Source organism: Streptomyces sp. SM10 (genome assembly GCF_002910915.1).
GTDB lineage: Bacteria > Actinomycetota > Actinomycetes > Streptomycetales > Streptomycetaceae > Streptomyces.
This window is the reverse complement of record NZ_NEUF01000187.1, coordinates 47,123-103,428: the sequence shown is the minus strand read 5'-3', so window position 1 is coordinate 103,428 and position 56,306 is coordinate 47,123. Positions and strand designations below refer to the sequence as shown.

At 71.3% G+C, this 56,306-nt stretch carries 55 protein-coding genes, 1 tRNA gene and 1 riboswitch (1 of these 57 cut by a window edge); of the genes, 39 read left to right on the top strand and 17 right to left on the bottom strand.

The features are described from left to right. On the bottom strand, positions 1-36 hold the beginning of the coding sequence (locus tag B9S57_RS32960) for a helix-turn-helix transcriptional regulator (RefSeq protein WP_103760827.1). 573 nt of this gene lie to the left of the window's left edge; the window shows 36 of its 609 coding nt (coding positions 1-36); it begins with the start codon at positions 34-36; the stop codon falls past the left edge of the window. A gap of 279 nt (positions 37-315) precedes the next feature. Between B9S57_RS32960 and B9S57_RS32955 the strand changes: the two genes are divergently transcribed. The 3 genes from B9S57_RS32955 to B9S57_RS32945 all read left to right on the top strand — a co-directional run bounded on the left by B9S57_RS32955 (position 316) and on the right by B9S57_RS32945 (position 2,487). Beyond that, positions 316-1,095, top strand: coding sequence for an HNH endonuclease family protein (locus B9S57_RS32955; RefSeq protein WP_103760826.1), 780 nt, complete (start codon positions 316-318; stop codon positions 1,093-1,095). 225 nt (positions 1,096-1,320) lie between these two features. After that, positions 1,321-1,647, top strand: a complete 327-nt coding sequence (locus B9S57_RS32950) for a hypothetical protein (protein WP_103760825.1) — start codon at positions 1,321-1,323, stop codon at positions 1,645-1,647. A gap of 90 nt (positions 1,648-1,737) precedes the next feature. Beyond that, entirely contained in the window at positions 1,738-2,487 is a 750-nt protein-coding gene (locus B9S57_RS32945) for an N-acetyltransferase (RefSeq protein ID WP_103760824.1), read from the top strand. Between the two features lie 100 nt (positions 2,488-2,587). Here the strand turns inward: B9S57_RS32945 and B9S57_RS32940 are convergent, their stop codons facing one another. Then, the gene (locus tag B9S57_RS32940; RefSeq protein WP_103760823.1) at positions 2,588-3,397 is read right to left on the bottom strand and encodes a DUF4352 domain-containing protein; all 810 of its coding nucleotides are present in this window, start codon (positions 3,395-3,397) and stop codon (positions 2,588-2,590) included. Positions 3,398-3,595: 198 nt separating this feature from the next. On the opposite strand from B9S57_RS32940, the gene B9S57_RS32935 reads away from it, so the two are divergent. The 14 genes from B9S57_RS32935 to B9S57_RS32870 all read left to right on the top strand — a co-directional run bounded on the left by B9S57_RS32935 (position 3,596) and on the right by B9S57_RS32870 (position 20,594). After that, complete coding sequence (locus B9S57_RS32935) at positions 3,596-5,695, top strand: N-6 DNA methylase (RefSeq protein ID WP_181011558.1); 2,100 nt, start codon at positions 3,596-3,598, stop codon at positions 5,693-5,695. A gap of 98 nt (positions 5,696-5,793) precedes the next feature. Next, positions 5,794-6,459, top strand: a complete 666-nt coding sequence (locus B9S57_RS32930; RefSeq protein ID WP_103760822.1) for a hypothetical protein — start codon at positions 5,794-5,796, stop codon at positions 6,457-6,459. After that, positions 6,456-8,012, top strand: a complete 1,557-nt coding sequence (locus B9S57_RS32925) for a serine/threonine-protein kinase (protein WP_103760821.1) — start codon at positions 6,456-6,458, stop codon at positions 8,010-8,012. The genes B9S57_RS32930 and B9S57_RS32925 overlap by 4 nt, the downstream gene beginning before the upstream one ends. Before the next feature lie 168 nt (positions 8,013-8,180). Further along, positions 8,181-8,837 (top strand): SurA N-terminal domain-containing protein, encoded by a 657-nt coding sequence (locus B9S57_RS32920; protein ID WP_103760820.1) that lies wholly within the window; start codon positions 8,181-8,183, stop codon positions 8,835-8,837. Between the two features lie 31 nt (positions 8,838-8,868). Further along, positions 8,869-9,855 carry a nucleoside triphosphate pyrophosphohydrolase gene (locus B9S57_RS32915; protein WP_103760819.1) on the top strand — a complete coding sequence of 329 codons (987 nt, stop codon included), beginning with the start codon at positions 8,869-8,871 and terminating at the stop codon, positions 9,853-9,855. Further along, the gene (locus B9S57_RS32910; protein ID WP_103760818.1) at positions 9,852-11,147 is read left to right on the top strand and encodes a cytochrome P450; all 1,296 of its coding nucleotides are present in this window, start codon (positions 9,852-9,854) and stop codon (positions 11,145-11,147) included. Before B9S57_RS32915 ends, B9S57_RS32910 begins: the two co-directional genes overlap by 4 nt. Positions 11,148-11,252: 105 nt before the next feature. Then, positions 11,253-12,233: a transglycosylase family protein gene (locus B9S57_RS32905; protein WP_103760817.1), complete on the top strand. Its 981-nt coding sequence runs from the start codon at positions 11,253-11,255 to the stop codon at positions 12,231-12,233. Positions 12,234-12,523: 290 nt separating this feature from the next. Continuing rightward, a riboswitch (cyclic di-AMP (ydaO/yuaA leader) is annotated at positions 12,524-12,695 on the top strand. Then, positions 12,696-13,388 carry a transglycosylase family protein gene (locus B9S57_RS32900; protein WP_103760816.1) on the top strand — a complete coding sequence of 231 codons (693 nt, stop codon included), beginning with the start codon at positions 12,696-12,698 and terminating at the stop codon, positions 13,386-13,388. It abuts the riboswitch before it with no gap. Positions 13,389-13,742: 354 nt separating this feature from the next. Next, positions 13,743-15,029, top strand: a complete 1,287-nt coding sequence (gene eno, locus B9S57_RS32895; protein ID WP_103760815.1) for a phosphopyruvate hydratase — start codon at positions 13,743-13,745, stop codon at positions 15,027-15,029. Between the two features lie 94 nt (positions 15,030-15,123). Further along, positions 15,124-15,594 carry a septum formation initiator family protein gene (locus B9S57_RS32890; RefSeq protein WP_103760814.1) on the top strand — a complete coding sequence of 157 codons (471 nt, stop codon included), beginning with the start codon at positions 15,124-15,126 and terminating at the stop codon, positions 15,592-15,594. 70 nt (positions 15,595-15,664) lie between these two features. Then, entirely contained in the window at positions 15,665-16,207 is a 543-nt protein-coding gene (locus B9S57_RS32885) for a DUF501 domain-containing protein (protein WP_103760836.1), read from the top strand. 37 nt (positions 16,208-16,244) lie between these two features. Beyond that, positions 16,245-17,186 carry a Ppx/GppA phosphatase family protein gene (locus tag B9S57_RS32880; protein ID WP_103760813.1) on the top strand — a complete coding sequence of 314 codons (942 nt, stop codon included), beginning with the start codon at positions 16,245-16,247 and terminating at the stop codon, positions 17,184-17,186. A 448-nt stretch (positions 17,187-17,634) separates the two neighbouring features. After that, the gene (locus B9S57_RS32875; protein WP_103760812.1) at positions 17,635-19,038 is read left to right on the top strand and encodes an NAD(P)/FAD-dependent oxidoreductase; all 1,404 of its coding nucleotides are present in this window, start codon (positions 17,635-17,637) and stop codon (positions 19,036-19,038) included. Positions 19,039-19,289: 251 nt separating this feature from the next. Then, entirely contained in the window at positions 19,290-20,594 is a 1,305-nt protein-coding gene (locus B9S57_RS32870; protein WP_103760811.1) for a cyclopropane-fatty-acyl-phospholipid synthase family protein, read from the top strand. A 70-nt stretch (positions 20,595-20,664) separates the two neighbouring features. Here B9S57_RS32870 and B9S57_RS32865 read toward each other — a convergent pair whose 3' ends face one another. Both B9S57_RS32865 and B9S57_RS32860 read right to left on the bottom strand, forming a co-directional pair. Next, complete coding sequence (locus tag B9S57_RS32865; RefSeq protein WP_103760810.1) at positions 20,665-23,193, bottom strand: ABC transporter permease; 2,529 nt, start codon at positions 23,191-23,193, stop codon at positions 20,665-20,667. A 57-nt stretch (positions 23,194-23,250) separates the two neighbouring features. Beyond that, complete coding sequence (locus B9S57_RS32860; protein WP_103760809.1) at positions 23,251-24,018, bottom strand: ABC transporter ATP-binding protein; 768 nt, start codon at positions 24,016-24,018, stop codon at positions 23,251-23,253. A gap of 276 nt (positions 24,019-24,294) precedes the next feature. Here B9S57_RS32860 and B9S57_RS36575 point away from each other — a divergent pair, with 276 nt between their 5' ends. From B9S57_RS36575 to B9S57_RS32835, 5 genes are all read left to right on the top strand, one after another. Then, positions 24,295-24,456, top strand: coding sequence for a hypothetical protein (locus B9S57_RS36575; RefSeq protein ID WP_374936002.1), 162 nt, complete (start codon positions 24,295-24,297; stop codon positions 24,454-24,456). Next, complete coding sequence (locus B9S57_RS36570) at positions 24,453-24,653, top strand: hypothetical protein (protein WP_374936001.1); 201 nt, start codon at positions 24,453-24,455, stop codon at positions 24,651-24,653. Before B9S57_RS36575 ends, B9S57_RS36570 begins: the two co-directional genes overlap by 4 nt. A gap of 249 nt (positions 24,654-24,902) precedes the next feature. Next, a tRNA-Leu gene (locus tag B9S57_RS32845) sits at positions 24,903-24,986 on the top strand. Positions 24,987-25,266: 280 nt separating this feature from the next. After that, positions 25,267-25,809, top strand: coding sequence for a hypothetical protein (locus tag B9S57_RS32840; RefSeq protein ID WP_103760808.1), 543 nt, complete (start codon positions 25,267-25,269; stop codon positions 25,807-25,809). Positions 25,810-25,962: 153 nt separating this feature from the next. After that, positions 25,963-26,850, top strand: coding sequence for a Bax inhibitor-1/YccA family protein (locus B9S57_RS32835; RefSeq protein WP_103760807.1), 888 nt, complete (start codon positions 25,963-25,965; stop codon positions 26,848-26,850). 79 nt (positions 26,851-26,929) lie between these two features. Here B9S57_RS32835 and B9S57_RS32830 read toward each other — a convergent pair whose 3' ends face one another. Beyond that, positions 26,930-27,160, bottom strand: a complete 231-nt coding sequence (locus tag B9S57_RS32830) for a DUF4287 domain-containing protein (RefSeq protein ID WP_103760806.1) — start codon at positions 27,158-27,160, stop codon at positions 26,930-26,932. A gap of 101 nt (positions 27,161-27,261) precedes the next feature. Between B9S57_RS32830 and B9S57_RS32825 the strand changes: the two genes are divergently transcribed. Beyond that, positions 27,262-27,591, top strand: a complete 330-nt coding sequence (locus tag B9S57_RS32825; protein WP_103760805.1) for a hypothetical protein — start codon at positions 27,262-27,264, stop codon at positions 27,589-27,591. A 6-nt stretch (positions 27,592-27,597) separates the two neighbouring features. Here the strand turns inward: B9S57_RS32825 and B9S57_RS32820 are convergent, their stop codons facing one another. From B9S57_RS32820 to B9S57_RS32810, 3 genes are all read right to left on the bottom strand, one after another. After that, complete coding sequence (locus B9S57_RS32820) at positions 27,598-28,428, bottom strand: hypothetical protein (RefSeq protein ID WP_258036738.1); 831 nt, start codon at positions 28,426-28,428, stop codon at positions 27,598-27,600. A gap of 511 nt (positions 28,429-28,939) precedes the next feature. After that, entirely contained in the window at positions 28,940-30,160 is a 1,221-nt protein-coding gene (locus tag B9S57_RS32815) for an acetyl-CoA C-acetyltransferase (RefSeq protein WP_103760803.1), read from the bottom strand. A gap of 161 nt (positions 30,161-30,321) precedes the next feature. Continuing rightward, positions 30,322-31,365: an SGNH/GDSL hydrolase family protein gene (locus B9S57_RS32810; protein WP_258036740.1), complete on the bottom strand. Its 1,044-nt coding sequence runs from the start codon at positions 31,363-31,365 to the stop codon at positions 30,322-30,324. A 155-nt stretch (positions 31,366-31,520) separates the two neighbouring features. On the opposite strand from B9S57_RS32810, the gene B9S57_RS32805 reads away from it, so the two are divergent. Then, positions 31,521-32,924, top strand: a complete 1,404-nt coding sequence (locus B9S57_RS32805) for a cystathionine beta-synthase (RefSeq protein WP_103760802.1) — start codon at positions 31,521-31,523, stop codon at positions 32,922-32,924. 303 nt (positions 32,925-33,227) lie between these two features. On the opposite strand, the gene B9S57_RS32800 is transcribed toward B9S57_RS32805, so the two are convergent. Beyond that, on the bottom strand, positions 33,228-33,647 hold the full coding sequence (locus B9S57_RS32800) for a hypothetical protein (RefSeq protein ID WP_103760801.1): 420 nt from the start codon (positions 33,645-33,647) through the stop codon (positions 33,228-33,230). Between the two features lie 127 nt (positions 33,648-33,774). Between B9S57_RS32800 and B9S57_RS32795 the strand changes: the two genes are divergently transcribed. Both B9S57_RS32795 and B9S57_RS32790 read left to right on the top strand, forming a co-directional pair. Further along, the gene (locus B9S57_RS32795; protein WP_103760800.1) at positions 33,775-34,578 is read left to right on the top strand and encodes a maleylpyruvate isomerase family mycothiol-dependent enzyme; all 804 of its coding nucleotides are present in this window, start codon (positions 33,775-33,777) and stop codon (positions 34,576-34,578) included. A gap of 111 nt (positions 34,579-34,689) precedes the next feature. Then, on the top strand, positions 34,690-35,487 hold the full coding sequence (locus B9S57_RS32790; protein ID WP_103760799.1) for an SAM-dependent methyltransferase: 798 nt from the start codon (positions 34,690-34,692) through the stop codon (positions 35,485-35,487). Between the two features lie 24 nt (positions 35,488-35,511). Here B9S57_RS32790 and B9S57_RS32785 read toward each other — a convergent pair whose 3' ends face one another. Then, positions 35,512-36,093, bottom strand: coding sequence for a thioredoxin domain-containing protein (locus B9S57_RS32785; RefSeq protein WP_103760798.1), 582 nt, complete (start codon positions 36,091-36,093; stop codon positions 35,512-35,514). A gap of 484 nt (positions 36,094-36,577) precedes the next feature. On the opposite strand from B9S57_RS32785, the gene B9S57_RS32780 reads away from it, so the two are divergent. Together B9S57_RS32780 and B9S57_RS32775 are read left to right on the top strand one after the other, a co-directional pair. Beyond that, on the top strand, positions 36,578-37,426 hold the full coding sequence (locus B9S57_RS32780) for a MurR/RpiR family transcriptional regulator (protein ID WP_103760797.1): 849 nt from the start codon (positions 36,578-36,580) through the stop codon (positions 37,424-37,426). A gap of 142 nt (positions 37,427-37,568) precedes the next feature. Further along, positions 37,569-38,108: a hypothetical protein gene (locus B9S57_RS32775; RefSeq protein ID WP_103760796.1), complete on the top strand. Its 540-nt coding sequence runs from the start codon at positions 37,569-37,571 to the stop codon at positions 38,106-38,108. A 10-nt stretch (positions 38,109-38,118) separates the two neighbouring features. Here the strand turns inward: B9S57_RS32775 and B9S57_RS32770 are convergent, their stop codons facing one another. The 4 genes from B9S57_RS32770 to B9S57_RS32755 form a co-directional block, all read right to left on the bottom strand. After that, positions 38,119-38,493: a hypothetical protein gene (locus tag B9S57_RS32770; protein WP_103760795.1), complete on the bottom strand. Its 375-nt coding sequence runs from the start codon at positions 38,491-38,493 to the stop codon at positions 38,119-38,121. A gap of 79 nt (positions 38,494-38,572) precedes the next feature. After that, positions 38,573-39,040: a roadblock/LC7 domain-containing protein gene (locus tag B9S57_RS32765; protein ID WP_103760794.1), complete on the bottom strand. Its 468-nt coding sequence runs from the start codon at positions 39,038-39,040 to the stop codon at positions 38,573-38,575. A gap of 38 nt (positions 39,041-39,078) precedes the next feature. Next, a complete protein-coding gene (locus tag B9S57_RS32760) occupies positions 39,079-39,885 on the bottom strand; it encodes a helix-turn-helix domain-containing protein (protein ID WP_103760793.1) in 807 nt (268 codons plus the stop codon). Further along, complete coding sequence (locus B9S57_RS32755) at positions 39,882-40,277, bottom strand: hypothetical protein (RefSeq protein WP_103760792.1); 396 nt, start codon at positions 40,275-40,277, stop codon at positions 39,882-39,884. The genes B9S57_RS32760 and B9S57_RS32755 overlap by 4 nt, the downstream gene beginning before the upstream one ends. Positions 40,278-40,680: 403 nt before the next feature. On the opposite strand from B9S57_RS32755, the gene hutU reads away from it, so the two are divergent. The 4 genes from hutU to hutI all read left to right on the top strand — a co-directional run bounded on the left by hutU (position 40,681) and on the right by hutI (position 46,262). Then, positions 40,681-42,345, top strand: a complete 1,665-nt coding sequence (hutU, locus tag B9S57_RS32750) for a urocanate hydratase (RefSeq protein WP_103760791.1) — start codon at positions 40,681-40,683, stop codon at positions 42,343-42,345. Between the two features lie 17 nt (positions 42,346-42,362). Then, complete coding sequence (locus tag B9S57_RS32745; protein ID WP_258036739.1) at positions 42,363-43,595, top strand: allantoate amidohydrolase; 1,233 nt, start codon at positions 42,363-42,365, stop codon at positions 43,593-43,595. Further along, entirely contained in the window at positions 43,586-44,956 is a 1,371-nt protein-coding gene (locus B9S57_RS32740) for a formimidoylglutamate deiminase (protein WP_103760789.1), read from the top strand. Before B9S57_RS32745 ends, B9S57_RS32740 begins: the two co-directional genes overlap by 10 nt. A gap of 124 nt (positions 44,957-45,080) precedes the next feature. After that, the gene (hutI, locus tag B9S57_RS32735; protein WP_103760788.1) at positions 45,081-46,262 is read left to right on the top strand and encodes an imidazolonepropionase; all 1,182 of its coding nucleotides are present in this window, start codon (positions 45,081-45,083) and stop codon (positions 46,260-46,262) included. Positions 46,263-46,354: 92 nt separating this feature from the next. Here hutI and B9S57_RS32730 read toward each other — a convergent pair whose 3' ends face one another. Beyond that, positions 46,355-47,335, bottom strand: coding sequence for an RNA polymerase sigma factor SigF (locus B9S57_RS32730; RefSeq protein WP_103760787.1), 981 nt, complete (start codon positions 47,333-47,335; stop codon positions 46,355-46,357). Between the two features lie 293 nt (positions 47,336-47,628). Between B9S57_RS32730 and B9S57_RS32725 the strand changes: the two genes are divergently transcribed. Both B9S57_RS32725 and B9S57_RS32720 read left to right on the top strand, forming a co-directional pair. Then, entirely contained in the window at positions 47,629-47,997 is a 369-nt protein-coding gene (locus B9S57_RS32725) for an STAS domain-containing protein (RefSeq protein WP_103760786.1), read from the top strand. Between the two features lie 202 nt (positions 47,998-48,199). After that, entirely contained in the window at positions 48,200-48,691 is a 492-nt protein-coding gene (locus tag B9S57_RS32720; RefSeq protein WP_103760785.1) for an ATP-binding protein, read from the top strand. Between the two features lie 83 nt (positions 48,692-48,774). On the opposite strand, the gene B9S57_RS32715 is transcribed toward B9S57_RS32720, so the two are convergent. After that, entirely contained in the window at positions 48,775-50,265 is a 1,491-nt protein-coding gene (locus B9S57_RS32715) for an oligopeptide:H+ symporter (protein WP_103760784.1), read from the bottom strand. 488 nt (positions 50,266-50,753) lie between these two features. Here B9S57_RS32715 and B9S57_RS32710 point away from each other — a divergent pair, with 488 nt between their 5' ends. Together B9S57_RS32710 and B9S57_RS32705 are read left to right on the top strand one after the other, a co-directional pair. Beyond that, on the top strand, positions 50,754-51,431 hold the full coding sequence (locus B9S57_RS32710) for a response regulator transcription factor (protein WP_031098784.1): 678 nt from the start codon (positions 50,754-50,756) through the stop codon (positions 51,429-51,431). 14 nt (positions 51,432-51,445) lie between these two features. Continuing rightward, entirely contained in the window at positions 51,446-52,714 is a 1,269-nt protein-coding gene (locus B9S57_RS32705) for an ATP-binding protein (RefSeq protein ID WP_103760783.1), read from the top strand. Positions 52,715-52,728: 14 nt separating this feature from the next. On the opposite strand, the gene B9S57_RS32700 is transcribed toward B9S57_RS32705, so the two are convergent. Continuing rightward, entirely contained in the window at positions 52,729-53,247 is a 519-nt protein-coding gene (locus tag B9S57_RS32700; RefSeq protein ID WP_103760782.1) for a GtrA family protein, read from the bottom strand. A 176-nt stretch (positions 53,248-53,423) separates the two neighbouring features. On the opposite strand from B9S57_RS32700, the gene B9S57_RS32695 reads away from it, so the two are divergent. From B9S57_RS32695 to B9S57_RS32685, 3 genes are read left to right on the top strand one after another with little or no spacing between them, the layout of a single operon-like run. Then, positions 53,424-54,563, top strand: coding sequence for a 5-(carboxyamino)imidazole ribonucleotide synthase (locus tag B9S57_RS32695; protein WP_103760781.1), 1,140 nt, complete (start codon positions 53,424-53,426; stop codon positions 54,561-54,563). Then, entirely contained in the window at positions 54,560-55,096 is a 537-nt protein-coding gene (purE, locus tag B9S57_RS32690) for a 5-(carboxyamino)imidazole ribonucleotide mutase (RefSeq protein WP_103760780.1), read from the top strand. The genes B9S57_RS32695 and purE overlap by 4 nt, the downstream gene beginning before the upstream one ends. A 9-nt stretch (positions 55,097-55,105) precedes the next feature. Next, positions 55,106-56,299: a dipeptidase gene (locus tag B9S57_RS32685; protein ID WP_103760779.1), complete on the top strand. Its 1,194-nt coding sequence runs from the start codon at positions 55,106-55,108 to the stop codon at positions 56,297-56,299. Positions 56,300-56,306 lie beyond the last annotated feature (7 nt).

Genomic DNA, 56,306 nt, shown 5'->3' with positions numbered 1-56,306 from the left:
GATGTCGATATCGCCCAGACGGTTGGTGGAGTCCATGACGTGAGAGTGTCCTCTCAGGTTATGTGAGAGTCAACTCTCACGTCTGTGTGCGCGAGGCCCCCGACAGCGGCCGCGCCGGAGCGGTCCGCCTCCCGGCGGTGCCCGGACCGTCAACGCGCCACGACCGCGACGGCGGTGAAGGGCTGTCACGGACGACCCGGTGCCGACGGCTCGGCTGTCGCGTGCTCATCTGTTCCGGGACGGGGCATGTGTACTGCGGAGTCGTGTCCCGCACGGGACAGGTCCGGACTCGGTGGTCGGCGAAGGGGCGGGAACATGACGGAACGCGTGAACTGGTCGGTACGCGTGGGAGCGGCGGGCGGTGCGGCGCTGCTCCTGGGCGCGGCGCTGTCGGGCTGCAAGGTGGGAGACCTCTCGGAGGCCGGTGCCTCTGCGAGCGGCGGCCCGCCGGCCGCAGACGCGCGTGGCACCAGCCCGCTCGCCGATCCCGACGGCACGAAGCCGGGGCTGGCGGCGATCTCCTCCGAGGAGGACGAGGCGAAGGCGCGTGACCTGATCTCGAAGGTGGACACCAAGGGGCGCGGGCCGAAGACGGGTTACGACCGGGACGAGTTCGGTTACGCCTGGATGGACACGGCGGACGGCGTACCGCTGGCGCGCAACGGCTGTGACACGCGGAACGACCTGCTGAAGCTCCACGGAAGCGATGTGCGGTTCCGTGCGGGATCCGACTGCGTGGTCGTCTCGATGAACCTGTACGACCCGTACACCGGCAAGGACATCGCCTGGAAGAAGGCGGAAGCCACCGAGGTGCAGATAGACCACGTCGTGCCGCTCTCGTACGCCTGGCAGATGGGCGCAGCCCGCTGGGACAAGGAGAAGCGGCGGCAGTTGGCCAACGACGTCCTGAACCTCCTGCCGGTCTCGGGCTCCGCCAACTCGTCCAAGAGCGACTCGGGGCCGGCGTCCTGGCTCCCGCCCAGCAAGGCGATCCGCTGCTCGTACGCGGTTCGCTTCGCGCAGGTGGCGCAGAAGTACGAGCTCGCGGTCACCGCGGCGGACAGGAGCACGATGCTGGAACAGTGCGGCGGCTGAGCGGAAGGTCTGCGGACGGACGCCGCAAGGACGCTTCCGGTGGGGTGCGGCCACACCGGAGGTCCCGCTCGTGGCCCTCGACGGAGGGCCCCACGCAATCCCTGAACTCCCGCTCACCGGGACACGGGACGAGTGGTGTCGTGGACGGATCGCCGATCGCCTCGGGGCCGGTGTCCTCGTCCTTCCCGGAGGGGGCGCGGAGGGCCGGCCGTGGATACTGGGCGGATGTGGAAATGGCGGCTGACGGCCGTGGGGGCGAACCTTCTGCTCGGAGTGCCGGGCATCGTGCCGTGGTGGCTGGTCTGGTACATCCTGGCGAACGGCCCGCTCGCCACCGCCGGCTGGACCCGGCGGGAGCCGACGGAGAACGACGGCATGATGCTGTGGCTGGTCATCGCCGTGCCGGTGTGGGCGGTGTTCGGGATCGTCTGGTGGCTGGCCAACGACCGGGTCGAGCGGAGGTCGGCCCTCGATCCCCTCGTGTACTGGCCGGCCGGTGCGCTGCTGACCCTGGTGCCCACGGGGGTGCTCGTCGCCCTCACCTACGCGTGAGGAAGCCGGAGCGCGACGGGGACGGCCGGACTCACGGCGGCCGCCCGTAAAGGAGTTGGCGGCGGGGTCCGGCGTCTCTAACGTGGCCGCATGGACGTGAAGATCACCACGCTCGCCGAGCGGCCCGAACTCGCCGTCGCGTTGCAGGAGATGCCCGACACCTGGCCCGCCTTCGTGCTGGAGGACCTGGTCGGGTGGGCGAACTTCCCTCGTATCGCGGTGGAGTTCCCCGAGTTCGTCCTCGTCGCCACCGACCCCGGAGGTTCCGTGGTGGCCCGGGGATACAGCGTGCCGTTCGCCCTGGAGGCGCCGGGGCGCGGGGAACTGCCTCCGGGCGGCTGGGACCAGGTGCTGTTGTGGGCCTTCTCCGACCTGCGGCACCGTCGCACCCCCGACACGGTCAGCGCGATCGAGATCACGGTCGCCGCCGGGCGGCTCGGGCAGGGCATCTCCGGGCGGGTGGTGGCCGCGATGCGGGAGAACGCGGGCCGGCTCGGATTCCAGGAACTCGTCGCCCCGGTCCGGCCGAGTGCGAAGCACGCCGACGCGTCGGCGTCCATGGAGGAGTACGCCCGACGCGTGAGGGAGGAGGACGGCCTGCCGTCCGACCCCTGGCTGCGCGTCCATGTGCGGGCCGGCGGGACCGTCGAGGCGGTGGCCCCGGCGTCGATGACGGTGAGCGGGTCCCTGGAGCAGTGGCGGTCGTGGACCGGGCTGCCGTTCGACGCGGAGGGGCCGGTGGAGGTGCCGGGCGCTCTCGTACCGGTGCACTGCTCACCGGCGCACGGATACGCCGTCTACGTCGAGCCGAACGTCTGGGTGCGGCACCGGACGGCCTGAGGTGGTACGGCACCGCACCGCCTGAGGCCGCGGGGCCGGTCCGCCCCGAGGGGTGGCCGGTCCCGCGGCGGGCGGTCCTTCGTCGCACGCGGTCCCTCCGTCAGAGCTTCAGCTCCCACTGGCTCGCGTCCCACTCGAAGCCGGGGCCGACCTCGACGGTCAGGTTCTTCGCGTCCGCCGGGGTGTCGAAGGCGTACTTCGCGGTGATCTTCTTGCCGGGCAGGACCGTGCCGGTGAAGCCCTCGCCGGTCTTGTCGTCGAAGATCTGCTCGGCGTTCACGCCGTCCTCACCGGCGCGGGCGTCGACGGTGACGAGCGTCGCGTCGAACTTCTCCTTGCCCTTGTTCTCGATGACGACCGACACCGTGTATGCGTTGTTGCCCTTGGTGTGGCCGATCGCGAACTCACTCGCGGTGTACGAGGCCGGGGCGCCGACCGTGACCTCCAGCCCGTCGTCGTAGGCGGCGGAGTCACCCGCTCCCAGGACGTCGTCCCCCTTGCCCTCGGTGCCGCCCGTCGCCCCGCCGCCGCCGGCGGCCGGCTTCGCGGAGGCGGAGCTGTCGGCGACCGCCTTGTCGATCTCGGACACCACGTCGTCCACGGCCTTGAACGTCAGGACGGCTCCGACCACCGACAGGATCAGTGCGACCAGTCCGAGGACCGCGCCGAACGTCGTCACCCCCTTGTTCGTGGCCTCCCCGCGCTTGACCCGTCCCCGCCCGGCCAGGCCGAGGATCAGGGCGATGAGGCCGAGGATTCCCGCGAGCCAGAAGAGCAGCGGGACCAGCCCCGAGACCGTCCCGATGATGCCGAGGACGAGGGCGGAGATGCCGAGGCCGTTGCGAGCGGGGCGGGTGCCCGGCGTCTGAGCGGGTGCGTACGGCTGCTGCGGCTGCGTGTACTGGGACATGGCTGTGCCCTTCCGGGACGAAGAACGGGGACTGTGATCGGAAGCCTGCGCCACACCGTGGTGCGGCGGGTCAATAAGACCATTGCCTGTGAACCGAGTCAACAACGTATTCGGTGTGAACGCGTGCAGGGGTGCTGTCGGTATGCTCACCCACACACAGCAGGCGACACCGACGCGCGGGGAACGGGAGACAGGCCAGTGCCGGAGGACTCGACAGAGGTGACCGCGGCCGGAATCGCCAGGCTCGCGGGGGTGGGCCGTGCGGCCGTCAGCAACTGGCGCCGCCGGCACGCCGACTTCCCGAAGCCCGTCGGAGGCACCGAAGCCAGCCCCTCCTTCTCGCTCCCCGAGGTCGAACGGTGGCTGCGCGACCAGGGCAAGCTCGCCGAGGTACCCCTCAGGGAACGCGTCTGGCAGCAGCTGGCAGGCCACCCCGCCGGAGCCGTCACCGCGCTCGTCCACACCGGGTGCGCCCTCCTGCTCGTCCGGGACAGGCCCACCGCCTGGCTGGAGATCACCGCCGTCTCGGACGCCCGGATGGCCGGTGTCCTCCCTGCGGCCCTCGGCCATGTGCTCGACGACCGCTTCGGCCCCGGGCGTGCGGTCCCCACCCCCACGGCGTCCGCACTCCTGCCGTCCGTCCCCCTGCTGCGTGCCGCCGCGGATCTGGCGGCCGCGACCGGCGCCCGCCAGGCCTTCGACTTCCTCTTCGGACGTCAGCTGGACGCCAACCCGCGTCAGTACACGCTCACGCCCCCCGGCCTCGCCGAACTGATGGCCGACCTCGCGGAACCGCCGAGGGGCGCAGGCCGGAAGGGCACCGGGCGGGGCCCCCGCACGGTCCTCGACCCCGCCGCCGGAACCGGTGCACTGCTGTGCGCCGTCGGCCGCCCCACGGCGCTGTACGCGCAGGAGACCGACCCCGGCCTGGCAGCACTGACCGCCCTGCGTCTCGCACTCCACTCGGCGGGGAGCGGAACCGGCAGGCCCACGCTCGCCGTCCGGACCGGCGACACCCTGCGGGCCGACGCCTTCCCCCAGCTCACCGCGGACGCGGTGCTCTGTCACCCCCCGTTCAACGAGCGCAACTGGGGACACGACGAACTGGCCTACGACCCGCGCTGGGAGTACGGCTTCCCCGCCCGCACCGAGTCCGAACTCGCCTGGGTCCAGCACGCCCTGGCCCACCTCCGTGAGGGCGGCACCGCCGTCGTGCTCATGCCCCCGGCCGCCGCCTCCCGCCGCTCGGGCCGCCGGATCCGCGCCGATCTGCTCCGCCGCGGCGCCCTGCGCGCCGTCGTCGCGCTCCCGGCCGGCGCCGCGCCCCCGTACGGCGTCCCGCTCCACATCTGGGTCCTGCGCAAACCGGGCGCCGAGCAGTCCCCGGCGCCCGAACTGCTGCTCATCGACACGGCCACGGCGGAACCCGAGTCCGCCGGAGCCCCTTCGGGCCGTGACCGGGTCGACTGGACGGCGGTCCGTCGCGCGGTGCTCGACGCGTGGACCCTCTTCGACGCGCCGGGGCGCCGTGACCCCGTCGAGGAGCGCCCCGGGACCAGCCGGGCCGTCCCCGTCATCGAACTCCTCGACGACGACGTGGACCTGGCACCCGCGCGCCACCTGCCGCCTCCCGCCGCGGGCGGAGGCGCGGCCGAGCTGGCCCGTGTGCGGGAAGGACTGGACAGCACGCTGAAGCTGACCGCCCGGCTCACCCCGCCCCCCGCCGTCCCCGGTGAACCCGCCAGGCGCCCCTTCACCACCGTCGGCGAACTCGCCCGCGCGGGCGCCCTGCACCTGCGGACGGGCACCGGCGCCGGCACCGGACCTGTGCTCACCGAGCACGACGTCCTCGCCGGCACCGCGCCCAGCGGAACTCCCGCCCCGTCCACGGACGGCGAACCGCTCCTCCTGGAGGCGGGCGACGTCATCGTGCCCGTCCTGGGCGGCGGTTCGGTCGCCCGGGTCGTCGACGACGCCACCGCGGGCGCCGCACTCGGCCGCAACCTCCAGCTGCTGCGCCCCGATCCGGCCGCCCTGGACCCCTGGTTCCTCGCCGGGTTCCTGCGCGGCACCGCCAACAGCCGGCAGGCCAGCAGCTACGCCTCCACCGCGACACGGCTCGACGCCCGCCGCCTCCAGGTGCCGCGCCTGCCCCTGGCCGAACAGCGCAGGTACGGAGAGCGGTTCAGCGCCCTCGCGGCGTTCGAGGACGCCCTGCGCGAGGCGGGGCGGCTCGGCGGACAGCTGGTGCAGGGGATGTACGACGGCCTCACCGACGGCACGGTCGCCCCGAAGTGACGTGAAGCACAACGGTTGTGCACAACCCGGGACCGGTTGTCCGTGTCGGTGTATACGCTCACTGCACACGTCCGACCCACGCCCTCCGGGAGCAGCACATGCACGGCTACGGCTATCCGCCGGAGCAGCAGCCGAAGCGTCGTCCGTCCTCGGCCACGCTGGTCACCCTGCGCGTGGTCTTCGTGGCACTCGCCCTGCTGAGCTGCGGACTCCTCGCCTGGGCGGCGATGCTGCGGCTGGCGATCGTCACCCGTAAGCAGCGCGACTGGTGGCTGTTCGGCCTCGTCCTGGCCCTGAACATCGGACTCGTCGTGTACCTGGGGACGCTGCCGGTGGAGGACGAGGTGATGACCGACGGTCAGGCGGTCATCACCCTGTCCTGGATGCTGGTCGTCTTCGGCGGCACGGTCACCTACTACCTGTACACGGAGATACGGCACTTCAGCCCGTACGGCGGCTACCGGGCGGTGCCGCGGGCAGGCGTGCAGGCGGGCTCCCACCCGGCGGGGCCCCACACCGGTCCGTACGGCGGTCCGCACCCCGGGACGTCCCCGTCCGGCGGGTACGCGTCGCAGCCGGCCGTGCCCGCCCCTCCGACGACCCCGGCCCCCTCCTACGGCTACCCGCCCGACCCCCGGCAGAGCCCCGTCCCCGCGCCGCCCTCCGACGCGCCGAGGGCGAGGCCGCCCCAGCGCGTCGACCAGGTGCGCGCCGAGCTCGACGAGCTGAGCGACTACCTCCGCAAGGAGGGTGACGGACGGTGAACGGGCGTGTGATCGCCGGACGGTACGAGCTGGCGACCATTCTCGGCCAGGGCGGCATGGGCCAGGTCTGGACGGCGTACGACCAGCGCCTCGACCGCAGGGTCGCGGTGAAGCTCCTGCGCCCCGACCGGGTCGCGGGCCCCTCCGGCAGCGAGGCGGCCGACGATCTGCGCCGCCGCTTCGTCCGCGAGTGCCGGGTCACCGCACAGGTCGACCACCCGGGCCTGGTCACCGTCCACGACGCGGGCAGCGACGGCGAGGACCTCTACCTCGTCATGCAGTACGTCGAGGGCGCCGACCTCGCCGACCACCTCGCCGAGCACGACCCCTACCCGTGGCCCTGGGCCGTGGCGGTCGCCGCCCAGCTGTGCGCGGTGCTCTCCGCCGTGCACGCGGTGCCGATCGTCCACCGCGACCTCAAGCCCCGCAACGCCATGGTGAAGCCCGACGGCACCGTCACGGTGCTCGACCTGGGCATCGCCTCCGTCATGGACACCGACACGACCCGTCTGACCCACACGGGCTCCCCGATCGGGTCCCCGGCCTACATGGCGCCCGAACAGGCCATGGGCGGAGCGGTCGGCCCCTACACGGACCTGTACGCACTCGGCGTCCTCCTCCACGAACTCCTGAGCGGCGACGTGCCGTTCGCCGGGTCCACCGCCCTGGGCGTCCTGCACCGCCATCTCTACGAGCCGCCCCTCCCGGTCCGCCACCTCCGGCCCGAGGTCCCCGAGGCGCTCGAAGCGCTCGTCCTGCGCCTGCTCTCCAAGGACCCGCAGCACCGCCCCGCCTCCGCGCAGGAGGTCTACGAGTCCCTGCGGCCCCTGCTGCCCGCCGGCGGGGCACCCTCCGGGCCGCTCGACCCGACCCGGCCCTTCCTCCGCCCGCACGCGCCCTGGCCCGACCGGGCGGTCGTCCCCGCGTCCGCGCCCGTCCCCGCCCAGCAGGCACCCGCCGCACCCCAGGAGCCGCCCTCCCGGCCGAACGTGGCGCGCGCCGTGGACGACGTGAAGAGGCTGCTCGGCGAGGGCCGCATCACCCAGGCCGTCGACATCCTCGGAGGGATCCTGCCTGCCGCCGCCGCCGAGCATGGCGAGCACTCGCCGGTGGTGCGGATCCTGCGCAAGCAGTACGCGGCCACGCTGATGGACGACGGCCAGTACCGCCGCGCCCTGCCCGAACTCCGCCGCCTCGCCGACGACCGCGCCGCGGAAGCGGGGCCGGCCGACTCCCAGTCCCTGCAGTTCCGTTACGACGCCGCCCAGTGCCTGGAACAGCTCGGCGAGGCGGCCGCCGCGCTCGCCGAGTACCGGGCCGTCCTCCCCGCCTACGAGAACGGCTACGCCACCTCGACCGGCCCCGGCCGGGCCTTCGACATCCGGCACCGGATCGGCCACCTCCTGCTCGGGATGGGCGACCACGCGGCCGGCCGCGCCCAGTTGCAGGCCCTTCTGTACGACACGGAGCGGACCTACGGCCCCCACCACCCGCTGCCCACGGAGCTCCGCCGGCAGCTGACCCACCACCAGGACGTACGCGGCTCGGTGTGAGCCGGGGAGGCCGAAAAGGGTGAGCCGGGCGGGATTTCGTCCGCGACCCCACACTGACCGGTCCGGAAATCGTTGGTCGAAGCAGTGGCCCGAATCACGTCCACTGCCTAACATCGATCACCGCAAGGCTTTGTGCACTGATGCACAAACTCTCCCCGGGAGGCTCCTTTGCACCGCCGACGTCGCACCGCGCTCGCCCTCTCCGCCGCAACGCTTCTCGCGGCGCCGCTCCTGACCGCCTGTGGCAGCGAGGCCCATCCCGGCGCCGCGGCCGTGGTCGGCGGCGACCGGATCGACGTGGCCACGGTCCAGCAGCAGGCATCGGACGTGCGCAGCGCCCAGCAGACATCGGGGCAGTCCGAGGAGCTGGTGAAGAAGTCCGGCCAGCTGAACCGGGCCAAGCTGCACAGCCTGATCTTCGGACGGGTCCTCGACCGGGCGTCGGAGGACGCCGGGGTGAGCGTCAGCCGCAAGGAGATCCAGCAGATCCAGACGGAGGCCGCCGCCCAGTACGGTGGGGACAAGGGCCTTCGTACGGTCATGCTGGAGCAGCGCTGGGTCGCCCCCGGCCAGATCGAGGAGGACCTGCGCAAGGAGGTCCAGCTCCCCAAGCTCGCGCAGGCGCTCGGCGCGGACCTGCAGACCCCGGCCGGCCGGCAGGCCGTGGAGAAGGCGCTCACCGAGGCGTCGAAGGCGCTCCACATCGACGTCAACCCGCGCTACGGCAGCTGGGACGACCAGAAGGTCCAGCTCAGCACGTACGACGCCCCGTGGATCACCCAGGCCACCACCTTCCAGGGGCAGGAGCCCGAGGCGGGCGCCTGACCCCGTCCGGCCGCAGAGGTAGGTTCGGGGGGTGAACGCTGAAGCCCCCGGCCGTATCGTCCTGCTCACCGCCAGCCACCGGGTCGCCCCCGGTCTGCTGTCCTGGCCCGCCTGGCAGACGCTGCACGTCGCCGACCGGGTGCTGTGCGCCGAACGGGACCACCCGCAGCTGCCGTACCTCCGGGAGGCGGGGGTCGCCGTGGAGCACAGCGCGCCCTCGGCCGAGGAGCTGGTGGACGACTGCGCCGGCGGCCGGACCGTGGTGGTGCTCGTCGGCGGCGAGGGCGACCAGCGGCTCACCGACGGCCTCGCCCGGCTCGGCGGGTCCGGCCGGGTCCAGATGCCCGACCTGGAACTGCTGCCCGGCTCCTACGACCTGCCCGGAGCGCGCCTGCTGGATCTGGTCCAGGTCATGGACCGGATCAGGCTCGTCTGCCCCTGGACGTCGCAGAAGACGCACGAGGGCCTCGCGAAGTACGCCATCGAGGAGGCGTACGAACTGGTCGAGGCCATCGAGGACGGCGACCGTGAGGAACTGCGCGAGGAGCTCGGCGACGTACTGCTCCAGGTCGTCTTCCACGCGCGCATCGCGCAGGAGGACCAGGAGGAGCCGTTCGGCATCGACGACGTCGCGGGCACGATCGTCGAGAAACTGATCCACCGCCATCCGCATGTCTTCGGTGACGAGACCGCCGAGACCCCCGAGGACGTCCACGCGCACTGGCTGCGCACGAAGGCGATCGAGAAGCAGCGGGAGTCGGTCACCGACGGGGTCCCGCTCGGGCAGCCCGGTCTGGCGCTCGCGGCCAAGCTCGGAAGCAGGGTCCGCACGGCCGGTCTCGACGTGGAACCCCCCGGGGGTGACGGGATCGGCCACCGGCTGCTCGCCCTCGCCGTGCGGGCCGAACAGGACGGCGTCGACCCGGAGGCCGCCCTGCGGGCCGCCGCCCGCGCCTACCGGGACGCCGTCCGGGCGGCCGAGGGGCTCGGCGGCACGCCGGATAGCGTCGAGGAGTGAACGACAGCCCCGACACCGCCTCCGCGCCCGGTCCGGCGCCCGAACTCTTCACCTGGGAGTTCGCCACCGACCCCTACCCCGCCTACGCCTGGCTCCGGGAGAACAGTCCCGTACACCGCACGGCGCTGCCCAGCGGCGTCGAGGCATGGCTGGTGACCCGGTACGCGGACGCCAGGCAGGCCCTCGCCGACCCCCGGCTCTCCAAGAACCCGGCGCACCATGCCGGGCCGGCGGCCGCCAAGGGCCGTACGGGCATCCCGGGGGAGCGCAAGGCGGAGCTGATGACGCACCTGCTGAACATCGACCCGCCGGACCACACTCGGCTGCGACGGCTCGTATCCAAGGCGTTCACCCCGCGCCGGGTCGCCGAGTTCGCCCCGCGCGTGCAGGAGCTGACGGACCGCCTCATCGACTCCTTCGTGGAGGAGGGGAAGGCGGACCTCATCCACGACTTCGCCTTTCCCCTTCCCATCTACGCGATCTGCGACCTGCTGGGTGTGCCGCGCGAGGACCAGGACGACTTCCGCGACTGGGCGGGCATGATGATCCGGCACGGCGGGGGGCCCCGCGGCGGGGTGGCCAGGTCGGTCAAGAAGATGCGCGGCTATCTCGCCGAACTCATCCACCGCAAGAGGGAGAACCCCGGCGACGACCTGATCTCCGGGCTGATCCGGGCCAGCGACCACGGCGAGCACCTCAGCGAGAACGAGGCCGCCGCCATGGCGTTCATCCTGCTTTTCGCCGGTTTCGAGACGACCGTGAACCTCATCGGCAACGGCACCTACGCCCTGCTGCGCGATCCGGCCCAGCGCGCACGCCTGGAGCGCTCGCTGGACGCCGGGGAGACGGAACTGCTCGCCACGGGCCTCGAGGAGCTGCTGCGCTACGACGGGCCGGTGGAGCTCGCGACGTGGCGCTACGCCACCGAGCCCGTGACGCTGGGAGGGCAGGACATCGCGGTGGGGGACCCTGTTCTCGTGGTGCTGGCCGCGGCCGACCGCGATCCGGAGCGGTTCCAGCATGCGGACACCCTGGATCTCGCGCGCAGTGACAATCAGCACCTCGGATACGGGCACGGCATCCACTACTGCCTGGGGGCGCCACTGGCCCGTCTGGAGGGGCAGGTGGCACTGGCAACGCTGCTGCGACGCCTGCCCGACCTGCGGCTTGCCGTGGATCCTGCCGATTTGCGCTGGAGGGGCGGGCTCATCATGCGTGGACTGCGCACGCTTCCTGTGGAGTTCGGACCCGGGCGCCCCGGCGAAAAAAGTGACAGCCTGTCAACTCTGTGACTTTCACGTGATCTCCGCTGCATCGACTTGTGACACACGTTCGAGTAGGGCTAGGTTCACCCCTCGACTCACCCGTCACATGTCAGTCACACGGAAGGCAATCCCATGGGCTCCGCGAACGGCAGACACCGCCGCCCTCGCCAGGCACCCGCCATCGTCGTCGCCGCGGGCGTCACGGGATCGGCCATCGCCATCCCGCTGCTCGGTGCGGGCGGGGCGCAGGCAGCCGACGCGACGACCTGGGACAGGGTCGCCGAATGCGAGAGCGGCGGCATGTGGAGTGCGGACCTCGGCAACGGCTACTACGGCGGCCTGCAGTTCTCGCAGGACACGTGGTCGGCCTACGGCGGCACGGCGTACGCCGCGCGCGCCGACCTCGCGAGCCGCTCCCAGCAGATCGCGGTCGCGGAGAAGATGCTGGACGACAAGGGACCGCAGGCGTGGCCCAGCTGTGCGGTGATCTCCGGTCTCGCCCTGGACGGGACGCTGCCCGGAGTGGACCCGGGCGGCGAGCCGCCGGCCGACCCCTCGGACACGGCTACCCCGTCGGAGACCCCCTCGTCCGACGCGTCGGACAAGGCGGACGACGCAGGCAACACCGACGGGTCCGACGCGTCGGACGACTCGGACGCCAAGGGCGAGGGTGACTCCGGCGGGGGCGCGTCCTCCGGCGCGTCGGACAAGGGTGACGAGGCATCGCCGTCCGCCACCCCGTCGCCCGAGGCCTCCGAGCCGTCCGACGCCTCTGAGGAGGACGGGGCCAAGGGCGGGAAGCACCGCGGCGCGCCGGCTCCCGAGGCCGGTACCGGGTCGGGCCAGGACGCGCGTGAGTCCGGACGCCACGCCTCGCGCGGCGACGCCGACGCGCGCAGGGGTGCCGAGGGGACGTACACCGTGCGCGAGGGCGACAACCTCTGGGCGATCGCCGACACGCAGGGGCTCACCGGCGGCTGGACCGCGCTCTACGAGACCAACAAGGACGAACTGGGCTCCGACCCGGACCTGATCCTCCCGGGCCAGAACCTGGATCTCGGCCTCGGGGCGGACGCGTCGGGCACCCAGGCGGAGACTGCCGCGGCCAACTGATCAAAAGCGGGAAAACACCCTGAAATCGGGGGCAGTTAAGAGACCTATGTCCACTTATGCGTAAGTGAGACATGGGTCTCTTTGCTTCAACTGGTGCGCTCCGTCCGTCCGGTCCGTCCATATTGGCTCCGACCTGCGAAAACGATCCGGCTCGGTGCACCGTTACGCGCTGATTGGTCGTTATGCCCATCTTTGAATGTGGGGGTTGCGTGTGATTACGGTCGGAGCCGCTCGCACCGCGGGCACCTTCGACCGTCACGCCGAATCCTGCCGTCGGTCGAGGGGTACCGACGCGTAAAGCGCCGTAGGCAGGAGCGGGGGAACCAGGTAAGCGCCGGACCCGGCCGTCGGAAGACGGCCGAGGGGACGGCTAGGGGTGGAGCCGTCCGCGGAAGCGGGCGGCCGGGCAACTCACAGGCCCGAACCCGACAGCTCACCTCGTAGGCGTCGGTGAGGAGAACCATGCTGCTTTCCAGCACGGGCAAGCACCGTCGCCCGTCCAAGGCCGTCCGTATCGCCACCCTTGCCGGGGTCGCGGGCGCCGCTGTCGCCGTACCGCTCATGGGTGCGACCAACGCGTCCGCCGCCTCCGTCGACACCTGGGACGCCGTCGCCCAGTGCGAGTCCGGTGGCAACTGGTCCATCAACACCGGCAACGGCTACTACGGCGGCCTGCAGTTCTCGCAGTCCAGCTGGGCGGCCGCCGGCGGCACGCAGTACGCCTCGCGCGCCGACCTGGCCACCAAGGACCAGCAGATAGCCGCCGCCGAGAAGCTCCTCGACCTCCAGGGCCCGGGCGCCTGGGCCTGCGCCGGTGCCGGCGGCCTGACGAACGACGGTGTGGACCCGGGTGTCGACACCGGCTCCGCCAAGAACGGCGACACGGCCCCGAAGGCCGCGCCGGAGCGCAAGGCCGAGCAGCCCACGACGCGCAGCGAGAAGCGCACGGCTCCCGAGAAGACCGTCACCACCCCCACCGGCGGGAAGGTCGAGAAGGGTGACGGCGAGTACAAGGTGAAGGCCGGCGACACCCTCAGCAAGATCGCCGACGCGAAGAAGGTCAAGGGCGGCTGGCAGAAGCTGTTCAAGCTGAACGACGACATCGTCGACGAGGCCGACCTGATCTTCCCGGGTCAGCAGCTCCACCTGAAGTAACCGGAAACGGTCCGGGGTCCTCCTCCTGCCCCGGGGGTCCGGCCCGGCGTGCACACCCCCCGCGCGCCGGGCCGGACCGCGTCCGGAACCCGCCCCGGAAGGATGGGGCGGCACCCGCCGGAAGGGCGCCGGTGCGGGCTCGCCTTCGGTGCGAGTGTCCACGCGAGCGTTCAACAGTTGTGGTTACTCGTCAGTAGAATTCTGGACCTTTGCCCGGAATGCGGGCCCTTGGGTCCTTTTTCGTCCCAGGGGACGGGCGGACGGCCGACGGAGCGGGCCGAGCCGGTTAGGCTCGTGGCGCAAGGCCACACCGACCCTGCAGAACCAGTGTCAGATCCCAGAAGGAGATGCCTCGTGCCGTCCATCGACGTCGTCGTAGCCAGGGAAATCCTCGACTCCCGGGGCAACCCCACGGTCGAGGTCGAGGTTGGCCTCGACGACGGCAGCACGGGACGTGCTGCTGTTCCGTCCGGCGCCTCCACCGGTGCGTTCGAGGCCATTGAGCTTCGCGACGGTGACCCCAACCGCTACCAGGGCAAGGGCGTCGAGAAGGCCGTCCTCGCCGTGATCGAGCAGATCGGCCCGGAGCTCGTCGGTTACGACGCCACCGAGCAGCGCCTCATCGACCAGGCGATGTTCGACCTGGACGCGACCGAGAACAAGGGCTCCCTCGGCGCCAACGCCATCCTCGGTGTCTCGCTGGCCGTGGCGCACGCCGCGTCCGAGGCCTCCGACCTCCCGCTGTTCCGCTACCTCGGCGGCCCGAACGCGCACCTGCTGCCCGTTCCGATGATGAACATCCTGAACGGCGGCTCGCACGCCGACTCCAACGTGGACATCCAGGAGTTCATGATCGCGCCGATCGGCGCCGAGTCGTTCTCCGAGGCCCTTCGCTGGGGCGCGGAGATCTACCACACCCTGAAGAAGGTCCTGAAGACCAAGGGCCTGTCGACCGGTCTCGGTGACGAGGGCGGCTTCGCCCCCAACCTCGAGTCCAACCGCGCCGCCCTCGACCTCATCCTCGAGGCCGTCAAGGAGGCCGGCTACGTCCCGGGCCGCGACATCGCGCTCGCGCTCGACGTCGCCGCGTCCGAGTTCTACAAGGACGGCGTCTACGAGTTCGAGGGCAAGTCCCGCTCGGCCGCCGAGATGACCGAGTACTACGAGGAGCTCGTCTCCGCGTACCCGCTGGTCTCCATCGAGGACCCGCTGTACGAGGACGACTGGGCGGGCTGGAAGGTCATCACCGACAAGATCGGCTCCAAGGTCCAGATCGTCGGCGACGACCTCTTCGTCACCAACCCCGAGCGCCTCGCCCGCGGCATCGAGGAGGGCTCGGCCAACGCCCTGCTCGTCAAGGTCAACCAGATCGGTTCGCTGACCGAGACCCTGGACGCCGTCGAGCTGGCCCAGCGCAACGGCTTCAAGTGCATGATGTCGCACCGTTCCGGCGAGACCGAGGACGTCACCATCGCCGACCTCGCCGTCGCCGTGAACTGCGGTCAGATCAAGACCGGCGCCCCGGCCCGCTCGGACCGTGTCGCCAAGTACAACCAGCTGCTGCGCATCGAGGAGATCCTCGACGACGCCGCGGTCTACGCCGGCCGCTCGGCGTTCCCGCGGTTCCGCTTCGAGGGCTGACAACCCGAGTCCGGGGCACCAGCCTCCGTCCGTCCCCGCATCCGGTCCCGTACCGTGTGCGGGGACGGACGTGCGTAACGGGGAGGCGTGAGACATGGCCGGGAAGGACCGCGACCGGTTCTCCACCGCGACCAGGCTGCGACTGCTCGGTGAGCAGACGGCGGCCCGCGTCTACCGGTCCCAGAACCGCCGCCAGGCCCGCCGGTCACGGCTCACGGGCCGTGCGGCGTTCCTCGCGCTGATCGTCTGCTCCCTGGTGGTCGCCCTCGCCTATCCCATGCGGCAGTACATCTCCCAGCGCGACCAGATCGCCGATCAGGAGAGGCTCTCGCGGGAGGCGCACCAGCGGACCGAGGAGCTGCGGGACGAGAAGGCGCGGCTCAAGGACGACGCCTACATCCGCCGTCTCGCGCGCCAGCACCTCCACTACGTGCTGCCCGGCGAGACCGGTTACACGGTGGTCGACCCGGACGCGGCCGAGGTGCGCCGCGGCGATCCGGGGGCGACGGGGCGGCCCTGGCACTCGAACCTCTGGGACGGCGTCGACAGCGCGGACCGCGAATGACCTCGCGCACGCGCGGAGCCCCGGCCCCGCACCGATTCATACAGTCCGACCGATGACATTCAAGGCAGGCATGGACACCCCCCCTCCGCAGACCGAATCCACCACGCCCACCGACGCGGACATCGCCGCGTTCGGGCTCCAGCTCGGGCGGCCTCCGCGCGGGCTGCGTGCCATCGCGCACCGCTGCCCGTGCGGCAACCCGGACGTGGTCGAGACGCAGCCCCGTCTGGAGGACGGCACGCCGTTCCCGACGACGTACTACCTGACCTGCCCGCGAGCCGCGTCCGCGATCGGCACGCTGGAGGCCAACGGGGTCATGAAGGAGATGACCGAGCGTCTCACCACCGACCCGGAGCTGGCCGCCGCCTACCGCGCCGCCCACGAGGACTACCTCGCCCGGCGCGACGCCATCGAGGTCCTGGAGGGCTTCCCGAGCGCCGGCGGCATGCCGGACCGGGTGAAGTGCCTGCACGTCCTGGTCGGCCACTCGCTGGCCGCCGGCCCCGGGGTGAACCCGCTGGGCGACGAGGCCATCGCGATGCTGCCGCAGTGGTGGGCGAAGGGCCCGTGCGTCACGCCGTGCGGTCCCGACGCCGGCCCCGACGCGTCCTGACCCCGCGGCGCGGTACCCGTACGACCACAGGAGCCCCATGACCCGCGTTGCCGCCATCGACTGCGGTACCAACTCCATCCGCCTGCTCGTCGCGGATGTGGACCCCGCCACCGGGGACTTCACCGAGCTCGACCGCCGGATGAGGATCGTCCGGCTCGGCCAGGGCGTCGACCGGACCGGCCGGCTGGCCCCCGAGGCGCTCGAGCGCACCTTCGACGCCTGCCGTGAGTACGCGGCGGTGATCAAGGAGCTCGGTGCCGAGCGGATCCGGTTCGTCGCCACGTCCGCCTCCCGTGACGCGGAGAACAGCGACACGTTCGTCCGCGGGGTCCTGGACATCCTGGACGTCGAGCCCGAGGTCGTCACGGGCGACCAGGAGGCCCAGCTCTCCTTCGACGGCGCCACCAGGGAACTGGCGGGCAGCGACCACCTGGAGAAGCCGTATCTGGTGGTGGACATCGGCGGCGGCTCCACGGAGTTCGTCGTCGGTGACGACCGTGTCCGCGCCGCCCGGTCCGTGGACATCGGCTGCGTACGCATGACGGAGCGTCATCTCGTCCTGGACGGCACCGTCGTGGATCCGCCCACGCCCGACCGGGTCGCCGCGATCCGCGAGGACATCGGGGCCGCCCTGGACCTCGCCGAGCGGACGGTGCCGCTCTCCTCGGCGGCGACGCTCGTGGGACTGGCCGGGACGGTCACCACCGTCGCCGCGATCGCGCTCGGGCTCGACGCGTACGACTCCGCGGCCATCCACCACTCCCGGGTCCCCCTGGAGCAGGTCAGGGAGATCGCGGCGCGTCTGCTGGCCTCGACGCACGAGGAGCGTGCCGCGATCCCGGCGATGCACCCCGGCAGGGTCGATGTCATCGCCGCGGGAGCGCTCGTGCTGCTCGCCGTGATGGAGCGGAGCGGGGCGCGTGAGGTCGTGGTCAGCGAACACGACATCCTCGACGGGATCGCCTGGTCCGCCGCCTGATCACCGTGCGGGCGAGGGCGCGGTGAGATCCCGCTCAAACGCATTCCAGCCTGCACCTTTGAGCTGGGCGAGGCCTCCCCGGAACGGTCCGGGGAGGCCTTTCGCGAGGCGCCGCGGGAAACTTCGTGAACTTCTTCACAAGGAATTCGGCCCCGGTGGGCGAAGTTCTGCCTCCGAGGCGCCGCGCGGGCACCCGGCGACCCCTCGCGGTGGTGATGCGGGGGCGTTTCGAGGGTGTGGCGAAGGTGTGTCCCGGGCGGGCGGTTCATCCCGTCCGAAGCCTCAAGGGCCAGCTCACAAGCGGTGAACAACGTTCGCCGGTGCGTCGTGGTTCCCCGTACGCACCATGACCTGGGTCACGTGGGCGGCGAAGTGTAGCAGAGGGTGGCGCATACCTTGTGAAGGGGCTCACGAGCATGCCCCCCGAGGGGGGTGGATACTCGATGGCATGAGCACCACGGAGCGTCCCAGGATCCTCGTTGTAGGCGGTGGGTACGTAGGCCTGTACGCAGCTCGTCGCATTCTGAAGAAGATGCGGTATGGAGAGGCGACCGTCACGGTCGTCGACCCGCGCTCGTACATGACGTACCAGCCCTTCCTCCCCGAAGCTGCTGCCGGCAGCATCTCGCCTCGGCATGTCGTCGTCCCGCTGCGACGCGTGCTGCCCAAGGCAGAGGTTCTCACCGGCCGTGTCACGACCATCGATCAGGACCGCAAGGTCGCCACGGTCGCGCCGCTCGTCGGCGAGGCCTACGAGCTGCCCTTCGACTACCTGGTCATCGCGATGGGCGCGGTCTCCCGCACCTTCCCGATCCCCGGCCTCGCCGAGCAGGGCATCGGCATGAAGGGCATCGAGGAGTCCATCGGTCTGCGCAACCACGTCCTCGAGCAGCTGGACAAGGCCGACTCGACGACCGATGAGGACGTCCGCCGCAAGGCGCTGACGTTCGTCTTCGTGGGCGGCGGCTTCGCCGGCGCGGAGACCATCGGCGAGGTCGAGGACATGGCCCGCGACGCGGCGAAGTACTACACGAGCGTCAAGCGCGAGGACATGCGCTTCGTCCTGGTCGACGCCGCCGACAAGATCCTTCCCGAGGTCGGCCCGAAGCTGGGCGCGTACGGCAAGGAGCACCTGGAGAGCCGCGGTGTCGAGGTCTACCTCTCGACGTCCATGGACTCCTGTGTCGACGGCCACGTGGTGCTGAAGAACGGCCTCGAGGTCGACTCCAGCACGATCGTGTGGACGGCCGGCGTGAAGCCGAACCCGGCGCTGGCCCGCTTCGGCCTGCCGCTCGGCCCGCGTGGTCACGTGGACACCTCCGAGAAGCTCCAGGTGCAGGGCACCGACTACATCTGGGCCGCGGGCGACAACGCCCAGGTCCCGGACATGGTCGGCCGCCGTGCGGGCAACCCGAACGCCTGGTGCCCGCCGAACGCCCAGCACGCGCTGCGTCAGGCGAAGGTCCTCGGTGACAACGTCATCTCCGGCATGCGGGGCTTCCCGCAGAAGGAGTACAGCCACGCCAACAAGGGTGCGGTCGCCGGACTCGGCCTGCACAAGGGCGTCGCGATGATCGTCATGGGCAAGGTGAAGATCAAGGTCAAGGGCCGTCTCGCCTGGTACATGCACCGCGGCTACCACGGCATGGCCATGCCGACCTGGAACCGCAAGATCCGGATCTTCGCCGACTGGACGCTGGCGATGTTCCTCAAGCGCGAGGTCGTCTCGCTCGGCGCCATGGAGACTCCGCGCGAGGAGTTCTACGAGGCCGCCAAGCCGAGCCCCGCTCCGGTCGCGGCCAAGGCCGACGGCGACGCGAGCAAGGCCGGCGAGAAGGCCAAGGCCTCCTAGCGCCCGTACGTCACCGAAGGGGTCGTCCGCCATCCGTGGTGCGGACGGCCCCTTCGGCGTTCCTGGACGCCGATAACTAGATGGCTATTGCAGGTATTTTGCCGTTCCGTTGCCCGCGAGCGGGATGGCCCGGCCGCCGGGCGGCGTTGACGCTGCTGTACCTCGCCGCGGCCCGAGGTGTCGCGGCCCGGTTCGGATGCGTATATGCGAATTTAGGCACGTTCGGAAACACCACCACGGAGGTGTGCACCATGGCCGACGCCGCATCGCGGCTGACCGCTCTCGCCGAAGAGTTGCTGGGAGAACCCCTGCCGGTCCGGATCCGGGCCTGGGACGGCAGTGAATCCGGGCCGCCGGGTGCCCCCACCCTCGTGCTGCGCCACCGCCGCGCCCTGCGCCGGCTGCTCTGGAAGCCGGGCGAGCTGGGGCTGGCCCGCGCCTGGGTGGCAGGCGAGATCGACGTCGACGGTGATCTGTACGCGGCCCTGGACGCCGTGGCCGCGCTGCTCTGGGAGCGCGGCGCCGACGCGAAGGACACCGTCCACCCCGTCCGCGACCCGAAGGTGCGGGCCTTCGCCCGTGGCCTCGTGGAGATCGCCGGGCCGTGGCCACCGCCGCCCCCGCCCCCGGAGGAGATCCGCCGCCGCACCGGAGCGCTGCACACCAAGCGCCGCGACAAGGAAGCCATCAGCCACCACTACGACGTGGGCAACGACTTCTACGCCATGGTCCTCGGCCCGTCCATGGTGTACTCCTGCGCCTACTGGCAGGACGGCTCCACCCTCGAGGAGGCCCAGCGCGACAAGCTCGACCTCGTCTGCCGCAAGCTCGCCCTCCAGGAGGGAGACCGCCTCCTCGACGTCGGCTGCGGATGGGGCTCCATGGCCATCCACGCCGCCCGTGAGTACGGCGCCCGGGTCACCGGGGTGACCCTCTCCACCGAACAGGCCGCCTTCGCCCGCAAGCGCATCGCCGAGGAGGGCCTCACCGACCGGATCGAGATCCGGGTCCAGGACTACCGTGACGTCAGGGACGGCCCGTACGACGCCATCTCCTCGATCGGCATGGCCGAGCACGTCGGCTCGGTCCGCTTCCGTGAGTACGCCGACGACCTCTACGCCCTGCTCGAACCCGGCGGCCGGCTGCTCAACCACCAGATCGCCCGCCGCCCGGAGCGGGACGAGTCCGCGTACCACGTCGACGAGTTCATCGACGCCTACGTCTTCCCCGACGGCGAACTCGCCCCGGTGGGAGGCACCGTCGCCACTCTGGAGGAGGCCGGATTCGAGGCCCGCGACGTCGAGGCGATCCGCGAGCACTACGCGCTGACCCTGCGCCGCTGGGTGGCCAATCTGGAGGAGAACTGGAAGGAGGCCGTCCGGGCGACCTCGCCCGGACGGGCCAGGGTGTGGCGGCTCTACATGGCCGCCTCCGCGCTCTCCTTCGAGCACAACAAGATCGGCGTCAACCAGATCCTCGCGGTGCGTCCGCAGGAGGGCGGCCCGTCCGGCATGCCCCTGCGGGCCCGTGACTGGACGGCGTCGGAGAAGAGCTGACCGGGACCGGAGACGGGAACGGAGAAGGGCCGGTACCCGTACGACGGGTACCGGCCCTCACCGCGTGCGCCTACTCCGTCTTGATCGCGGTCAGCATGTTCAGCCTCGCGCCGCTGCGGGCCGGCCACAGGGAGGCCAGCACACCCACCAGGCCGGCGAGCACCAGGAAGAGCGCGAGCCGGTCCCACGGGATGACCAGGGCGTAGCCGGGGATGGAGGCGGACAGGCTCTTCCCGATGGCCCAGCCGAGGAACGTCCCCAGGCCCACACCGACCACCGCTCCGAAGAGCGAGATGACGACGGCCTCCAGCCGGATCATGCGCTTGACCCTGCGCCGGTCCAGGCCGATCGCCCGCAGCATCCCGATCTCCTGCTGACGCTCGAAGACCGACATGGCCAGCGTGTTGACGACCCCGAGGACCGCGATGACCAGGGCCATCGCCAGCAGCGCGTACATGATGTTCAGCGCCGTGTTGATGAATCCGCCGAACATGTCCCGGATGCCCTGGCGGTCCATGACGCTCATCGCCGGGTTGTCACCGAGCGCGTCGACCACGGCCTTCTCGTTGGCGTCGCTCTGGCCGCCGTCCATGGTCAGCCAGACCTCGCGAATGTCCGAGATGCTCTCGTGCGGAGCGACGAGGTCCTCGGGGATCAGGACCGGGGAGAGGAACTCGTTGCCCTCGTAGAGCGCGCCGACCTTCAGGGTCTGCTTCTTGTCGTCCTGGTAGGTCACGGGCACGCTGTCGCCGGTCTTCCAGCCGTGCGACTTCGCGGTCTTGCGGTCGACGGCGATCTCGCCGTCGACCAGCGAGGAGAGCGAGCCGGAGACCGTCTTCAGGTCGAAGGTCTTCTCGACGTCTCCGGGGGTGACTCCCGAGGCCGAGACGCCCTCCTTCCCGACGGTGAGCCAGACGGCGCGCTGAGGGGTGGCCGCGGCGACCCCGTCGGCCTTGCGCAGGGCAGTGAGGGCCGACTCGTCGAGCGCTTCACCGCTGGCCATCGAGACCATGTAGTCGGCGCGGATGTTGTCCGTCGTCATCTTGTCGATGGCCTGGCCGAGCGTGACGCCGAGCACGGAGATGCCGGTGACCAGGGTGAGCCCGATCGCGAGGGCGGAGGCGGTCGCTCCGGTGCGGCGCGGATTGCGGACCGCGTTCTGGGCGGCCAGCTTGCCGGAGACGCCGAACAGCTTCCGCAGCAGCGGACCTGCCAGCGCGATCACCGGCCGCGAGAGCAGCGGGATGAGCACGATGACACCGGTCAGGGTCAGGAAGGCGCCTCCGCCGATGAGCCACCGGCCGTTCTCGTCGCCCTGAGCGGCGCCCGCCACGATCAGGGCGGACCCGAGGAGCGTGAGCACCCAGCCGATCGAGTTCCGTACGACCAGGGACTTGGTGGTGGCCACCGCGTGCACGCTGCTCATCGCGGCCACCGGCGGGATCTTGGCGGCGCGACGGGCGGGCAGCCAGGCGGCGAACACGGTGATCAGCACGCCGACGGCGAAGGCCGAGGCGACCGCGGTGGGGGAGACGACCAGCGGTCCGGCAGGAATCTTCCCGCCGAACATGCCCATCGCGGAACGCAGCCCCGTGGCGAGAGCGACGCCGAGCGCGAAGCCGATCACCGAGGCGGTCAGGCCGACCACACCGGCCTCCAGCAGGATGGCTCGCTTGACCTGTCGGCGGGAGGCGCCGACGGCGCGCATCAGGGCGAGTTCCTTGGTGCGCTGGGCGATGAGCATGGTGAACGTGTTGGCGATCAGGAACACGCCGACGAAGAGCGCGATGGCCGCGAAGGCGAGCAGCATGGAGTTGAGGCTCTTGAGGCCCGACTCGGTCATCTCGGCCTCCTCGTCCGCGAGGGCCGCGCCGGTCTTGGCCTCGGCGCCCTCGGGCAGGAGCGGCTTCACGGCGTCCAGCAGCCGCTGGTCGGACGCACCGGCCGCCGCGGTCACGGTGACGTCCTTGAACTCGCCGGGCCGCAGGTAGAGCTGCTGGGCCACGGCGGTGTCGAAGAGGACGAGGCTGCCGCCCGCGTTCACGGCGCCGTCCTCGGTGGTGAAGACGCCGGAGAGGGTGTACTCCTTCACCGGCCCGTTCGTGGCGACCCGCACCTTCTCTCCGACGCGGTACTCGCCCTTGTCCGCCGTGGTCCTGTCGAGGGCGATCTGTCCGGCCTCGACCGGGCCCGTGCCGTCGGTGAAGGTGTACTGCGCGTCCTTGCCGCCGGTGCCGGGGGAGAAGTTGGAACCGGTGTTGGACCAGCCGTTGCCGATGAGCTTGCCGTCCGGGTCGGCGACGCCCGCGAAGCCGGAGACCCGCCCGGTGGCCTCCGCCACGCCGTCGAGGTCGCGGATCCTGTCGAGTGTCGCCGCGTCGACGGCTGCGGTCTCGTCGTCGCCGCGTTCGGCCCAGGTCGTGACGGCGACGGCGACCTTGTCGTAGCTCTTGGCGGACTGGTTGCGGAAGGCGTTGCCGAGGGTGTCGGTGAAGACCAGGGTGCCGGAGACGAAGGCCACGCCGAGCATCACGGCGAGCACGGTCATCAGCAGCCTGGCCTTGTGCGCAAGCACATTGCGCACGGCGGTACGGAGCATGTCGTCAGTTCCTGGGGGAGTTCGGGTTACGGAGGGGAGGGGACAGCAGCCGTCGCGTCAGCTGGTGCGGCCCTTCGCGTCGAACGCCTTCATCCGGTCGAGGACCCCGTCGGCGGTGGGGTGCAGCATCTGGTCGACGACCGCGCCGTCCGCGAGGAAGACCACGCGGTCCGCGTAGGAGGCGGCCACGGGGTCGTGGGTCACCATCACCACGGTCTGGCCGAGCTCGCGCACCGAGTTGCGCAGGAAGCCGAGCACCTCGGCGCCGGAGCGGGAGTCGAGGTTGCCGGTCGGCTCGTCACCGAAGATGATCTCCGGCTGCGAGGCCAGGGCGCGGGCGACCGCGACGCGCTGCTGCTGGCCGCCGGAGAGCTCGGTGGGCCGGTGCTTCAGCCGGTCCGAGAGGCCGACCATCTCGATGACGCGCTGGAGCCAGGCGGCATCGGGCTTACGCCCGGCGATGTCCATGGGCAGCGTGATGTTCTCCAGGGCGGTCAGCGTGGGCAGCAGGTTGAACGCCTGGAAGATGAAGCCGATCTTGTCCCGGCGCAGTTGGGTGAGCTGCTTGTCCTTGAGGCTCCCGAGCTCGGTGTCGCCGATGCGCACCGAGCCGCTGCTGAAGCTGTCGAGGCCGGCGACGCAGTGCATCAGGGTGGACTTGCCGGAGCCCGAGGGGCCCATGATCGCGGTGAATTCGCCCTGCGGGAAGTCCACGGTCACCCGGTCCAGGGCGACCACCTGGGTCTCACCCTGGCCGTAGACCTTCGACAGCTCCGTGGCCCGTGCGGCGACCGCGGTGGTGCGGTGGGCGGTGGTGGTGGTCACAGGGGTACTCCTGGTTCGAGCGGTTCGTTCGCGGGGACCCCTCCATCCTCACCGCTGGGACGCGCCGGGTCGTCAGCCCCCGTGCCCGTTCCCATGGCCCTCTTGAGTCGCACCCGCCGGGTGGCCGCGTAGTCCTGAGGTAGGAGACCGACCCCGAGTTCCGCCGGTGCCTCAGCGCGGCGGGGCGGCCGATCCGCGGGGCACCGGGCGGGCGGCTGTGTCCTCGAAACCGGGAGCCGATCCGTCGGCGACCACCCCCAGCAGGGTCCGGGCCGCGTGGCTCCCGTACGCGGGAATGTCCCTGCTCAGCGCGGTCAGCGGGAACTGCGCACGGTCGAGTTCTACGAGGAGGACACCCGCGTCGCACTACCTCCGGCGCACTACGACACCACAGTCACACAGGGTGACGGATCGGGGATCGGCTACGCGTCACGGTGACGGCCGGGACGCTGCTGCGGGATCTCGCGCTCTTCCCCGACCGACTGGATCCGGTGGCCGAGGTGGACGACATGCTCGTCACCCTGCTGCCCGGCGAGAGCGCCGTCTTCCATGTCACGGGCGCGGTGCTGGAGGACCCCGGGGCGCTGGGGACGAGGCCGGTTCCGCGGTGCGTCAACGACACCGTCGAGGGGTGAGGTGGCGGGGCCCTGGCGAGCGGTGGCGCGCCCCATGGCGTGGGGGCCGTACGGGTGCGGCGAGTTTCCGTCATTCCCGTTTGCCGGGGTTCGTCCCCATCGGCCGGTCCGGGCGTGTGCTGATGCGGTGTGCGGTGTCTGACGGACCCTCACACGATCAATAAAATAAGACAACATCGAGTTGATGTTCCGCTGTTCGAGCGATGCCCACGGATAGGGTCTTTGTCAAACGCGGAGCCGCGCGCCCACGCCCGGGTGGTGGAATGCAGACACGGCGAGCTTAAACCTCGCTGCCTCCTCGGGGGCGTGCCGGTTCGAGTCCGGCTCCGGGCACTCACCGCTCGGGCGCCGAGACCGTGTGTGCCTGCGTGAGTGCTCCGAGCGACGGTCCGCGGTCCAGTGAACCCGTCCGGGCCGCCGGCCCGCGAGGCGATCGGCCGCAGTCGGCGTCCCGTCACGTTCGGTGACCGCGGCGGTGTGGCGAGAGGGCAGCGTGCGACCACGCCCCGTTGGTAGGTGAAGAGGCCGATATGGACCACGGGGTGTACTCGACCATCGGTGCAGTCGCCAGTGACGGCGACAAGAGGGCCGCAGGCGTGGCGGGAGGCCAGTGATGAGGAAACCGTCCCGAACGGCCGCTCCGGCGGCGCTCTGCGGTCTCGCCCTGCTTGCCACGGGTTGCAGTGGCGGGAGCAGGGAGTACGCACTGCCCAAGGATCTGCGCGGCGTTCCCGTCGGTGAGGAGGAGCTGTCTCCCTTGCTTCAGGACGGCGAGAAGCTCGACGTGAGGGGCGGCCTGCTGGCGACGTCGACCAGCATCTGTTCCGTCGGGGTGGATGACTACCCGTCCGTGGACGCCCAGGTCGAGAAGGTGGACACGTTCGACGATCCGATGGGCGAGCTCGACAGTTTCAGGTTCACGAACCGCAGGGCGATGGCGATGGTCCCCCTGCCCTTCGACGGCGCTGGCGCGATGGGCGACAGGAACGTCATGATCAGCGCCCGGTGCGCGGCGCCCGAGGCCGATCACCCTGTCGTGTACATCTCCGTCGGAGAGAAGGCGCAGGGAGACGTGGGACGGCGCCGGGCCGACACGGAGAGGTTCGCCCTGGCCTTCGTCCCCTCGGCCAAGAAGGAGATCGGCTGCACGGCCTGACGCCGTGCCCGGATCTCCGCAGGTCATGCGTGGATCCGGTGTGACCCGGGGATGAGACTTCTCGCAAAGATCCTCCTCGGGCAGTAGGGTCATTGTTTTGCCTACCCATTACTCTTGACGCAAGGCTGCGCACGGTGGCCATGGAGGAGTGAAATGAGGAGCAGCAACCCGGTCTTCTCGCGACGGGGGTTCAGCCGCGACAACGGCTACGCGGGCTTCAACGCGGCGCCGCAGGCCGGGGCCCCCGCAGCGGGTGCCAACCCGTACGCGCAGGGCACCGCCGCCAACCCGTACGCCACGAACCCCTACGCCCAGCAGGACACCCAGTACGGCGCCCCGCAGGCGCCGGTGCGCTCCGGCGCGATGACGATCGACGACGTCGTCACGCGCACGGCGATGACGCTGGGCACCGTGGTGCTCACCGCCGCGCTCTCCTGGGCCCTGCTGCCCGTCGACGAGGCGAACCTCGGCAAGTCGTACGGCATCGGCATCGGCGCCGCCCTGGTGGCGTTCGTCTTCGCGATCATCCAGTCCTTCAAGCGCAAGGCGTCGCCCGCGCTGATCCTCGCGTACGCGGCCTTCGAGGGTGTCTTCCTCGGGGTGATCTCCAGCACGGTCAGCACCTACATCAGCCCCGGCACGGTGATGCAGGCGGTGATGGGCACCATGTGTGTCTTCGCCGGTGTCCTCATCGCGTACAAGATGCGCTGGATCCGCGTCACCCGCCGTTTCTACGGCTTCGTGATGGCCGCGGCCATGGGCTTCGTGCTCCTGATGATGGTCAACCTGCTGTTCAGCGTGTTCGGCGGCGGTGACGGCCTCGGCTTCCGCAGTGGCGGCCTCGGCATCCTCTTCGGGGTCATCGGCATCATCCTCGGTGCGTGCTTCCTGGCCCTGGACTTCAAGCAGGTCGAGGACGGCATCAACTACGGCGCACCGCGCGAGGAGTCCTGGCTGGCGGCCTTCGGCCTCACCCTGACGCTGGTGTGGATCTACCTGGAGATGCTGCGTCTGCTCTCCATCCTCAACGGGGACGACTGACCCCGTAGGCGCGACGACGCCGAACGGCCCGCAGGCACTGGCCTGCGGGCCGTTCGGCGTCGCGGGGAGCGGTGCGGCGTCAGAGGAGCTTCCGCGCGGCCCGTCTCAGGTCGTACTCGTGGATGATCGCCTTGGCGTGGCCGTAGGTGAGGTCGTGTTCGCCCCGCAGCCAGCTCACCTTCTCCTCGAAGCGGAGGAGGGAGGGGCCTTCGTCGACGGTGCGGAGCCAGTCGGCGATGTCGCGACCGGTGGTGTGAGGGATCCGGGAGAGCAGGTTGCGATGGGTTTCTTCGGAGAAGACTTGAGACATCGGCGCCTCCGACGCAGTACGCGTTGCTGGTTCCTTCCCGACACCGTGCCCGAGCAACGGCCCGTTGGCAACCATCCGGTGGGGGCGCGTAGGGTCACGGCGTGCTCGATACGACGCCCTTGACCACCGCCGTGGACCGATTCGCCGACCGGCTGCGGAGCGCCCCGCAGAGCCGGCTCCAGCAGGGCGTGGCCGCGGAGGCGCTGGCGACGGCCAGGGAGCTGTCCGCCCGGGCCCAGCGCGCCGAGGAGCCGGACCGGGAGCCGAGGATCATGCCGGACGCCGGGATATTCGCCGTCGGAGACCAGCTCGCGGTCGCGGGCCGGGACCTGGCCGCGGCAATGGAAACGGCCTCGCCCCAGGAGCTGGACGAGGCCGTGCGGTGTGTCGAGGGGGCGGCGGCGCGGGCGTTCGGGCCCGGGCCGCGCTGACCGGGGTCAGAACGAGGCGATGACGCGGTCGGCGAGGATGTAGACGTTCTCCGCGCCGCAGGAGAACGTCAGCGCGTAGGCACCGGAGACCCCGGAACCTCCCAGCAACACCGGCTGCTCACCGGAGCGCAGCGAGTCGGCGAGCCGCTCCGCGGTCTCCCGGTGGCCGGGCGTCATGCAGAGCGTGGTGCCGTCGGCGAAGACGTACACGTCGAGCGTCCCCAGGGGGCCGGGGCGCACGTCGGTCAGTTCGGTGCCGGTATCGGCGAGCCGCTCGAGCCGGTTCACGGTACGCTCATGGTCGGTGACAACCGGTGTCTGCACCGGGATGAAGTCCGGGTGTGACGGGTGGCGGCGGCGAGCCGCCGCCAGCTCGGGGGAGTCCTCGGGGAACTCCGCGACCTCGGGGAGGTCGGTGAGCCCGGCCAGTTCCACCAGCTCGTCCATGGCGTCGGCGGCTTCGATGTCCATCGCCTCCAGGCCCGCGAAGTCGCTCTGGCGGGGCATGAAGAACGGTGCGTCATCGCCGAGCCCGCCCAGCAGGGGCGGGGCGTCGGCCGCGTCGCGCGCTTCCTGGGCCGCCCAGAAGGCGCGGGCCTCGGCGAGCTCGCGCTCCCGCTCCTCGGCGAGTGCGTCGGCGACCGCCGCGCGTATCTCCTCGACGGGCGTGCTGGTGCTGCGGTTCTGCTGCTCGGGCACGGATGCGTGGAGACTCCGGCCCTCCGCCAGCTCCGTGCGCAGGGCTGTGACCTGCTTGCGCAGCCCGTGAGCGGCGTGCAGAGCGGCGGCGCCGACAGCCGTGGCAGCGGCGGTGGTCAGCAACAGGGCAAACGGCATGGCGCTCACTGACATACTCCCGGTTTCAATCGACACCCCCGACTTCCTACATCAGCTTGTCCTGTACTGGTGCCTGCTGTCAGTGCATTACGTCACGAATTGGACAGGTCTTTGTGCCTGGTGTTTAGCCCTGTGGCTGGTGTGACCTGCAGAAACGACTCTCCCCCGGGATGCAGATCACATCCTGGGGGAGATTCGGTCACGATCGGAGCTCGGCTCGATTCAAGACGGCCCCCGCGCAGCAGGGCCGACCCGCCCGGAGCCCGGCACGCAGGGCCCGGCGGGCCGGTGTCGACCCTCCGCTACGACTCAGCTCAGCCGCTCGGTGCGTGTGGTCGCGCTGAGCCTCGCCTCCGCTGCGGGCCGGTGCCGCCCTCGTGCCTCGGGCGACCCCGACCCTCCGCTACGACTCAGCTCAGCCGCTCGGTGCGTGTGGTCGCGCTGAGCCTCGCCTCCGCTGCGGGCCGGTGCCGCCCTCGTGCCTCGGGCGACCCCGACCCTCCGCTACGACTCAGCTCAGCCGCTCGATGACCATGGCCATGCCCTGGCCGCCGCCCACGCACATCGTCTCCAGGCCGAACTGCTTGTCGTGGAACTGCAGGCTGTTGATCAGCGTGCCGGTGATGCGCGCGCCGGTCATGCCGAAGGGGTGGCCGACGGCGATCGCTCCGCCGTTGACGTTGACCTTGTCCAGCGGCAGGCCGAGGTCCCGGTAGGACGGGATGACCTGGGCTGCGAACGCCTCGTTGATCTCGGCCAGGTCGATGTCGTCGACGGTCAGCCCGGCGCGCTTGAGCGCCTGCTTGCTGGCCTCGACCGGGCCGTAGCCCATGATCTCGGGGGACAGGCCGGAGACGCCGGTCGAGACGATGCGGGCCAGCGGGGTCAGGCCCAGCTCGCGCGCCTTGGTGTCGGACATGATCACGAGCGCGGCGGCGCCGTCGTTGAGCGGGCAGCAGTTGCCCGCGGTGACGAGTCCGTCGGGGCGGAACACCGGCTTCAGGCCCTGCACGCCCTCCAGGGTGACGCCCGCGCGCGGGCCGTCGTCCTTCGAGACGACCGTGCCGTCCGGCGTGGTCACCGGGGTGATCTCGCGCTCCCAGAAGCCGTTCTTGATGGCTTCCTCGGCGAGGTTCTGCGAACGGACGCCGAACTCGTCCATGTCCTGACGGGTGACGCCCTTGATCCGGGCCAGGTTCTCGGCGGTCTGGCCCATGGAGATGTACGCGTCCGGGACGAGGCCCTCCTCGCGCGGGTCGGTCCAGCTCGTGCCCTCCTGCTCGGCGCGGGCGGCGGTACGGGCCTCGGCCTCGGCGAAGAACGGGTTGCGGGTGTCCGGCAGGCTGTCGGAGTTGCCCTTCGCGAAACGGGACACCATCTCGGTGCCCGCGGAGATGAAGACGTCGCCCTCGCCGGCCTTGATGGCGTGCAGCGCCATGCGGCTGGTCTGGAGCGAGGACGAGCAGTACCGGGTGACCGTGCAGCCGGGGAGATGGTCCATCCCCATCTGCACGGCGATGATGCGGCCCAGGTTGTTGCCCTGCTCGCCGCCGGGCAGGCCGCAGCCGAGCATCAGGTCGTCGATGTCCTTCGGGTCCAGCTCCGGGACCTTGGCCAGCGCGGTCTGGATGATGGTCGCGGTCAGGTCGTCGGCGCGCAGGTCCTTGAGGGACCCCTTGAAGGCCCGGCCGATCGGCGAACGGGCAGCAGAGACGATCACGGCTTCGGGCATCACGCGGCTCCATGAGGGCTGGAAGGCAGGAAAGGCTGGGCTGCCTTGGAAGTTACCCGGACGTATAGCTGAGGTCACCCAACAGGCGATGTGATGCGGACCTCTTTTCTAAGCAACCGCTCAGTCGCCCGCATTGTTCCCCTCGCCGGGGGACGCCGCGCTCACGCCCGCCGCCACGTCGCCCCCGGCCCGCGCCCGGGCAACGGCCTGCCGTCCGTGCCCGTGTCCCTGTCCTCGTGCGGCACCGGCTCGGTGTGGGCGGGCAGACGCCTGCGCCTGCGGTGCTTGAGGAGGGCCCAGGGCGCCCGCGCCCCGGTCACCTCGGTGCCCGCCTCCCGCGCGGCACGGGAGGCCGCCTTGGCGACCGGCAGCATGCCCTCGCGGCGCGAGCCGTCCAGGTGGTCCGACTCCGGCCACAGGCCGAGGGTGGCGCACAGGGTCGGGAGCATCGCCATCGCGGCGGTCGCGTAGCCCTCGGCCGAGGGGTGGTAGTTGTCGGGGCCGAAGAGCTCCCGGGGGTTCGCCTCGAACTCCGGCCCGAGCAGGTCGCCCAGCGAGACCGTCCGGCCGCCCTGTTCCACCGCGCCGATCGTCTGGGCGGCCGCCAGCTGCCGGCTCACCCGCCGGGCCAGCCAGCGCAACGGCTGGTAGACCGGCTCGATCGTGCCCAGGTCGGGACAGGTGCCCACGGCGACCTCCGCGCCGGCCGTACGGAGTCTGCGTACGGCTGTGCTCAGGCAGCGCACCGACTGCGTGGCGGGCATGCGATGGGTCACGTCGTTCGCGCCGATCATGATCACGCAGACGTCCGGCACCCCCGCCGGGTCCGCCAGCACCAGGGACACCTGCCGTTCCAGATCGTCCGACCGGGCGCCCGGCAGGGCCACGTTCCGGAAGTCCACCGGCCGTTCGGCCACCGCCGCCAGCCCGGACGCCAGAAGCGCCCCCGGTGTCTGGCCGGCCCTGCGCACGCCCTGGCCCGCGGCCGTGGAGTCGCCCAGCAGGACGAAGCGCAACGGGTCGGCGGGAGCCGCGAACGCCACCCCGTACCGCCCGTCCGCGCTCGGCGGGACCGGGGCCTTGCCCCCACCCACGGCTCGTTTCGCCAACTGCACCTCGGCCAGTACCAGGCCCACGGTCGCCGCGCCGATCAGTCCGACGCTGCCGCCTCCGTAGGCCGCACCCGCTGCGATCCGCCGTGCCACCCTCGCTCTCGACACAGTCCGGTCCACCTCCTCCGTGCCGTACAGCCGTACACAGCACTACCTGCCCCGTCGAGGGCGTAGCTCAATCGCTTCGCCCAATCTCCTGCCCGTACGCATACTCTTGGCGGACCATCACGGAGATCCCGGAGTACACGGTGCAATTCCACGATTCGATGATCAGTCTTGTCGGCAACACCCCGCTGGTCAGGCTGCGCAATGTGTCGGCAGGCATTCAGGCGACGGTCCTGGCCAAGGTCGAGTACTTCAACCCCGGCGGGTCGGTGAAGGACCGCATCGCGCTGCGCATGATCGAGGCGGCCGAACAGAGCGGCGAACTGAAGCCCGGCGGCACGATCGTCGAGCCGACCAGTGGCAACACGGGTGTCGGCCTGGCCATCGTCGCCCAGCAGAAGGGCTACAAGTGCATCTTCGTCTGCCCGGACAAGGTGTCCACGGACAAGATCAACGTGCTGCGCGCGTACGGCGCGGAGGTCGTCGTCTGCCCGACCGCCGTCGACCCCGAGCACCCGGACTCCTACTACAACGTCTCCGACCGCCTGGTCCGTGAGACGCCGGGGGCCTGGAAGCCCGACCAGTACTCCAACCCGAACAACCCTCGCTCGCACTACGAGACCACGGGCCCCGAGCTCTGGGACCAGACCGAGGGGCGGATCACGCACTTCGTCGCGGGCGTCGGCACGGGCGGCACCATCACGGGCACGGGCCGCTATCTCAAGGAGATCAGCGAGGACCGGGTGCGGGTGGTCGGCGCCGACCCGGAGGGATCCGTCTACTCCGGCGGTTCGGGGCGCCCGTATCTCGTGGAGGGCGTCGGCGAGGACTTCTGGCCGAGCGCCTACGACCGCACGGTCACGGACGAGATCGTCGCGGTCTCGGACAAGGACTCCTTCCAGATGACCCGCCGCCTCGCCAAGGAGGAGGGCCTCCTCGTCGGAGGGTCCTGCGGCATGGCGGTCGTCGCGGCACTGGAGGTCGCGAAGGGCCTCGGCCCCGAGGACGTCGTGGTCGTCCTGCTCCCGGACAGCGGGCGCGGCTACATGAGCAAGATCTTCAACGACGAGTGGATGGCCGACTACGGCTTCCTGGAGGACACCGGCCCCTCCGCCCGGGTCGGCGCGGTGCTCGACTTCAAGGAGGGCCCGCTCCCCTCACTCGTGCACATGCACCCCGAGGAGACGGTCGGCGAGGCCATCGACGTACTCCGGGAGTACGGCGTCTCGCAGATGCCGATCGTGAAGCCGGGGGCGGGACACCCGGACGTCATGGCCGCCGAGGTCATCGGCTCCGTCGTGGAGCGTCAGCTCCTGGACGCGCTGTTCACCCAGCGGGCCACCCTGACCGACCCCCTGGAGAAGCACATGTCGGCCCCGCTGCCGCAGGTCGGCTCCGGGGAGCCGGTCGAGGACCTGATGGCCGTGCTCAGTGGGGCGGACGGTGCCGACGCGGCGATCGTCCTCGTCGAGGGCAAGCCGACAGGGGTCGTGAGCAGGCAGGATCTGCTGGCCTTCCTCGCGAAGGACGCCGCCCCCAAGCCGTAGCGGGCAGGTTTCCGGGGTTCGCGAAAACGGTACGAGCGCGACACGTCCACGCAGCACCGGCTTAACACGGCTCCGGCACAGTATGTGGTGTCGGCAGGGAGACCCGCCGACACCACATACGGCGACACGGACTACGGAGCGGCTCCCGGACCTCCACCGTCGCCAGGACGCGACACCCGGCCCTGACCCGGGACCGCGTCCCTCGCGGGGACCGCCGTCGTCCCGCCCCCCGGTAACGGGGGTGCGGCGGTCCCCGCGACTACCCATGTGCGGCGCCGGGTTCCCGACGGCCGTCCCGCGCTCTCAGCCTTCCCACTCGGAGGCGCTCCGCCGCTTCCTCCGGGCCCACGGCCACGTGCGGGCGGCGTGCACGGCGTTCACGCCGAAGATCCCCAGCCAGGCCACGACGAGCCCCTCGATCCCGGCGTTGGCGACACCGATCGCGGACAGCGGGATGGCCAGGACCAGAGAGACGACCCCGAAGCCGAACCGCTCCCCGAAGGTCCCGTGCGGCCCTGGGCGCCGCGCACCGCCCCGGGCGGCGGCCATCTGCTGCTCGGCGAGCTGCCGCCGCGTCTGCTGGTCGTGCGGACCGCCGAGCCGCTGCTCGACCTTCTCCAGGAACGAGTCGATCAGCACGGACTCGTACTCCGGTCCCAGATCGCCGCGGGCCTGCAGGGTGGCGTCGAGCTCTCGCCTGAGCTCAGGGTCACGGGCTTCCATGCGCCCACGTTACGAAGCCGGGGCGCCCCGGTCAGTGGGGTTAGCCCCCCTGTTTCGGTGCGGGCGGCGCAGGGCGGGCCGTGGACCGTCGGCGTAGCGTGGGTGCAGGGAGACGGGAGGCGCGCCCATGGCCACCACAACAGCGTCCGCCCGGGCCATCCCCCGCACGAGCGGGGCACGGGCCCGACTGGTCAACGAGGCCGAGCTGCGGGCGACGCTCTCCACCTTCCGTGAGCTCTCCGACGAGGACTGGCGGCGCCCGACCCCCTGCAAGGGCTGGACGGTACGGGACATGCTCGCCCACACCGTCGGCCAGTACGAGGAACTGCCACGCCCCTGGGTCGCCGTACGCCGGATCCGGCAGGCCGCGAGGACCCACCCCCGCCTCGGCCGGCTGGACGGGCACAACGAGGCCCAGATCGAGGACCGGCGGGCCGTCCCGGGGCGCGAGCTGATCGGGGCCCTCGCCCACTTCGCCCCCCAGGGCCTCATCGCCCTGCGCCGCATGCCGGCCGCGGTCCGCCGGAAGGTCCGGCTGAGCCTGCTCTACCCGGAGGCGAGGGCGCTGCCCGACGACTCGATGGACTACCTCGGCAACGTCCTCATCGCCCGCGACACCTGGATGCACCGGGTGGACCTCGGCGACACCGTCGGCGCCCAGCCGGTCCTCGACGGCCACGACCGGGAGATCGTGGACCAGGTCGTGCTGGACCTGGCCCTCGCCTGGACGGGCCCCGCGGTGCAGGTCGACCTCCAGGGCCCCGCGGGAGGGAGTCGGCTGCTGGGCATCGGCACCCCTGCGGCCACCCTCCGGGCCGACGCGGTCGACTTCGCCCGGCACCTGTCGGGGCGGCCGGTGTGCGGATCCCTGGAGGTGGAGGGTGAACCCGGTGCGCGGGCGGCGCTGATGGCGGCCCGGGTCGTGTTCTGACCCCCTCCGGCAGCGGTCGTCGCGGCGCCCCGGGCCGCCGAGACGGACACAACAGGCCTCTGTAGGCTGCGTGTTGACGAACAGCGAGACCGACCGCACCCAGGAGGACCAGTGCCCGAGCCGGCGGACCGGATCAACACGTCGCAGCCCCACACCGCCCGGATCTGGAACTACTGGCTGGGCGGCAAGGACAACTACCCCGTCGACCAGGCCGCCGGTGACCACATCCGCACGCTGCATCCGGGCATCGGCGACTACGCCCGGGCCGACCGGCTGTTCCTCGGGCGCGCCGTGCGCCATCTGGTCGCCGACCTGGGGATCCGCCAGTTCCTCGACATAGGCACCGGCCTGCCGACCGCCGACAACACCCACGAGGTCGCCCAGCGGCTGGCGCCGGAATCCCGCATCGTCTACGTCGACAACGACCCCCTGGTACTCGCCCACGCGCGCGCCCTGCTCACCAGCACGCCCGAAGGTGCCACCGACTACCTCGACGAGGACCTGCGCAACGTCGACGTGATCCTGGAGCACGCGGCGAAGACCCTGGATCTCAGCCGCCCGGTCGCCCTGGTCCTGCTGGGCGTGGTCATCTTCATCGAGGAGGACGACGAGGCGTACGGCCTCGTCCGCCGTCTCATGGACGCCCTGCCGTCCGGGAGCCACCTCGTCCTCTCCCACACGATCACCGACCCGTCGATGCCCGACGTGGACGCGGCCGTGGCCTTCTGGAACGAGAACGGCACGCCCCGGCTGACGCAGCGCACGCCCGGCGACGTCACCCGGTTCTTCGACGGTCTGGAGCTCCTCGAACCCGGCGTGGTGTCGTGCAGCCGGTGGCGCCCCGAGCCCGACGGCGGGGACCTGCCGGACGAGGTGGCCATGTTCAGCGGGGTCGCGCGCAAGCCCTGACGCGCGCCGTCCGGACCGGGGCGTTCACGGGGGAGCGACCTCGGCGAGGAAGGCCTCGGGCGTGACCGCGTACCCCAGGTCGTTGATGACGGGGACCGGGGCCCCGTCGATCAGGACCGTAGGGGTCGACCGGACACCGCTCGACTGGAAGGCCGCCGACACCTGGGCCGCCCAGGGCAGATAGGTGCGCTCCCTGACCTTCTGCCGGAAGGCGTCGCTGTGCAGCGCCTCGACCTCGCCGGCCAGCCGCAGCAGGTTCTCCCGGTCGGAGAAGGCGTCCACGTCCTCGCTGGGCTGATCGGCGTACAGCGCCCGCAGATAGTGCATGAACGGCTTCTGGCCCTCGTCCGCCGCGGCTCCCAGAGCGGCGAGCGCCTCCATGGAGCCGCTGCCGCCCGCGGAGTCGTCGATGAAGGTGGCGAAATGATGGTCGATCGCGAATCCGCCCTCGTCCGCGGCGCTCTCCATCACCGCTCCGAGGCCGAGCTCCATGCGCTTGCAGTAGGGGCAGCGCAGATCGGCGTAGACGCTCAGCACGTGAGCGGCATCGGTGTCGCCGTAGCGGACGATGATGCCGCCCTGCCCTCTCGTATTGGCTGGGATCATGATCCCAGGGTCCGCAGCGGGGAGCGGTCCCGCAATGCGAGCGGCCGTGGGCCGGGCGTCTCCGGGGCGGTGCCGGTCGGCCGCTCGGTCAGAAGTCGCCGTTGGACTCGTCCGCGCCCTGGACCTTGGTGATGTGCTGGGCTGCTGATCGCGGCGGTATCACGCGCCCGCCTGCCCGCCTGCCCGCCTGCCCGCCTGCCCGCCTGCCTGCCCGTCGGCGGCGTGGAGAGGTGCGTGCCGCCTGTCGCGCCGTGAGGGGATGTTCAGTCGGAACGGGATCACGCGACGTGATCTGGGTGGAACCTGTGACGGCCGCGTCGCTCGGTGGCCGTCACGTCCGGAGGGGTGACCCGGGCGCTCGCACGAGGTGTGGCGGGCCGGGCGTGCTCCGGACCCGGGGCTGTATATGGACATGCAGACTGCTTGCTGGCTGAATGGATTCCTCGGCACCGGACCGGTGCGGTGGAACTCCGGAGGGGACAGCATGAGCGGGAGCAGCCCGGCTGCGCGGTTGCAGCGGCTCTTCGAGGGGCAGCGGCTCACCCCCACCCAGCGGCGGATCGCGCACTCCATGGTGCGGCGGGCCGCCGACGCCCCGTTCCTGTCGAGCGTGGAGCTGGCCGAGCTGGCCGGGGTGAGCCAGCCGTCCGTCACCCGCTTCGCCGTGGCGCTCGGGTTCGACGGGTATCCGGCGCTCCGCAAGCACCTGAGAGAGGCCACGCCTGCCGGGTCAGCCGGTGAGGGGGGCGCCGAGGAGGAGCTCAACGAGTACCAGCAGGCGGTGCGGGCGGAGATCGAGAACCTGCGGCAGCTGTCCGACCTGCTCGCCGACCCGGCTCCGGTGGAGCGGGCGGGGCGGCTGCTCGCCGGGTCCAGGCCGCTGCTCGTGCTCGGACTGCGGGCGGCATCCTCGCAGGCTCGGGGGTTCGGGTACTTCGCCGCCAAGGTGCACCCGGACGTACGGGTCCTCGACGAGGGCGGAAGCATGCTGCACGACCGCGTCGACGCCGCCCGGCGTGCGGGCGCGAGCGCGCTGATGTGCTTCGCGCTGCCCCGCCACCCGCGGGAGGTCGTGGACGCGCTGGCGTACGCGCGTGAGCAGGGGCTGACGGTGGTGACCGTGGCCGATTCGGCGTTCGCTCCGGTCGCCGCCCACAGCGACCTGCTGATTCCGGGCGCCGTGGGCACCGGGCTGGCCTTCGACACCGCGTGCGCGCCGATGCTGCTGGGGCGGGTGCTGCTGGAGGCCATGTGCGACGGGCTGCCCGAGGCCCAGGCCCGTCTCGAGGAGTTCGACGCGAGGGCCGCAGCGCGGGGGCTGTTCGTCGACTGACCCGGGCGCCGGGACGCCGGACTCCCGACCGTTCTCAGACGTCGCTCATCTGTGCCCGTTAATCTCCGCGCCCGGAAGGTCCACAGCGAATCGTGGGAAGAGGGGTACGGACGTGGGGCGTGGAGCGCAGTCGTTGGCGAGGGTGGCCGTGATCGTACGGGCCGGGGCCGCACCGCTGTGGTGGCCGGGGCTGCTGGCGGCGGGGGTCGGGGTGTTCGTCCCGGGGCTCGCCGGGCGCCGGATCGGGCTGCTGGCAGGGGCCGCCCTGTTCCTGGTGACCCTGGCCGCCGTGGCGTTCGCACGGGCGGGGCGCTACGAGGAGCTCGCGAAGGGTGCCACGCGCGCCGGGCGTGGCGACTTCCTCCAGGACCGGTACGTCACCGTACGGAACCGGCGGCGCGCCCACCGCTGGTGGACGACCGGTGCGTTCCTCGTGGCGGTCGCGAGCGCGTACGTGCTGCCGGGCGCCGGCGGGCTCGTGCTGGCCGGAGCGGGGGCCGGGCTCTGGCTGAAGGCCGTACGCCTCGGGCAGCGGGAGCGGCGGGACGACGTCCTGTACTGGGTGCGCACGGACTGGGTGGAGCGGGGACGGCCCACGGGCGGGCGGGTGAAGGCCTACCGGACGACCGGACCCGTGGCGGGTGACGCCGCACCCGGTGGGGCGCGGCGTCACCGCAGGTGAGGTCGCCGGCTCAGACCTCCAGTTCCGCCTCGATCTTCTTCAGCTGGTGGCGGGCCATCGCCAGGTTGGCCCTGGCCCCGTCCAGCACGAGGTAGAGGAACAGGCCGTTGCCCCCACGGGCCTTGAGGAGCCGGATCAGGTGGTACTGGGTGCCGAGCGTGATCAGGATGTCCTCGATCTCGTCCTTGAGGCCCAGGTGTTCCATGGTCCGGAGCTTCGCCCGGACCACGTCGGTGTTGCCGGCCGCGGCGACGTCGAGGTTGAAGTCCTTGCCACCGCCCAGGGTGCCCAGGGCCATGCCGCTGGTGTAGTCGACGAGAGCGACACCGGTCGTCCCCTCGATCGACGCCATCGCGTCCTTCAGTGCCGTTTCGGTGTTGGCCATAGTGCTCGATTCCTTTCCCTGGCCGGCCCGTTGGCCGGTCCGTTCCTGGTGGTGCGGTGATGTCCGTGTCGTGCGCGTGTCAGGTGGAGTCAGGTGTGGTGGTGCGGCGGGGCAGGGCCCGGGACTGTTGCGGGCGCGGGGGCGGCACCGGGCGCTCGGCGCGTTCCTGGGTGGCGTCGACCACCTCACCGATGCGCGCGCCGGCGCGGCGGCCCTCCAGGTGGAGGCGTCCGACGTTGATGCGGTCCTCGGCGAGCAGGGTCAGGACGGCGGAGGCGCCCGCCGCGTAAGTGGCGATGTAGCCGTTCTCCCCGCGGATCAGGAGCTCGCGGAAGCCGCCGCGTCCGGTGGCGTCGGTCATCCGGATCGAGACGCCGAGCGCGGCGGCGGTCAGGGCGGCGACGCCCTCGGCCTCGATGCCGGGAGTGTCCTGAGCGACGATCAGGCCGTCGGTGCTGGCGGCCAGTGCGCCGGTCAGGAGCGGGACCCGGGCGCGTAACCGCTGGAGCTCCTCGAGGACATCGTGCACTTCGGCCTCGGGCACCATCAGTTGTCTCCTCCCGGCACGCTGTCTGAGCGCGCGTATCACAGGGCCTCCAATGCGTCTCTGAGCCTGCGCAACAGGGCGACGTCGGGGTCGTTCGTGACCTCGGGAAGCGTGATGCGGCTCTGACCGGACACCGATGCGGACCCGGGTGCGGCCGGGCGGACCGCCTCCACGAGTCCGGCGGCCGCGAGCCGGCGTAGATCGACCAGGACGTGGAAGGCCGAGCGGCCCATTTCCTGGGCGATGTCCGTGGCCGTGCGCTCGCCGTTCACCAGGGCCAGGACACGGCGCTGGCGTGGAGGTACGGGGGCGTCGACCGGGTGGGGCGAGGGGGCGAGCGGGGCGCTGTCCGTGAGCGCGTCCGGCCAGATGCGGTCCAGGAGTTCCCGGCGCCGGAGCGTCTCGCGCTGCACGGCGTGCACGGGTACGGGCCGGACCGGGCCCATCCAGTGCGAGACGCCGTAGCGGAAGCGGGCGGGGGTGTTCGTGGGGGCCAGGGCGAAGAAGGCCGCGTCGTACAGCGCCCCCAGGTGGCAGAGCTCCAGTGCTCCGCCGGGTACGCGGCCGCTGTCCACGAGGTAGCGCCCGACGCGCCGGCCGGCCCCCGCCTCGGCGATCGCGTCCCACCAGCCCTCGGAGCGCAGGGCCCCTCCCGTGGTGAGCAGGACGTCGATCCCGGGCGTCGCGGGGCTCTCGGCGTGCACGACCTGGCCGTCGGCGAGGTACAGGGTGCCGCGGTCGCGCATCAGCGCGCCGGTTGCGCGCTCCGCCGCGAGCCGCTGCAGCATCGGGGAGGGGGCGGCTCGTTCCGGTACGTCGGGACGGTCGGTGACGGTGGGGCTCATGCCAGGACCAGCCGCTCCGCTATCTCGCCGAGCCGCATGCGGGCCAGGGCGAGGTTGCCTTCCGCGCGGTCGAGCCAGAGGTGGAGGAAGACGCTGCTGTCGAAGGCCGTCTCGACGAAACGGAGGATGTGGTAGCCGGGGGCGGTGGTGACGATCACGTCCTCGACGGCGGGGACGGGCGGGTCGGCCGATGCGCCGGCCGGTGCGAAGACCGGTTGTTCGGCGGCCATCCTCGCCACCTCGGCCGTCTCGGCTGCCGTGGCCTCGTGGTCGCCGTTGGGCGACTCGCCGATGGTGCCGAGTGCCAGGCCACTGGTCCAGTCGACCACCGCGGCACCACGGGCACCGGGCAGCCTCATGACTTCGATCAGGCACTCGTCGATTCCGGGCAACGCGAACTCACCTCCCCACGTGGTGTACGGATGTAATGGAGAGGCTACGCAACGTGTGTGCGCCTGGTGGGAGTTCTGGCATTTTCCACGGGTACATGCGCCGGGCCGTGTAAAGGGCTCCAGGTGGGCGCGCGACAGCCGGTCGGAATGTGTGCGACCGGCTGTCGCTCTCGTGGCGGATCCCGCCCGTCGGTGTCGTTCTCGGACCTTCTCGCGGGCGGACGTCACGGCCTTGTCGACCGTCCGGAGTCCGATTCCGATCAGCGAAAGGATCTCGGCCCGGAGGTGGACGTCCGCGGCCCGGCCGGCCGGCGGGATCGGCGGGGTGCCTCCCCTGTTGACTAGAAGTATTCAGGCCGACAGGATGTGAATGAATGAGTCACATTCGCGAGGAGGCTTCCCCATGTCAGGACCCCGCCCCGTACGGGCACCGCGCGGTACGGAACTGAGCGCCCTGGGATGGCAGCAGGAAGCCGCCCTCCGCATGCTGCAGAACAACCTCGACCCCGAGGTCGCCGAGCACCCGGACAAGCTCGTCGTCTACGGCGGCACGGGCAAGGCCGCCCGCGACTGGCGCTCCTTCGACGCCATGGTCCGGACGCTGCGGACGCTCAAGCAGGACGAGACGATGCTCGTCCAGTCCGGGCGGCCCGTCGGCGTCATGCAGACCCACGAATGGGCGCCCCGCGTCCTGATCGCCAACTCCAACCTGGTGGGCGACTGGGCGAACTGGGAGGAGTTCCGCCGGCTGGAGGCCCTCGGGCTCACCATGTACGGGCAGATGACCGCCGGGTCCTGGATCTACATCGGGACCCAGGGCATCCTCCAGGGCACCTACGAGACCTTCGCCGCCGTCGCCGCCAAGCGGTTCGGCGGGACGCTGGCGGGGACCATCACGCTGACGGCCGGACTCGGCGGCATGGGCGGGGCCCAGCCGCTGGCCGTCACCATGAACGACGGCGTCGCGATCTGCGTCGACGTCGACCCGCGCGCCATCGAACGCCGCATCGAGCACCGCTTCCTGGACGTCCGGGCCGACTCCCTGGAGCACGCGCTCCAGCTGGCCGTCGAGGCGCGTGACGCGCGGCGCCCGCTCTCCATCGGGCTGCTGGGCAACGCGGCGGAGCTGCTGCCCCGGATGCTGGCCGAGGGCGCCCCGGTGGACATCGTCACCGACCAGACCAGCGCGCACGACCCGCTCGCCTACCTGCCCGTCGGCGTCGACTTCGACGACATGGCCGCGTACGCCGCCGAGAAGCCCGCCGACTTCACCCTGCGCGCCCGGGAGTCGATGGCGGCCCACGTCGAGGCCATGGTCGGCTTCATGGACGCCGGAGCCGAGGTCTTCGACTACGGCAACTCGATCCGGGGCGAGGCTCAGCTCGCGGGATACGCCCGGGCGTTCGACTTCCCCGGCTTCGTCCCCGCGTACATCCGGCCGCTCTTCTGCGAGGGCAAGGGGCCCTTCCGGTGGGCGGCGCTCTCGGGCGAGGCCTCGGACATCCACAAGACGGACAAGGCGCTGCTCGACCTCTTCCCGGAGAACGAGTCGCTGCACCGCTGGATCAGGATGGCCGGCGAGCGTGTCCACTTCCAGGGGCTTCCGGCCCGGATCTGCTGGCTCGGCCAGGGCGAGCGGGACAAGGCGGGGGACATGTTCAACGACATGGTCGGCAACGGCACCCTCGCCGCCCCGCTCGCGATCGGCCGCGACCACCTGGACTGCGGTTCGGTGGCGTCGCCCTACCGTGAGACGGAGGCCATGCTCGACGGCTCCGACGCGATCGCCGACTGGCCGCTCCTGAACGCCATGGTGAACGTCGCCTCGGGCGCCTCCTGGGTCTCCATCCACCACGGCGGCGGCGTCGGCATGGGCCGCTCCCTCCACGCGGGCCAGGTCTCGGTCGCCGACGGCACCGAGCTGGCCGGCGAGAAGATCCGCCGCGTCCTCACCAACGACCCCGGCATGGGCGTGATCCGTCACGTGGACGCGGGCTACGACATCGCGGAGTCGGTGGCGGACGAGCGCGGCGTGCGCATCCCGATGCGGGAGGGCGACACCGCGTGAGCGACACCTTCCACGCCATGTGGCGTTCGCTGCTGCCCATCGGCCGCAGCGACGCCTCCGGCGGCTACCGCCGCTACGCCTGGACCGGGGCCGACGCCGACTGCCGCCTGTGGTTCCAGGCGCAGGCCGAGGCGCGCGGGCTCTTCACCGAGACCGACCGCAACGGCAACCAGTGGGCCTGGCTCGGCGATCCGCTGGCCGGGGACGCCGTGGTCACCGGGTCCCACCTCGACTCCGTGCCCGACGGCGGTGCCTTCGACGGCCCGCTCGGTGTGGTGTCCTCCTTCGCGGCCCTGGACGAACTCCGCCGCAGGGGAGCGGTGTTCGCCAGGCCCTTCGCCATCACCAACTTCGGTGACGAGGAGGGTGCGCGCTTCGGGCTCGCCTGCGTCGGCTCCCGTCTCGCCGCCGGGCAGCTGAGCGTCCAGGACGCGCACCGGCTCCGCGACGGTGACGGAGTCTCGCTGCCGGCGGCCATGGAGGCGGCGGGGCACGACCCCGACGCCATCGGGGCCGATCCCGAACGCCTCGCCCGGATCGGTGCGTTCGTCGAGCTCCATGTCGAGCAGGGGCGCGCCCTCGACGTGAGCGGGGACCCGGTCGGGGTCGCCTCGGCGATCTGGCCGCACGGCCGCTGGCGGTTCGACTTCCGGGGGGAGGCCAACCACGCGGGCACCACACGGCTCGCCGACCGTCGGGACCCGATGCTCACCTACGCCGAGACCGTGCTGGCCGCCCGGCGCGAGGCGGAGTTCGCGGGCGGGCTCGCGACCTTCGGCAAGATCGCCGTCGAGCCGAACGGGGTCAACGCGATCCCCTCCCTCGTGCGGGGCTGGCTCGACGCGCGCGCCGCCGACCAGTCCGCCCTCGACGCCGTGGTGAGCGGTGTGGAGCGTGCCGCGCGGGAGCACGCGGAGCGGGCCGGCATCGATCTCGACGTCGTACGGGAGTCGTTCACGCCGGTGGTGGACTTCCAGCACGCGCTCCGTGACGAGATCCGCCGGGTGCTGGAGAAGCGGGGTGCCGAGAGCGTGGACGGCGCCGGCCGCGCGGGGCGCGCCGTGCCGGTGCTCGGCACGGGAGCGGGACACGACGCGGGTATTTTGTCCGCTTCCGTGCCAACCGCCATGCTGTTCGTACGGAACCCCACCGGGATCTCGCACTCGCCCGCCGAACACGCCGCGGAGGACGACTGCGTGGCCGGGGTGAGGGCACTCGCCGACGTACTGGAAGGTCTCGCGTGCAGCTGACAGCGCAACCGACGGGCACACCGGTCACCGCGACGTACTGGATGTCGCACGCCTGGCTCTCCACCCATGTCGAGCCGGGGGTCGTCCTGGACGTGGCGGGCGGGCGCATCGCCGGTGTCCGGACGGGCATCGAGGCCCCGCCGCCCGGTGCCACCGTGCTGGACGGGCTGACCGTCCCGGGACTGGCCAACACCCACTCGCACGCCTTCCACCGCGCGCTGCGCTCCACCGTCCAGGTGGGCTCCGGCACCTTCTGGACGTGGCGCGAGACGATGTACCGGACGGCCGCCCGGCTCACCCCCGACACCTACTACGCGCTGGCCCGCGCCACGTACGCCGAGATGGCACTGGCCGGGATCACCGCGGTGGGCGAATTCCACTACCTGCACCACGCGCCGGGCGGCGTGCCCTACGACGACCCGAACGCCATGGGCGAGGCGCTCATCGCCGCGGCGGCCGAGGCAGGCATCCGCATCACCCTGCTCGACACCGCCTATCTCGCCGCCGGATTCGGCGAGAAGCCCGGCCGGCACCAGCTGCGCTTCTCCGACACCACCGCCGACGCCTGGGCCGAGCGTGCCTCCCTCCTCAAGGGCGACGACGACCTGGTGGTGATCGGCGCCGCGATCCACTCCGTACGGGCGGTGCCGGCGGGGCAGCTGTCCACCGTCGCCGAGTGGGCCCGGGAGCGGGCGGCGCCGCTGCACGTCCACCTCTCCGAGCAGACCGCGGAGAACGACGCCTGCCTCGCCGCCCACGGGCGCACCCCCGCCCGGCTCCTCGCCGACCACGGGGTCCTCGGCCCGCACACCACCGGCGTCCACAACACGCACCTCACCGCCGAGGACATCGAGCTGCTGGGCACCTCCCGGACGGGTACCTGCATGTGCCCCACCACCGAGCGGGACCTCGCGGACGGCATCGGCCCCGCCACCGCACTCCAGGGCGCCGGCTCCCCGCTCTCGCTGGGCAGTGACAGCCACGCCGTGATCGACCTCTTCGAGGAGGCCCGGGCGATGGAGCTCAACGAACGCCTGCGCACCCATGTGCGGGGCCACTGGACCGCGGCGGCACTGCTCAGGGCCGCTTCCGCCGACGGACACGCGGCGCTCGGGCGCCCTGACGCGGGTGTACTCGAACCGGGCGCGCCCGCCGATCTCACCACCGTGGCCCTGGACTCCGTCAGAACGGCGGGGCCGGTGCCCCGGCTGGCCGCCGAAGCGGCCGTCTTCGCGGCAACGGCGGCCGATGTGCGGCACACCGTGGTGGCGGGACGGCACATCGTCCGGGACGGCCGGCACACCCGGATCGACGACGTGCCCGGCGCGCTCGCCTCGGCCGTCGCCGCGCTGCACGGCTGAGCACACGCGGGGCGGCGGGCCCGGTCCGGGCGTCCGCCGCCCGGACCACGGGCCGCCGCGCCCCGCGCGCCCTCGCCACGACCCCGGCGGACCGGCCGGACCCACCCGACGAAAGCTGTGCCCGATGACGACGACCACGACGACCGCCATCACCCACATCGCGAACCTGGTCACCAACGACCCCTCCCTCGGCGACGGGACCCCCCTGGGCCTGATCCGCGACGCGGCCGTCGTCATCGAAGGCGACCGCATCGTCTGGACCGGTGAATCCAGGAAAGCACCCGCCACCGACAACGCCGTCGACGCGGGCGGCCGTGCCGTGATCCCCGGCTTCGTGGACTCCCACTCCCACCTGGTGTTCGCGGGGGACCGCACCGCCGAGTTCAACGCCCGCATGTCCGGTCGCCCCTACTCCGCGGGCGGTATCCGCACGACCGTGGCCGCCACCCGCGCCGCCTCCGACGACGAGCTGTCCGCCAACGTCGCGCGGTATCTGGCCGAGGCGCTCCGGCAGGGCACCACCACCTTCGAGACCAAGTCCGGCTACGGCCTCACCGTCGAGGACGAGGCGCGGGCCCTGCGTATCGCCGCCCGGCACACCGACGAGGTCACCTTCCTCGGGGCCCACATCGTCTCCCCCGACTTCGCCGACGATCCCGCCGCCTACGTGGACCTCGTCACCGGGCCGATGCTCGACGCCTGCGCCCCGCACGCCCGCTGGATCGACGTCTTCTGCGAGCGCGGAGCCTTCGACGAGGACCAGGCGCGCACGATCCTGACCGCGGGCCGTGCCAAGGGCCTCCACCCCCGCGTCCACGCCAACCAGCTGGGCCACGGCCCCGGCGTCCGCCTCGCCGTCGAGCTGGGCGCCGCGTCCGCCGACCACTGCACCCACCTCGACGACGCCGACCTCGACGCGCTGGGCCAGGGCGACACCGTCGCCACCCTGCTGCCCGGCGCCGAGTTCTCCACCCGCGCGGCGTGGCCCGACGTCCGCCGGATCCTCGGCGCGGGCGCCACCGTCGCGCTCTCCACGGACTGCAACCCGGGGTCCTCCTTCACCTCCTCCATGCCGTTCTGCATCGCCCTCGCCGTACGGGACATGGGCATGACCCCCGACGAAGCGGTCTGGTCCGCCACCGCCGGAGGCGCCGCCGCGCTGCGCCGGAACGACATCGGCCGCATCACCCCCGGCGCCCGGGCCGATCTGGTGATCCTCGACGCGCCGAGCCATGTCCACCTGGCCTACCGGCCGGGTGTTCCGCTGGTCGGGGAGGTGTGGCGCCGGGGCGCCCGGGCCGTGTGACGCACCCCGCGCCCGCGACACGCGGAAGGACCCGCCCCACTGGGGCGGGTCCTTCCGCGTTGCCGTGTGCCGGTGGAGCCGGTGACGCGAGGTCACTCCTCGACGGTCAGGCCCTTCCTGAGCTTGACGAGTGTCCGGGAGAGGAGCCGCGACACGTGCATCTGCGAGATGCCGAGCTCCTCGCCGATCTCCGACTGCGTCATGTTGGAGACGAACCGCATGGAGAGGATGGTCCGGTCGCGCAGCGGCAGCGAGGCGATGAGGGGCTTGAGGGACTCGACGTACTCGATGCCCTCGATGCCGTGGTCCTCGTAGCCGAGGCGGTCCGCGAGGGCGGCCTCGTTGCCGTCGCCGTGGTCGTCGGGCTTGGCGTCCAGCGAGCTCGCGGTGTACGCGTTGCTCGCGGCCATGCCCTCGACGACCTCGTCCCGGCTGAGACCGAGACGGTCGGCCAGCTCGAGGACCGTGGGCGCGCGGTCCAGCTTCTGGGAGAGCTCGTCGCCCGCCTTGGCCAGGTCCAGCCGCAGCTCCTGCAGGCGGCGCGGGACGCGCACGGACCAGCTGGTGTCGCGGAAGAAGCGCTTGATCTCGCCGACGATGGTCGGCATCGCGAACGTCGGGAACTCCACGCCGCGGCTGAGCTCGAAGCGGTCGATCGCCTTGATCAGGCCGATCGTGCCGACCTGGACGATGTCCTCCATGGGCTCGCTGCGGGAGCGGAACCGGGAGGCGGCGAACTTGACCAGGGCCAGGTTCAGCTCGACGAGGGTGTTGCGGACGTACGCGTACTCGTGGGTGCCCTCATCGAGGGCTTCGAGCCGTGCGAAGAGCGTCTTCGACAGGGCCCTGGCGTCCAGCGCGCCGACCTCGGCGTAGGGCGGGATCTCGGGGAGGCCGTCGAGGCCCTCGAATCCCTCGTCGCCCGCCAGGTGGTCGTCGGCGGAAAGTTCGGTGGTGGTGCTGGTGCGCGGGCCGGGTACGGCGCTCGCGGCAGCGGAGTCGGAATCGGTCGGTCCCTGAGGACATGCCGACGTCGCTACGTGGGTATGCGATACGTCGAGCCGGGGTGACATGGTTCTCCTCCATCGTTCTCGGCATATGGCTGCCGATGCCCATACGTCTTACTGCGGTGAAGCGGCGCCTCCGAAGCCGATCGAAATTCATGGTGAAGATGTCTCCGTCTACCCTTACCCGGTTCCAGCCGTGAGTTACAAGCGCCAAATCAGCCTGAATGTCCGGTATGTGGAGTTCTTCGACTACCGTGTGGCGAGGTAAACGCGTAATGTTTCAGGCACGTCGGGGGCAGCCACGATGAAGCCGTGTCCACAGGGACGCGGGCAGTGACGGACGGCGAAGAGGGACGGGCATGGACCGCGGGACGGTCGGCAGCGCGAACCGGGGTCGGCTACAGGTCGACGTCCGGACCGAGGGCCGTAGTGAAGTCGTGACCCCGGTGGGTGAGCTGGATCACCACACCGCCGATCTGCTGCGTGAGCCTCTGGAGAGCGCGGTCGAGGAAGGGCGCACACGCCTGGTGGTCGACTGCTCGGGGCTCGACTTCTGTGATTCCACCGGACTCAATGTCCTGCTCGGCGCGCGGCTGAAGGCCGAAGCCGCCGGGGGAGGGGTCCATCTGGCCGGTATGCAGCCCGTGGTGGCTCGCGTCTTCGAGATCACGGGTGCGGAGGCGGTCTTCACCGTCCACGCCTCGCTCGAAGACGCTCTGAGCAGCTGACAGCGGCGCTCTCCATGTGCATCCCCGGCCCCGGGACCCCCGACTGTCGCGCTAGTCACCCTCATGGCGTGGACGGAGTGGGTGTCGTCACCATTCAGCCGGGCAGGAGAGACCCCGTCAGGGTCATGAACCCCGCACACTCTGTATCTGACCAGTATCTGTTCGATGGCAACACACGGTGAATCGGTGAGGTGAAGCGCTGATGAGCACCACCCGGCAGCATCCGCCGGGCGGCCTCGGCCGCGAGCCGGACGGCACGGGCCCCGCCTCTGCCGTGCCCGCTGACCGGCAGTGGCGCACGCTCTCGCTGAGACAGGCCAGCGGCATCGTGCCGATGGCCCGCGACTTCGCACGGCAGGCGCTCTACGACTGGGGCTGGCTGCCCGCGTCGGGCGCCGACCGCCGGGCGGCCGCGGAGGACGTCCTCCTGGTCGTCTCCGAGCTCGTCACGAACGCCTGTCTGCACGCGGAGGGCCCCGAGGAGCTCCGCATCGCCTGCTCGCCCAAGATGCTCCGGGTCGAGGTCGTCGACGGCGGCGCGGGACAGCCGGCGCCGCGCACCCCGCACCGCGCGGGGCGTCCCGGCGGCCACGGCATGTTCATCGTGCAGCGGCTCTGCCTCGACTGGGGCGTGACGCGCACGGCGGACCAGCCGGGCAAGACCGTCTGGGCGGAGCTCGCCGCTCCGGCGTAGCCCGCCCCGCGCGAACGACAGCGAACGGCAGAGGCCCCCCACCGATCGGTGGGGGGCCTCTGCCGTCAATTGCGGGGTCCGCCTCAGCGGACGTCGCCCATGAGGGTCTTGACCTTGCCGCGGTACATGAAGATCGCGATACCGGCGGCCACCGCCAGGGCGGCCTGGAGGGCCACCACCCCGGTGCCGTTCAGTTCGACTCCCGCGATGGACAGCAGACCCGTGGTGCAGTCACCGGCGGTCACGGCGAGGAACCAGACGCCCATCATCTGGCTGGCGTACTTGGCCGGGGCCATCTTCGTGGTGACCGAGAGGCCGACCGGCGACAGCGTCAGCTCGCCGACGGTCTGCACGAAGTAGATCGCGACCAGCCACATCGCGGCGGCCTTGTGGCCGTCGCCCGCGATGGTCAGGGGCGCCAGGAAGAGGAAGAACGACGCACCGACCAGCACCAGGCCGGAGCTGAACTTCACGACCGTGCTGGGCTCCTTGCCCCGCCGGTTCAGCGCCAGCCAGAAGGCGGCGAAGACCGGGGCCAGCGCCATGATCAGGACCGGGTTGACCGACTGGTACCAGGAGACCGGGAAGCCCCAGCCGAGGACCGAGTTCTCCGCCGAGGAGTCCGCGAAGATCGCCAGGGTCGAGCCGCCCTGGTCGTAGATCATCCAGAAGATGGCGGCGGCCACGAAGAACCAGATGTAGCCGGACATCTTCTTCTGCTCGGCGTCGCTGAGCTCCTTGTCGCGCCTGATGCGCGCCAGGACGACGATCGGGATGACCAGACCGGCGACCGTGATCGGGACCAGCAGCCAGTTCAGGGTGTAGACGCCGGTGACGACCGTGCCGATGTAGAAGACGGCCGCGATGCCGAGCCAGATCATCGACTTGCGCAGCGTCGAGGAGCGCTCGTCGGCGGAGAGCGGCTTCGGCACGACGAGGCTGCGCTCGTTCAGGTGGCGCGTGCCGAGCAGGAACTGGGCGACGCCGAGTCCCATGCCGAGCGCGGCCAGGGCGAAGCCCAGGTGCCAGTTGACGTTCTCACCGACGGTGCCGATCACCAGCGGGGCGGCGAAGGCGCCCGCGTTGATGCCCATGTAGAAGATCGTGAAGCCACCGTCACGGCGCGGGTCGTCCGGGCCGTCGTAGAGGTGGCCGACCATCGTGGAGATGTTGGACTTCAGCAGGCCGGAGCCGATGGCCACGAGGCCGAGTCCGGCGAAGAAGGTGCCCTCGGAGGGCAGCGCCAGCGTCAGGTGCCCGAGCATGATGACGCCGCCCGCGATGGCGACGGTCTTGCGGGGACCCCAGACACGGTCGCCGAACCAGCCGCCGGGCATGGCGAGCAGGTACACCAGCGACAGGTAGACCGAGTAGATCGCCGTGGCCGTGGCGGGGTTCATGTGAAGCCCGTTGGGAGCGATCAGGTAGAGCGGGAGGAGGGCGCGCATGCCGTAGTAGCTGAAGCGCTCCCACATCTCCGTCATGAAGAGAGTGGCCAGGCCGCGGGGGTGGCCGAAGAAGGTCTTCTCCGAGCCGGCGGTGCCGGCTGAGTCCTTCGTCAGGCTGGACGCCATGGTCGATCCTTGCTGGTCGGGACGCGTCGCCTCGTGAGCGTTACGCGCCCGGTGGGGGGTAGCCGGCACCGGGCGGACGCGCCCACCCCCGACGCCTCGAGGGGATTCGATCCGGCCACCCGCTCCGTAGGGAGTGCGAGGGGCGGGGTCGTGGGACCGACCGCTCCGGGATCCACGCCCGGCGCGCGTCCTCGCGCTCCGGGCCCGGCCCACAGGTCATTCACTGGTCGGGGCCGGTGAGAACCGGCCCGTACACAAAAACGACCCTTGGCGCTAAAAGCTGCCCAAAGGTCCTTCGGTGGTGCAACAGGCGTCGAGCCACCATACGACACGACACACGGCGATATGGAAGGACTTGAGAGATGGATCACAGGTATCGGTGGAACCACGGTCCCATATTCAAAGGCAGATGACCGATTCGTAGCCCTGACCCGCAGGGCTTGCCGCGTGCCTCACCTCGGCGGTCCTGCGCGGACTACCATCACTGCATGACCCGTGTACTGCTCGCCGAGGACGACGCATCCATCTCGGAGCCACTGGCCCGCGCCCTGCGTCGTGAGGGTTACGAGGTCGAGGTCCGCGAGGACGGTCCGACCGCACTCGACGCCGGACTCCAGGGGGGCGTCGACCTGGTCGTGCTCGACCTGGGGCTGCCCGGCATGGACGGCCTCGAGGTCGCCAGGCGACTGCGGGCGGACGGCCACGCCGTGCCCATCCTGGTGCTGACCGCCCGGGCCGACGAGGTCGACACGGTCGTCGGCCTCGACGCCGGCGCCGACGACTACGTCACCAAGCCCTTCCGCCTCGCCGAACTCCTCGCCCGGGTCCGCGCCCTCCTGCGCCGCGGCGCCACCGAGCCGGCCCCGCAGCCCGCCACCCATGGCGTGAGGATCGACGTCGAGTCCCACCGCGCATGGATGGGCGACGAGGAACTCCAGCTCACCGCCAAGGAGTTCGACCTCCTCCGGGTCCTCGTGCGGGACGCCGGCCGGGTCGTCACCCGCGACCAGCTGATGCGTGAGGTCTGGGACACCACCTGGTGGTCCTCGACCAAGACCCTCGACATGCACATCTCCTGGCTCCGCAAGAAGCTCGGCGACGACGCGGCCAATCCGCGCTACATCGCCACCGTCCGGGGCGTCGGCTTCCGGTTCGAGAAGAGCTGACGTACAGAACACTCATGCGCCGCCGACTGATCAACTCCACGCTCGCCGTGGTGCTCGTCGTGATCGCCGTCTTCGGCGTCTCCCTCGTCATCGTCGAGACCCGGACCATCAGCAACAGCGCACAGGAGAGCGTCGACTCCGAGGCCTTCCGGCTGATCAGCGTCGTCGAGAGCCGGCTGCTCGGAGCCGAGCGGATCACCCCGGACGTCCTCGCCGAGCAGGTCGACCCCAGCCGCTACGCACGCGTCGAGATCCCCGGACGGGCCCCGATCGAGGTCGGCGAGCGCCCCACCGACGACGGCGTCACCCGCTCGACCGAGACGGGGGAGCAGGGCGAGAAGGTCACCGTCGAGGAGTCACGCTCCGCCGTGACCCGCGAGGTCGGCAGGACCCTCCTGATCATCGGTGCGGTGGCGCTGCTGGCGATCATCTCCGCAGTCCTCCTCGCCGTACGCCAGGCCGACCGGCTGACCTCCCCGCTCACCGACCTCGCAGAGACCGCCGAACGCCTCGGATCGGGCGACCCGCGCCCCCGTCACAAGCGGTACGGGGTGGCGGAGCTGGACCGGGTCGCCGATGTCCTGGACTCCTCCGCCGAGCGGATCGCCCGGATGCTGACGGCCGAGCGACGCCTCGCGGCGGACGCCTCGCACCAGCTCCGTACGCCGCTGACCGCGCTCTCCATGCGGATCGAGGAGATCTCCGTCACCGACGACCCGGAGACGGTGAAGGAGGAGGCGAACATCGCGCTCACGCAGGTCGAGCGGCTCACCGACGTGGTGCAGCGGCTGCTGACGAACGCCCGGGACCCGCGCACCGGCTCCGCCGTCGTCTTCGACCTCGACGAGGTGGTCAAGCAGCAGATCGAGGAGTGGCGCCCGGCCTACCGCAGCGGCGGCCGCGCCGTCGTCTGCTCGGGCAAGCACGGGCTGGAGGCCGTCGGCACCCCGGGCGCCGTCGCCCAGGTCCTCGCCGCGCTGATCGAGAACTCGCTGATGCACGGTGGCGGCACGGTCGCGCTGCGCACCCGCGTCACCGGCAACCAGGTCGTCGTCGAGGTCACGGACGAGGGGCCCGGTGTCCCCGCCGACCTCGGGGCGCGGATCTTCGAGCGCACCATCAGCGGCCGCAACTCCACCGGCATCGGCCTCGCCGTCGCCCGGGACCTCGCCGAGGCCGACGGCGGCCGGCTCGAACTGCTCCAGCAGCAGCCACCGGTCTTCGCGCTCTTCCTCAGCAGGGTCGCGCCGAACCGCAAGGAATCCGTCCGCCCGGTGCGCTGAGCGGCCCCGGGACCTCAGAGGTGCACCGGGCCGGGCGCTACCTCGTCGGAGGGCCGCCGCTGCTCCAGAAACCGTTCCGTGTCGAGCACGGCCTCCTTGGCGGGCATCGCCCTGAACACCCAGGTGCGGTAGGACCAGAAGCGGAACAGCGTGGCGATCGAGATGCCGAGGATCTTGAACACGTTGCTCTGGACGGGGCTGTTCCACCCGAAGCCGTACGTCGCCGCGTAGAGCACGCCCGTCTCGATCACCGCGCCGACGGCGCTGAACAGCAGGAACAGCATCAGCTCCCGGGTCCGGCCGGTCTTGTCGCGGTCCCGGTAGGTCCAGTAGCGGAAGCCGACGTAGTTGAAGAGGATGGCGACGACCGTCCCCATCAGCCCGGCCCGCACCACCGGAATGTCCGTGGTGCGCCAGATCAGGTTGGAGACGGCGATGTTGACGACCAGCCCGAGTGCGCCGACCGCGCCGAACTTGGCGACCTCCCGTGCCAGCCGATCAAGCCGGGTCCGCAGTGCGCCCCGTTCGCTCATGGTGATCGCTCAGCCCCGTCCGGTCGGTTTCGTCAACCCGGCCATGCTAACCAGCCCGCACGTGTGATGCCCCTGAGCCGGCCGGCCACCGGGACGCGAGGCCTCCTCGCCCGGTCCGGCCGGGGCCGGACGGGAGAGGGTGAGGGGTGTTCCCGGACGCCCGATACCCTGGACACGTGACGTTCCCTGTAGTCGGCATGGTCGGCGGCGGTCAGCTCGCCCGTATGACCCACGAGGCGGGCATCCCCCTCGGCCTGAAATTCAAGCTCCTCAGTGACACCCCCCAGGACTCGGCCGCCCAGGTCGTCGGTGAGGTCGTCGTCGGCGACTACCGCGACCTGGAGACGCTGCGGGCCTTCGCGCGCGGCTGCGACGTGGTCACCTTCGATCACGAGCACGTGCCGACCGAGCACCTGCGGGCCCTGGAGGCGGACGGCATCCCCGTGCGCCCCGGCCCCGACGCCCTGGTGCACGCCCAGGACAAGGGGGTGATGCGCGCCAGGCTCGCGGAGATCGGGGCTCCCTGCCCCCGCAACCGCATCGTCGCGGACCCGGCGGACGCCGCGGCCTTCGCCGACGAGGTGGGCGGCTTCCCCGTCATCCTCAAGACGGTCCGCGGCGGCTACGACGGCAAGGGAGTGTGGGTGGTCCGCTCCGAGGCGGACGCCGCCGACCCCTTCCGGGCCGGTGTCCCCGTCCTCGCCGAGGAGAAGGTCGACTTCACCCGGGAGCTCGCGGCCAACATCGTCCGCTCGCCGCACGGCCAGGCCGTCGCCTACCCGGTCGTCGAGTCGGTCCAGGTCGACGGGGTCTGCGACACGGTCATCGCCCCGGCGCCCGACCTGGACGAGCTCCTGGCCGGCGAGGCCCAGCAGCTCGCGCTGCGGATCGCCGCGGAGCTCGGTGTGGTGGGCCACCTCGCGGTGGAGCTCTTCGAGACGCGCGATGGCCGCATTCTCGTGAACGAGCTGGCCATGCGCCCGCACAACTCCGGGCACTGGACCCAGGACGGCGCGGTCACCTCGCAGTTCGCCAACCACGTGCGGGCCGTCCTCGACCTCCCGCTCGGAGACCCCCGGCCGCGCGCCCCGTGGACGGTCATGTGCAACGTCCTGGGCGGCGACTACCCGGACATGTACCAGGCGTACCTGCACTGCATGGCCCGCGACCCGGGGCTCAAGATCCACATGTACGGCAAGGACGTGAAGCCCGGCCGCAAGGTGGGCCACGTCAACACCTACGGCGACGATCTGGCGGACGTGCGGGAGCGCGCCCGGCACGCGGCCGACTACCTGCGAGGAACGATCACCGAATGACCGCACCAGGTTCCGCACCCGTCATCGGCATCGTCATGGGCTCGGACTCCGACTGGCCCGTGATGGAAGCGGCCGCCAAAGCCCTCGGCGAGTTCGAGATCCCCTACGAGGTCGACGTCGTCTCCGCCCACCGCATGCCGCACGAGATGATCGCGTACGGCGAGTCGGCGGCCGACCGCGGCCTCAAGGCGATCATCGCGGGTGCGGGGGGCGCGGCCCACCTGCCCGGCATGCTGGCCTCCGTCACCCCGCTGCCCGTCATCGGTGTCCCCGTCCCGCTCAAGTACCTCGACGGCATGGACAGCCTGCTCTCCATCGTCCAGATGCCGGCGGGCGTCCCCGTGGCCACCGTCTCGGTCGGCGGCGCGCGCAACGCGGGCCTGCTCGCCGCCCGGATCCTCGCCGCCCACGACGGCGAGCTGCTGGCGCGGATGAAGGACTTCCAGCAGGAGCTCAAGGACCAGGCGACGGAGAAGGGCAAGCGGCTGCGCGCCAAGGTCGAGGGCGCGGACTCCTTCGGCTTCGGGAAGTAGGCGGTCACGATGGACTACCTGGACCGGGCCCGGCTGCTCCTCGCCGACCACCCCGTCGTCGACGGCCACAACGACCTCCCCTGGGCCCTGCGCGAGCAGGTCGGCTACGACCTCGACGCCCGGGACATCTCCCGGGACCAGACCGGCACCCTGCACACCGACATCCCCCGGCTGCGGGCCGGCGGCGTCGGCGCCCAGTTCTGGTCCGTCTACGTGAAGCCGAGCCTGGCCGGGGACGACGCGGTCAGCGCCACGCTGGAGCAGATCGACGTGGTCGGCGAGATGCTGGCGCGCTACCCGCAGGACCTGCGGCGCGCCCTGACCGCCGACGACATGGAGAAGGCCCGCGCCGAAGGCCGTATCGCCTCCCTGATGGGGGCCGAGGGCGGCCACTCCATCAACAACTCGCTGGGCACCCTGCGCGCCCTGCACACCCTCGGCGTCCGCTACATGACGCTCACCCACAACGACAACACCGACTGGGCGGACTCGGCGACCGACTCCCCGCGCACCGGCGGGCTGTCGGAGTTCGGGCGCGAGGTCGTACGCGAGATGAACCGCATCGGGATGCTGGTCGACCTCTCCCATGTGGCGGCCACCACGATGCGTGACGCGCTCGCCACTTCGGTGGCGCCGGTGATCTTCTCGCACTCCTCCGCCCGCGCGGTCTGCGACCACCCGCGCAACATCCCGGACGACGTGCTGCGGATGCTCGCCGCCAACGGCGGGGTGGCCATGGCGACCTTCGTGCCGAAGTTCGTCCTGCCGACGGCCGTCGAGTGGACGGAGGCCGCCGACCGCAACATGCGGGAGCACGGTCTGCATCACCTGGACACCACGCCGGCCGCCATGCGGATCCACGCGGACTTCGAGTCGCTCAACCCCCGTCCGATGGCCACCGTGGGCACGATCGCCGACCACCTCGACCACATGCGCGAGATCGCCGGGATCGACCACATCGGCATCGGCGGCGACTACGACGGCACGGCGTTCCTCCCGCTGGACCTGGAGGACGTCTCGGGCTACCCGTACCTGATCGCGGAGCTGCTCCTGCGCGGCTGGTCGGAGCGCGACGTGGCCAAGCTGACGTGGCAGAACGCGGTGCGGGTCCTGCGCGACGCGGAAGCGGTCTCCCGTGACCTGAGCACCCGGGTCGGCCCGTCCCACGCGACGATCGACGAGTTGGACGGCCCCGCTCACTGATCCCGCA

Excerpts from the sequence above, each read along its gene's own strand:
- B9S57_RS32940 (WP_103760823.1), bottom strand. The coding sequence starts at position 3,397 with ATGTCCCAGTACACGCAGCCGCAGCAGCCGTACGCACCCGCTCAGACG.
- purE (WP_103760780.1), top strand. The coding sequence starts at position 54,560 with ATGACCGCACCAGGTTCCGCACCCGTCATCGGCATCGTCATGGGCTCG.
- B9S57_RS32800 (WP_103760801.1), bottom strand. The coding sequence starts at position 33,647 with ATGGAAGCCCGTGACCCTGAGCTCAGGCGAGAGCTCGACGCCACCCTG.
- B9S57_RS32720 (WP_103760785.1), top strand. The coding sequence starts at position 48,200 with ATGAGCACCACCCGGCAGCATCCGCCGGGCGGCCTCGGCCGCGAGCCG.
- B9S57_RS32835 (WP_103760807.1), top strand. The coding sequence starts at position 25,963 with ATGAGGAGCAGCAACCCGGTCTTCTCGCGACGGGGGTTCAGCCGCGAC.
- B9S57_RS32865 (WP_103760810.1), bottom strand. The coding sequence starts at position 23,193 with ATGCTCCGTACCGCCGTGCGCAATGTGCTTGCGCACAAGGCCAGGCTG.
- B9S57_RS32770 (WP_103760795.1), bottom strand. The coding sequence starts at position 38,493 with ATGGCCAACACCGAAACGGCACTGAAGGACGCGATGGCGTCGATCGAG.
- B9S57_RS32890 (WP_103760814.1), top strand. The coding sequence starts at position 15,124 with ATGGCCGGGAAGGACCGCGACCGGTTCTCCACCGCGACCAGGCTGCGA.
- B9S57_RS32685 (WP_103760779.1), top strand. The coding sequence starts at position 55,106 with ATGGACTACCTGGACCGGGCCCGGCTGCTCCTCGCCGACCACCCCGTC.
- B9S57_RS32945 (WP_103760824.1), top strand. The coding sequence starts at position 1,738 with ATGGACGTGAAGATCACCACGCTCGCCGAGCGGCCCGAACTCGCCGTC.
- B9S57_RS32700 (WP_103760782.1), bottom strand. The coding sequence starts at position 53,247 with ATGAGCGAACGGGGCGCACTGCGGACCCGGCTTGATCGGCTGGCACGG.
- B9S57_RS32875 (WP_103760812.1), top strand. The coding sequence starts at position 17,635 with ATGAGCACCACGGAGCGTCCCAGGATCCTCGTTGTAGGCGGTGGGTAC.
- B9S57_RS32765 (WP_103760794.1), bottom strand. The coding sequence starts at position 39,040 with ATGGTGCCCGAGGCCGAAGTGCACGATGTCCTCGAGGAGCTCCAGCGG.
- B9S57_RS32710 (WP_031098784.1), top strand. The coding sequence starts at position 50,754 with ATGACCCGTGTACTGCTCGCCGAGGACGACGCATCCATCTCGGAGCCA.
- hutU (WP_103760791.1), top strand. The coding sequence starts at position 40,681 with ATGTCAGGACCCCGCCCCGTACGGGCACCGCGCGGTACGGAACTGAGC.
- B9S57_RS32840 (WP_103760808.1), top strand. The coding sequence starts at position 25,267 with ATGAGGAAACCGTCCCGAACGGCCGCTCCGGCGGCGCTCTGCGGTCTC.
- B9S57_RS32725 (WP_103760786.1), top strand. The coding sequence starts at position 47,629 with ATGGACCGCGGGACGGTCGGCAGCGCGAACCGGGGTCGGCTACAGGTC.
- B9S57_RS32830 (WP_103760806.1), bottom strand. The coding sequence starts at position 27,160 with ATGTCTCAAGTCTTCTCCGAAGAAACCCATCGCAACCTGCTCTCCCGG.
- B9S57_RS32760 (WP_103760793.1), bottom strand. The coding sequence starts at position 39,885 with ATGAGCCCCACCGTCACCGACCGTCCCGACGTACCGGAACGAGCCGCC.
- B9S57_RS32745 (WP_258036739.1), top strand. The coding sequence starts at position 42,363 with ATGTGGCGTTCGCTGCTGCCCATCGGCCGCAGCGACGCCTCCGGCGGC.
- B9S57_RS32900 (WP_103760816.1), top strand. The coding sequence starts at position 12,696 with ATGCTGCTTTCCAGCACGGGCAAGCACCGTCGCCCGTCCAAGGCCGTC.
- B9S57_RS32815 (WP_103760803.1), bottom strand. The coding sequence starts at position 30,160 with ATGCCCGAAGCCGTGATCGTCTCTGCTGCCCGTTCGCCGATCGGCCGG.
- B9S57_RS32930 (WP_103760822.1), top strand. The coding sequence starts at position 5,794 with ATGCACGGCTACGGCTATCCGCCGGAGCAGCAGCCGAAGCGTCGTCCG.
- B9S57_RS32950 (WP_103760825.1), top strand. The coding sequence starts at position 1,321 with ATGTGGAAATGGCGGCTGACGGCCGTGGGGGCGAACCTTCTGCTCGGA.
- B9S57_RS32705 (WP_103760783.1), top strand. The coding sequence starts at position 51,446 with ATGCGCCGCCGACTGATCAACTCCACGCTCGCCGTGGTGCTCGTCGTG.
- hutI (WP_103760788.1), top strand. The coding sequence starts at position 45,081 with ATGACGACGACCACGACGACCGCCATCACCCACATCGCGAACCTGGTC.
- B9S57_RS32955 (WP_103760826.1), top strand. The coding sequence starts at position 316 with ATGACGGAACGCGTGAACTGGTCGGTACGCGTGGGAGCGGCGGGCGGT.
- B9S57_RS32905 (WP_103760817.1), top strand. The coding sequence starts at position 11,253 with ATGGGCTCCGCGAACGGCAGACACCGCCGCCCTCGCCAGGCACCCGCC.
- B9S57_RS32785 (WP_103760798.1), bottom strand. The coding sequence starts at position 36,093 with ATGATCCCAGCCAATACGAGAGGGCAGGGCGGCATCATCGTCCGCTAC.
- B9S57_RS32730 (WP_103760787.1), bottom strand. The coding sequence starts at position 47,335 with ATGTCACCCCGGCTCGACGTATCGCATACCCACGTAGCGACGTCGGCA.
- B9S57_RS32715 (WP_103760784.1), bottom strand. The coding sequence starts at position 50,265 with ATGGCGTCCAGCCTGACGAAGGACTCAGCCGGCACCGCCGGCTCGGAG.
- B9S57_RS32880 (WP_103760813.1), top strand. The coding sequence starts at position 16,245 with ATGACCCGCGTTGCCGCCATCGACTGCGGTACCAACTCCATCCGCCTG.
- B9S57_RS32820 (WP_258036738.1), bottom strand. The coding sequence starts at position 28,428 with ATGCCGTTTGCCCTGTTGCTGACCACCGCCGCTGCCACGGCTGTCGGC.
- B9S57_RS32885 (WP_103760836.1), top strand. The coding sequence starts at position 15,665 with ATGGACACCCCCCCTCCGCAGACCGAATCCACCACGCCCACCGACGCG.
- B9S57_RS32780 (WP_103760797.1), top strand. The coding sequence starts at position 36,578 with ATGAGCGGGAGCAGCCCGGCTGCGCGGTTGCAGCGGCTCTTCGAGGGG.
- B9S57_RS32795 (WP_103760800.1), top strand. The coding sequence starts at position 33,775 with ATGGCCACCACAACAGCGTCCGCCCGGGCCATCCCCCGCACGAGCGGG.
- B9S57_RS32870 (WP_103760811.1), top strand. The coding sequence starts at position 19,290 with ATGGCCGACGCCGCATCGCGGCTGACCGCTCTCGCCGAAGAGTTGCTG.